Origin of the sequence: Paracoccus sp. (in: a-proteobacteria), from assembly GCF_047973135.1 — a bacterium.
GTDB lineage: Bacteria > Pseudomonadota > Alphaproteobacteria > Rhodobacterales > Rhodobacteraceae > Paracoccus.
Window position 1 is genome coordinate 1 of record NZ_JBKEBL010000068.1, and the last position, 45045, is coordinate 45045.

Below are 45045 nucleotides of genomic sequence, written 5' to 3' on the forward strand. Positions count from 1 at the left end.
AGACCTTCAGCCCCGAACATGAAAAGACCCTGCGCCGGTTTTCAAGCTGGGAGGTGGCCGAACTGATCTTTTGCATCAATCAGTCCACCTTTCGCGGCAAGCTGGCCGGCGAGCCGAACCTTCCCCTCGGGGAAGTCGAAGAGGATGGCCGCCAGCGCTGGTTCAGCCTGGACGAGATAAATGAGCTGCGCCGCCGTGTGCGGATTGGCAAGCGGTCTTTGATGCCGCCCCGCCCCGCCGGCAAGCGCGCCTTTCGTGCCGCGATTGCCAATTTCAAGGGCGGTGCGGGGAAATCGACCGTGGCACTGCATTTTGCCCATGCCGCCGCGCTGGACGGCTATCGCGTGCTGGTCGTCGATTTTGACCCGCAGGCCACGCTAAGCCATTCCATGGGCCTGAGTGATGTGGGCGAGGATCACACCGTCTGGGGGATCATGGCGCGCGATCTTGAACGAGAGACGGACCGGATGAATGCAGCGACCTCGGGTGCTGAAAGCGGAACCGCCCTGCCCCAGCGCAAGCTGCCCGCCTCGATTCGCGACATGGGCCTTGGGACGTTGCGCCCGGCAGATTTCATCAAGCCGACGGCCTGGTCCACCATCGACATCGTGCCGTCATGCGCGAACGCCGCCTTTGTCGAATTTGCCAGCGCGCAGTATCGGCACCTGAACCCGGAATGGACATTCTTCGGCGCTGTGTCACGGTTCCTGGACAGCCTTGCCGACGACGCCTATGACCTGATCCTGTTCGATTGCCCGCCCGCCATCGGCTATCAGTCGATGAACGCCGTCTTTGCCGCCGACATGCTGTATATCCCGTCCGGCCCCGGCTATTGGGAATATGACTCGACCACCAGCTTCATCGGCCAGTTGTCCGAGGCTCTGGAGGATTTGTCCCACGGGTTTGAAAACTTCCCCGCGGGGAAGATCGCGCTGCCCAAGGCTTTTGCCGATATTCGCTTTCTGATGACCCGATACGAACCGTCGAACGATCTGCATCAGGCGATGATGGGTGCGTTCCGGCAGGTGTTTGGTGATCGCATGGCCGAGCATCCGATCGAGCTGACCCGTGCGGTCGAACAGTCAGGGCGGTTCCTCAGTTCGATTTACGAGATAGATTATCGCGAAATGACGCGCGGTACCTGGCGTCGGGCGCGGGCGACATTCGATCAGGGTTATGCCGAATTCAAGACCCATGTGCTGGCCGCATGGGACAAGCTGGAGGCTGACGCATGAGCCGTAAACGCCGCGTGTTCGACATTGAAATGCCCGACGATGATTCCGGTGGGGAAACCTTCCCCGCAGGGAAGGACGAAACCCGTCGCGGCCCGATGGCCGCAGCCATAGCCGAAACCGTTGAATCTACCCGTGATCGCGCCCGGATCGAGGCCGAGATCCGGGCCGAAAACGACGCTCTGGCGCAGGAACATGTGCGCCTGAAACGAGCGGGGCTGATCACCGATCTGATTCCTCTGGACGTGATCGATTCGCAGAAACTGACCCGCGACCGCGCGCCGGGCGCCGATCCGGAACTGGCGGAACTGATCGATTCTATCCGCGAAATAGGGCTGTCGAACCCGATCCGGGTCGAGCCTGCGGGGCAGGGACGTTATGAACTGATTCAGGGCTGGCGTCGTCTTTCGGCCTATCGCGCGCTGCTGGACGAAACCGGAGACGCGGAAAAATGGGGGCGGATTCCGGCCGGAATCGCAGCGCAGGGCGACGCTCTGGAACAGCTTTACCGGCGGATGGTGGATGAGAACATGGTCCGCAAGGATATCTCATTCGCTGAGATGGCACAGCTTGCCCTGCATTATGCGGCGGACCCGATGACGCAAGAGAATGACCCCGAAAAAGCGGTCGCGATCCTGTTCAGGTCGGCAGGCTATCAAAAGCGCAGCTATATCCGCAACTTCATTCCGCTGGTCGAAAACCTGGGCGATGTGTTGCTGCATGCGCAGGACATTCCGCGCAGCCTTGGGCTGGCGTTGGCGCAGCGCCTGGCGGAGGCGCCCGAGACGCTGGCCGCGATCCGGGCCAGCCTGGCCGAGCGTGAGAACCGGTCGCCGCGGGACGAACTGGACCTGCTGCGCGGTTTCGCAGGGCAGGGGGGCGAACAGGCCCCGCCGGCCGCCGCGCCGAAACCTCCGGCACCGCAGGCAAGGGCCAAGACCACTTTTCAGGTCGCGCGCCCGCAGGGACGGGCCAAGTGCACGGCGGCGAACGGGAGGCTGGAAATCCGGTTGGCCCGCGATTTTTCGACCGTGGATCGCCGCCGGTTAGAGGCCGCTGTGATAGCCTTGCTGGACAAGCTGGATTGACCTTCCCTGTGGGGAAGGTCTCTGGAAAGCCGCCGGGCAGCAGGGGCGGCTTTCCGGAAAACACCATCAACCAAGTAATCCGCATAATCGCTAATTAATGCGGATATAAACAGGCGAAATTTAGCCCGTCGGCCCACCGGCAATCTGCGCGGTGATCCAGTCGCGAAACGCGCTGATCGGCTTCAGCCCGGATTTCGCCTGCGGCCAAGCCAGCCAATAGGCCCCGGTGCCGGGCACGGCAGGGCGCAGGATCGGGGCCAGCCGCCCCTCGGCGATTTCGATCCGCGCGAGATAGTCAGGCAGCAGCGCAACCCCCAAACCCGAGATCGCCGCCTGGATCATCATCGAAAACTGATCCATCAGCATCCCGTTCGGCGTGACGCGGGCACCGACGCCCTGACCGACAAACCATGCCTCCCACGCGTTCAGCCGCGTTTCCAGTTGCAGCAGTACCAGACCGGCCAGATCGCCGGGGCCATTGACCGGATGTTCGCGCAGGAACGCGGGCGAGGCGCAGGCGGTGATACGTTCGTCGAACAGCTTGACATGCATCGCGCCGGGCCAGTCGTCGTGGCCGAAATAGATCACCGCGTCATAGGGCTCTGCATCAAAGCTGAAGGGTTTGAACCGCGTGGCCAGATTGACCGAAATGCCCGGATTGTCCGACAGGAAACGTGGCAGGCGCGGGGCCAGCCAGCGCGTCGCGAATGTCGGCAGCACGGCCAGATCAAGACTGCCGCCGTCAGGGTTGGCGATCAGGGACATGGACGACCGCTGGATCAGATCCAGCGCACGGGAAATGTCGCGGGCATAGCGCTGCGCGGAATCGGTCGGGATCAGCCGCCTGCGGTGGCGGACGAACAGCGGCTGGCCCAGTTGTGTCTCAAGCGTCTGGATCAGGCGGCTGACCGTGCTTTGCGTCAGCGCCAGATCCTGTGCCGCCACCGTGACCGAGCCGTTGCGCATCACCGCATCAAAGGCCATCAGCAGGCTGAGATTGGGCAGAAAGCGTCTTTGCCGCATTCATTCATTCCATACATGATCAGATGAGGATTATCCGTTTCCCGCGCCGCTTGCCAAGGGATATGAGTTGCCTCAAGAATGAGCGATCACGAGAGTCAGGGAGTCGACCATGTCCACCAAATCGCACAAGGGCCAGCCCTTCACCTGGGAAGATCCGTTCCTGCTGAACGATCAGCTGACCGAAGAAGAACGCATGATCCGCGACAGCGCGGCCGCCTTCGCCGCCGAAAGTCTGGCCCCGCGTGTCGAAAACGCCTATCTGACCGAACATACCGACCCGGAAATTTTCCGTGAAATGGGTGCGGCGGGAATGCTGGGTGTGACCGTGGACGAGGCATATGGCGGGGTAGGGGCCTCTTACGTCGCCTACGGTCTGGTCGCGCGCGAGATCGAGCGTATCGACAGCGGCTATCGCAGCATGGCGTCGGTGCAATCCTCGCTGGTGATGTTCCCCATCGAAGCCTATGGCAGCGAAGAACAAAAGCACAAATACCTGCCAAAGCTGGCCTCGGGCGAGTTTATCGGCTGTTTCGGCCTGACCGAGCCCGATGCGGGTTCCGATCCGGCGGGCATGAAGACGCGGGCAAAAAAGACCGATGGCGGCTATGTGCTGAACGGGGCCAAGATGTGGATCTCGAACGCGCCGATTGCCGATGTGTTCGTCGTCTGGGCCAAGTCCGAGGCGCATGGCGGCAAGGTGCGCGGCTTTGTGCTGGACAAGGGCATGAAGGGCCTCAGCGCCCCCAAGATCGAGGGCAAGCTTAGCCTGCGCGCCTCAATCACCGGCGAGATCGTGATGGAGGATGTCGAGGTCGGCGAGGACGCGCTGTTGCCCAATATCGAGGGCATGGGCGGCCCGTTCGGCTGTCTGAACCGCGCACGTTACGGCATTTCCTGGGGCGCGATGGGCGCGGCCGAGGATTGCTGGTTCCGCACCCGCCAATACGGGCTTGACCGCCACCAGTTCCAGAAACCGCTGGCCGCCACCCAGCTTTACCAGAAGAAACTGGCGGACATGCAGACCGAAATCTCACTGGGGTTGCAGGCCAGCCTGCGGGTCGGACGGCTGTTCGACGAGGGGAAATTTGCGCCCGAGATGATCTCGATCGTCAAGCGCAACAATTGCGGCAAGGCGCTGGACATTGCCCGTCAGGCCCGCGACATGCATGGCGGCAACGGTATCCAGATTGGCTATCACGTGATGCGCCATGCGCAGAATCTGGAAACCGTGAACACCTATGAGGGCACGCATGATGTTCACGCGCTGATCCTTGGCCGCGCGCAGACCGGGATTCAGGCCTTTGGCTGATGCGCCGCTGAAAGGGCTGCGGGTCGTCGAACTGGCCCGCATCCTCGCCGGCCCGTGGATCGGTCAGACCCTGGCCGATCTGGGTGCCGAGGTGATCAAGGTGGAATCGCCCGAAGGCGACGACACCCGCCGCTGGGGCCCGCCCTTCATCGAACGACCCCGCGCCGATGGCACGACCGAAGCCGTTGCCGCCTATTTCCACGCCGCCAATCGCGGCAAAAGCTCGGTCATCTGCGATTTCCGCGATGCGAATGATCTGGAGCGGCTGCGCGCGCTGATCGACAGCGCGGATGTCGTGGTCGAGAATTTCAAGCTGGGGGGATTGCGGAAATTCGGGCTGGATTATGACAGCCTTTCGGCCCGCAATCCGCGCCTTGTCTATGCCTCGATCACCGGGTTCGGGCAGGACGGGCCACGCGCCGCGCAGCCGGGCTATGATTTCCTGATTCAGGGCATGTCCGGCATCATGGACCTGACCGGCGACCCGCAGGGCGAGCCGCAAAAGGTCGGCGTGGCGTGGATCGACATTTTCACCGGGCTTTACGGCGTCATTGCCGTGCAGGCGGCGCTGGCCGAACGGGCGCGGTCGGGCAGGGGGCAGCATCTGGATCTGTCGCTGCTGGATTGCGGCGTGGCGGTGCTGGCCAATCAGGCGACGAATTTCCTGCTGGGGGGCAGCGTGCCGCATCGTCTGGGCAATGCCCATCCGAATATCGTTCCCTATCAGTTGTTTCCGGCATCCGACGGACATCTGATCATCGCCTGCGGCAATGACCGGCAGTTTCGCGCCCTGTGCGACTCGCTGGATCTGCTCTCGTTGCCCGACGATCCGGATTTCGCCTCCAATCCCGCACGTGTCGCCCATCGCGACCGGCTTGTTCCGTTGCTATCCGCGGCCACAGCTTTGCGCAGCCGGGCGGATCTCATTGCGGCGCTGGAGGGGGCGGGTGTCCCCGTCGGTCCGGTCAATGATGTGGCCGAAGCGCTGGCCGAGCCGCAGATTGCCGCGCGCGGCCTGCAAATCGCCCCCGAGGGCATTGCCGGTCTGCGTAGCCCGCTGCGCTTTTCCCGCAGCGATCTGGTGACGGATCGTGCCGCCCCCGCCCTTGGCGAAGGGGTGTGGAGTTTCAGCCAGCCTGTGGAAAGCGGGTGATCGCCGACAGCTTGTCGTTGATCGCGAAGTGATGGGCGACAATGCCGGTGATGCCGATATCGGTCAGCCGCGCCAGATGCTTGTCGGCATAGGCGCGGGCGGCGTCTGCCGTTTCGAACAGGTAGATGCCGCCCGCTCGCCCGGCATCGGCATCTTCGGTCCAGATTTTCCAGACCAGCCCCGGCTCGGCCGCGATGTCCTGCGCCAGACCGGTCATCAGCGCGGCCATTTCGGCCCCCCACGGCCCGGCAAAGGGAAAATCGATCTGAAAAACAACGGGCATGGTATCCTCCTGTGGTTGTGGTCAGCGGGCTACGGCGGATTGCGGTGGTTCGGCCGGTACAGCACCGGGCAGAGTGTCGCATTCGATAAAGACCCGTTTGGTGCAGCCCTGGCAGATCGACATGTCCATCTTCTCGATCGCCGCCGCGATGGCGTCGCCTTTCGAGATATGCAGGTGATCCTCGCCCAGCTCCTCTAATACATGAAAGCGGCGCAAGCATTCCAGCAGCGGCGGGAACAGCGCGACGATATAAAAATTGCCGCCCTGCGCGCGGACCTCGCGGATGGCATGAATCAGGAAATCGGCACCTGACAGGTCGATCTTGCCGACGCCTTTCAGATAGAACACCACATGCACCTGTCCGGGTCTCTTGTGACGCAGCTTTTTCCATTCGGCCTCGACATGCTCGACCGAACCGAAATACAGCGGCCCGTCCAGCCGGACCGTCACCATCTGCGGGCATTCGGGCACGCCATGCAGGTCGGCATTGCGGAACTTGCGCCGCCCGCTGGCCGCCTTGACCGGTGCGCTGACCCGCAGCGAGGGGTGCGAGCTTTCATAGATGAACACCGAGAACGAGGCGATAACGCCCACATAGATGGCGAAATCCAGTTCCAGCAGCAGGCCCGAGGCAAGGGTCAGGACCAGGATCAGCGTCTCGGGGCGCGAGGTGGCGACGATATGGCGGATCTCGTTCCGGTCGATCAGCCGCCATGCGACATAGAGGATCAGCCCCGCCATCGCCGGTTTCGGTATCAGGGTAATATAGCTGCCAAAGATCAGCAGGATCGCCGCCAGCATCACGCTGGCCGAAATCGCCGAAAGCGGTGTTCTGGCCCCCGCCTCGGCATTGACGCCCGAGCGCGTGAAAGAGCCCGACCCGGCATAGCAGTGAAAGAACGACCCGATGCTGTTCGACAGGCCCTGACCGATCATTTCCTGATTGGGGCCAAAGGGCTCGTGCCGCCGCAGCGCAAAGGTCCGCCCGATCGAGATCGCCTCAAGCAGGCCAACCAGCGCGATGGCGGCGGCGCCGGGGGCCAGGATGGTGATGTCGGTCCAGGACAGATGCGGCATGCCAAAGCCGGGCAGGGCGGCGGGGATCGGGCTTAACATCTCGACCCCTTTATCCGCCGCGCCGGTCAGCGCGGCAATCAGCCCGCCGACGAACAGCGCGATCAGAAAACCCGGCGCGCGCGGTGCGAAACGCTGGAACAGGGCGACGGTGGCCAATGTGCCGAAGGCGATGGCAAAGGCCAGTGGATGCGCCTCTGGGAAAGCCTCGATGACACGGATGACCCGCTCTACGATATTGCCGCCGCCTGCGACGTGCAGCCCGAACGCCCCGGCAAGCTGGCTGACCCCGATGAGCGTCGCTGCCGCCGCCGTGAAGGCCACGATCACCGAATGCGACACAAAGGACACCAGCCCCCCCAGCCGCGCCATACCCGCCGCGACCTGAAACAGCCCGACCAGCAGCGTCAGCAGCAGCGCAAGCTGGACATAGCGTTCACTGCCGGGCTCTGCCATGCCTGCCAGTGTGGCGAACAGCAGCGCCGAGATCGCGGTGGTGGGCCCCGAGACCATCACCATCGACGACCCCAGCAGCGCGGCCAGCGCCGCTGTCACCATGGCCGTGTACAGGCCATATTCGGCGGGCAACCCGGCGATGGTGGCAAAGGCGACGCCCTGCGGCAGGACGATGGCGGCGTTGGTCAGACCGGCCAGCAGATCGGCCTTGGCCGTGGCTGGCGTCATGCGGCGCAGCCAGGTTGTGGCCGGGAACAGGTTCAACCGCGCCATATCACACGGCGCGCGGCGCGGATGCGCCGGGGCATGGGTAATTCATGATAACAATCTCTGATTTGTGTCGACTCTCTCCCTGATCTCCATACTCACAAGGATTACCCCTCAGGTCAAACGGTTGCGGGGGATTTTCCGGGTTTTCCGGCGGGTCGGGCGTTGAACGGCAATGTTCACTGTTAGCCGACGGGCCGGATCGTGTTAGGCTGGATCAGTTGGCGGAACAGGCGCGGCGTGCGCCCTTCGTCCGAGCCACAGGAAAAATGGGGGTAAGATGAAAGTGACAAGGTTTGCGATGATCGCCGCGTTGTCTTTGGCGGCTGTTCCGGCTTCGGCTGCGACCTATACATTCAACGTGGCGGTGGTGGAAAGCATCGACCTGCCGACATGGGGGCTGGATTTCCCCGATCTCGGGACGGTGGGAACAATCAGCTTTACGCTGGATGCCGCCGCGCTGGACGGGGATGGCGATCCGAGCACATTCGTGGGCAGCGACATGCCACTGAACCCCGCGCTGGCAGACGCCTCCGCGTCGATCGCGGGGCTGACCGCGTCGCTGAGCGGGGCAACGATCTATGGCTTTCCCGGACGGGCGCGGTTCAGCAACGGTGACTTTTCGCCCATCGAGGTTAACGACGCCGGAGCGAATTGTCCGCCCCTGGGCTGTACCCTTGCGGGCAATTTCAGCGTCTATGCCACGGGCACACCGGTCAGCTTTGCCGATGTCGAGGCGATGCTGAACGATCCCTTGGCCACCGTCCGCTTCAGCTTTAACGGGACGGCGGCGGGCGAATATGTCAGCTTTGCCGCCGAAACCGCCGCAACGCCGGTCATCCCGCTGCCTGCCAGCGGGGTTCTGATGCTGGCGGTGCTGGGGGCGGGGGCGGCCTTTGCGCGGCGGTCGTCACGCGGATAGCAGATTGACGACATTGACCTGTGGGCAGGTGGCCCGCGCGATGTCGCAGAGATGGCGGTGGTGGGTCAGATAGATGACCTGCCCCACGCGGGACATCGCGGTCAGCAAGGCGAATGTGGCGGCCCCGCGGTCGTCGTCAAAGCTTTCCATGATGTCGTCGGCGATAAAGGGCACGACGGGGCGGCTTTGGGCCAGTTCGTGAAAGCCCGCGATGCGCAGCGCAAGGTAAAGCTGGAAGCGCGTGCCTTTTGACATGTCGGCGGCCAGCTTTGCCGCGCCGCCCTTGCTGTGCGCGACCAGAACCTCTTGCGCGCCGTCGGGTTGCGCGGCAAGGCTGGCATAGGCACCGCAGCTAAGCTGCCGGAATGCGTCCGAGGCGCGGTTCAACATCGCGCTGCGGTGCTGGTCGCGATAGCGCCGCAACCCGGCCTCGAAGGCGATCAGGCCAATGCGCGCGGCAAGATGGTCCTGCACCCGTTCGCGCGTGTCTTGCAGCAAGTTGGCGCGGTTCTGGGCGATGCGGGCCAGCGCGTCGTCGCCGCCGACATCATCGACCAGACGTCTGGCCTCAAGACAGGCGCTGTGGCGGGTCTCGGTCTCGTCGCGCTGAAGTTGCAGGTCGGTCTTCAGGGCTTCGATTTTCTGACGGGTTGCGTCGGCGTCGTCGTCATCCGCCGGGACGGGCCGTTCGCGCAGCGATGCGCGCAGCGCTGCGATCTGCTGGCGCAGGGTGGCGGCTTCGATGCAACTGGCGACATGGACGGGCAGGCGGTCGGGATCGCCGTCCCATCCGATCGCCGCACCGATCCTGGCGGCCTCGTCGTTCCGCGCCGAAAGGGCGCGGCTGTCGTCGCTGTCCTGTTGCTGTTCGTCGCAGATCTGATCGTCGATCATCAGATGATCGCGGGCGATGTCCCTTGCGCGGCGAAGGCGGGGCAGGATGTCGGTCCAGGCGGTTGTGTCCGGCAGCCCCAGCGCGGCGACGACCTGCGATTTTGCGTCCTGAAACCGTTTGCGGTTTGATTCCATCTTGTCGATGCGGTCGTTCAGGGCATCCAGCGCGCGGCTTTCGGCCCCCAGCCTGTCAAGCTGGTCCAGCATCGCGCCCAGTCCGGGCGAATCGTCGGGATGTGCGGAAAGAATGCTGCCATGACTGGCCGTTGCCCAGTCTCTGCGCCATTGCGCCAGCGCGTCTTGCGCCTGAGCTTCGGTCTGTTCGCGTTCGCGCTGCGCATTGGCAAGCTCTTTCAGGCGCTGGCGGATGTCATCGTTGCGCTCGGCCGCGTCGATCCGGGCGGTGGCGGTCGCGAACAGTGGTTCGTAATCCGCTGCGTCGCCCCTGTCGGGCTGGTCAAGCGCGACGGCCAGCGCGTGGGCGGCGGTGGCCAGCGCTTCGTCGCAGCGCCGCAGGTTGTTTTCCGCGTCCAGCAGCGCCTGCCGGTGATCAAGCGCGGCAAGGCGGCGGTCCAGCCATGCCTTCAGATCAGCAAGGGTCGCGCCGGTCAGTTCAAGCGCGGAGCAGGCGGCGGCGATGGCAGTCTCTGTCGCGGTCAGCGCGTGCCGGGCGGTTTCCAGATTGGTCCTTGCCAGTTCAAGACGTTCTGAAAGCCGGTCCTGTCCGGCCTGCTGCAAGGCTTCGCGGCGGGCATCGGCCATCGCCTCGGCGACAAGGGCCGAGACGCGGTCGTCTTCGCGCAAGGCCTGTTCGAATGCGTCGGCGCTGGATGTATCAAGGCTTTGGCGATGCGCGGCCCACAGGGTTTCGCGGCGGCTGCGCGCGGCGGCGGCAGCGGCCAGCGTCACGCCGGTTGCGGATTGCGCCCGCGTCTGGCCAAGCGTTTCGGCGCGGCTGCGATCCAGATCCGCGCCCAGACTTTCGGCCTCGCGCTGCGCATCGTGCTGTTTCCTGCGGGCGGTTTCCAGTTCCGCTTCCCATGCCGTGATCTGCCAGTCCGCGGGAACCGTCAGCCCGGCCAGCGCGCCGCCATCCCCGGCCCATGGTGCCAGATCCGCAATCGCGGCGGTCAGCGCAGCCTGCGCCTGATCCCGGTCGCGCAGCGCCCGCGCCCGGTTGTCGGCGACGTCTTGGGCGCGCAGCCGTTTCACCAGCTTGGTCAGCGCCTCTTCGTTACCCGCCGGGCCCGGATCGCCATGCAGCGCGCGTTCGCGGGCCAGAAGATCGCTGGCCTTGCGGGTTTCGGCGGTTGCGGTCCGGGCAGCGGTGATCACGCCCGAATGTTCCGCCAGCAGGCCCCGCATCCGCGCCAGCGCCGCATCGGGCAGCGCGATTTCGGAAGGCTTGGCGTCGGGATGCCCCAGCTCGGACAGCAAGACGCGCAGCCTCAGCCTAATCTCTTGCGCTTCGGCAATGCGGCGGGGCAGATCCTTGAGGGCGGTTTCATGTTCGGCCCGCATGGCCTCGGCCGCCTCGATCTGCTCGGCATGGGCCAGCGCGGCGGGGTCGGCGGTCAGTGCGCTGCGCTTGTCCGCCAGCCCTTGCAGGCGCTGCGCGTGGTCGGCGATCCGGTTTATCAGCGTCTGACGGTCCTGTTCGATATGCTCGACCCGGTCGCGCAGCCCCGCATCGGCATCGGGAAGCTGCGACAGTGGTGCCAGCCTGTCCTCAAGCCCCGCAAGCTGCGCCAGCAGCGGAAAGGTTCCGGCCAGTTCCTGACAGCGTTCCAGGGCATGACGGGTCTCGTCTTCGCGGGCCCGCGCCTCGCGCCAGGCCTGTTCCGAGGCATCTGCCTCGCGGGTCAGGTTTTTCAGAGCGTTCGCCGAAACCTCGATCTGCTTGCGCTGGCGGTCCAGTTCCTCCAGTTGCTTTCTGGCATCGTAAAGCCCGCCGCTGCGCTTGCCGCGACGGTGAAATCCGTCCAGCTTGCCGCGCAGCGATTCCAGCCGGGGCGCCAGACCCGTCAGGCCCGAACTGGCCGAGAACAGCATCTCGCCCAGATCGCCATGGTTCGCCAGAATGCTTTCGCCTCCCTTTACCAGCGTGTCGTCGTCCAGCGAGAACATCGCGCAATACCCGTCCCGCGAAAGATTGCCGTGCAGCGATTGCAGCAGCGTCTCGGGGATGGGGGCGTCGTGTTCGTCCAGCAGGCTGGCGGCATTGCGCTTCAACCGCTTCATTTCGTGATGCGCGCCCGCATGGGACAAAAGCGCGCCGATCTGCATGGTCGGGCCGGGATGCAGAAAGTCATGGCGGCTGCGTTTGGGAATCTGGAACAGAAAATCCAGCCAGGCCGAAAACAGCGTGGATTTTCCCGCCTCGTTCGGCCCATAGATGATGTGAAGATCGGGCTCGCCCGGCGCAGGTGGCGCGAAGGTCAGGCTTTTATCCGTAAAGTTGCCATAGCGGGTCAGGTCAAGTCGTTCGAGACGCATCAATCCGCCGTTTCTTCTGCCAGCCCGGACAGGATGACTGGTGTGCCGCGCGCCAGCAGGTCCAGACATATGCCTGTCATGTCCGCCTCGTTCTGCCCAAGAATGTCGCGCAGTTCCGGCGGCAGATCGCGTGACAATTCCTCTGCCGCTGCGGTGATCGCAGCCCTGACACCGGCATCCCCCGGCAATTCGTTCAGAACCAGATCCACCAGATCCTGCGGCAATTGCGCCCCGTACTGGGTCGGGCCTGCCGGCAACAGGCCCAGTTCCAGCTTGTCGATCCAGATGCCCGCATCGGTGGCGAAGGCGCGGGCTTCTTCGGTCAGCCGGTCAAGATCGCGGGCCAGACGCCAGGCAAGCGGCGTGGACCCGGTCAGAACCGGGCGGATCACCAGGCGATCCTCGGGGCGGGTGGCCTGTGCGGCACCCCGGATCCCGGTTTCCAGAAGGGTCAGCAGATCGGGCCATTCCGTCACCGCGTCACAATCCAGCGTCAGCCGGTCGAACCGGATCGGCGCAACGCTGCGCCGTTCCAGAGTGGTGGCATTGTCATCCCCGACCGTGACCAGCGTAACCGAGCATTCCCCCGCCTCGCCGATGTCGCGCCCCTGCGGGGTGCCGGGCATCACCACGACCGGCGGGCCGGGATATTCGGTGCGGCGATGGATATGCCCCAACGCCCAGTAATCATAGCCCTGCGCCGCCAGATCGGCGGCGCTGCAAGGCGCGTAATTGTCATGCCCCGGACTGCCGTTCAGGCTGGTATGCAGCATGCCGATATTGAACGCGCCCGGAACCGGTGCCGGATAGCGCGGCAACAGGCTTTCGGGGGCGTGGGCTTCGCGAAAGCTTAACCCGTGGATTGCGATCCGGTGGCCGTCGATCTCAATTTCGCTGGTCGAGGCGCGCCCGCCGAACACCGTGGTGTTTTCGGGCGGGTCCAGCTCACCGGTCTGGCGGGCAAGGGCGTCGTGATTGCCGCGGATGACAAAGCAGCCAATACCGGCGCCGTGCAGCCGCAGCAATTCCTGCTTCAGAAAGCGTGGCGTCTTGGTCGAACTGTAATCGCCATCCCACAGATCGCCCGCAATCAGCAGAAATCCGACCGCCTCGTCGATGCACAGATCCACGATCCGCGAAAACGCTGTTCTGGATGCCGTGCCGATTTCCCGCGCAAGCTCCGGGTCGCGGAAAGCCATCGCTTTCAGGGGTGCGTCAAGGTGCAGATCAGCAGTGTGTACAAACCGAAAAGTCAAGTCAAGAGGCCAGCCTGAGAGTTGTTGCCGTGACGGCCCGGTTGTTATGGGCCGTCGCGGCAGGCCCGGCAAGTCCTATCCCGCTTGCAGCAAGCCGCGCCCCGCCAGATTTCGCATCAGCGCGCGCGTGCCAAAGGTCCATGGCGCCGCCTCGTCGGAATAGACGACCGTGTTTTTCAGGCTACCCAGAAGCGGGGTCGAGATTTCGACGATGTCGCCCGGCTTGTGGGTGAAGCCCGATCCTTTTTCGGCGCGGTCCTGCGTGGGCGCGAACATGGTGCCCAGAAACAGCATGAAGCCATCGGGGTACTGGTGCGACTTGTTCAGGGTCTGGCCGACCAGATCGGCGGGCTTGCGGCTGATTTCGGACATGTTCGACTGCCCGGTCATGCTGAAGCCGTCGGTGCCGGTCACGGACATGGTCAGGGTCGCCGCTTCGATGTCGGACAGGGTGAAATCCCGGTCAAACAGCCGGATAAAGGGGCCTATGGCGCAAGAGGCGTTGTTGTCCTTGGCCTTGCCCAGCAGCAGCGCTGACCGCCCCTCGACATCGCGCAGGTTGACATCATTGCCAAGCGTCGCGCCGCGAATATGGCCCCGGCTGTCCACCGCCAGCACGATCTCGGGTTCGGGGTTGTTCCAGTTCGAGATGCGGTTCACGCCGACCGGTGCGCCATGACCGACCGCCGACATGGGCTGCGACTTGGTAAAAACCTCGGCGTCAGGGCCGATGCCGACCTCAAGATATTGCGACCACAACCCTTCGGCGATCAGCGCGGCCTTGACCTCGGCGGCCTTTGCCGATCCGGCCTCGATATCTGACAAGTTGTCGCCGATCAGCCTGCCGATGCGCTGACGCAGCTCGTCGGCGCGGGCCGGGTCGCCGGCGGTGCGTTCGTCGATGACCCGTTCGACCATGCTGCGGGCAAAGGTCACGCCACAGGCTTTCAGCGCCTGAAAATCGCAGGGGGCCAGCAGGCAGGGCAGGTCCGCGTGATAGCCCATTTTCTCCGGAGAATGCACGAAATCCGCAAGCTTGCCGACGGGGTTTCCTTGCAGGTTGTCGAAGCGCCCGGCGGGATCGTCATCCAGAAAATCCGCCATCGTGACGACGCTGCCGGTCACATCCACGACCTGATCGCCGCGCAGGATCACGACGCACGGGCCTTTGCCGGGTTGCCAGATACGTCCAACCAGTCTGGCATTGTCGTGAGAATCGGGTAGCATGACGAACTCCTCCAGTTCATAGTTTTACTACTTATTCAATTGCGCGGGAATCGCTGCCCGCTATGTCTAGCATCGCCGGAACGCGGTGGAAATATGACAATTTTCTTTTATTTGCTTGGAGTTTTCGCCGACAGTCACGCGCATCTTTGTGCCGCGGGATGCGGTGGGGGCTTGCGAAAATATAGTATTGCTATATGACTGTCAGCATACTGGCGCGACCCGCCGAATGCCGGAGGATGATCTTGAAAGACGGGGCTTTTCACCAGACAATATCCGCGCTTGACGGAAAGCTGTTCATCGGCGGGGCGTTCCGCACCGGTTCCGGCGACCGCCTGCCCGTCGAAAACCCCGCGATCGGGGCCGTTATCGGCCATATCGCGGCGGCAACGGCGGATGACGTGGATGAGGCCGTTCAGGCAGCGCGGCGGGCCTTTTGCACATGGTCGCAAAAGCCGCCACGACAGCGCGCCGACGCGTTGCACCGTCTGGGTGGCCTGATCGCCGATGATGCGGAAACAATGGCGCGGATCATGACGGCCGAACAGGGCAAGCCGGTGAACGAGGCGCGGGGCGAAATCTTGAAACTGGCCGAGGCCTGTCATTTCTATGCCGAAGAGGCGACGCGCGTGCATGGAGAGATCGTGCCAAACGATCAGCCCGGCTATCAAAGCCTTGTCACGCGCGAACCCATAGGGGTTGTCGGTGCGATCACGCCGTGGAATTACCCGGCGGAACTGGTCGGCTGGAAACTGTGCGCCGCCCTGGCTGCGGGCTGCACCATCGTGATCAAGCCCGCCGAACTGACGCCCTTTACCGCGCTGGCCATCGCCGAAAAATGCGCCCGCGCCGCCATCCCCGCCGGTGTTGTCAACGTCCTGACCGGCAAGGGATCGGTCGTGGGGCAGGCGCTGGTCGAACATCCCGGCATCGACAAGATTGCCTTTACCGGATCAAGCGCGGTCGGGCTGCATATCCAGCAAAGCTGCCCGCAGGTCAAACGGCTGTCGCTGGAACTGGGTGGCAATTGTCCGATGATCGTGACGGCCAGCGCGGATATTGCCGCTGCGGTCAAGGGTGCGGCGCGGCGCAGTTTCCGCAATTGCGGGCAGATCTGCATCGCGATCAACCGGATCTATGTGCATCGTCTGGTCCATGACGAATTTCTGTCGGGGCTGGCTGCTGCTGCCGATGCGCTGAGCGTCGGCAACGGGCTTGATCATCCGGACGCGGATCTGGGTGCCATGGCTTCGGCTGCGCCCTTGGCGAAAACCCGCGCCCATCTTCTGGACGCGCTGTCAAAAGGTGCGCGTCTGATCGCGGGCGGGGCCGCGCCCGAGGGCGACGAATATGCCGACGGCCATTTCTTTCGCCCGACCGTTCTGGCTGATTGTACCCATCAAATGCTGGTCATGACCGAGGAAACCTTTGGCCCGCTGGTCGGGGTGGCGGCCTATGACGATCTGGAACAGGCGATCGGGCTGGCCAATGACACGCCCTACGGGCTGGCCGCCTATGCCTATGTCCGTGATCTGACCGAACTTCAACGGCTGTCCGCTGGTCTGGATTACGGCAATGTCGCGGTGAACAATGTCGATGCGGGCATCATGAACGCGCCCTATGGCGGGCGCAAGCAAAGCGGCGTCGGATATGAGCATGCCCGCGAGGGGCTGCTGGAATATTTCAATTTCAAGCATGTGCGGCTGCATCACGGCGCAGGGGGTTAGATCATGCAGGCGTTGTTGGGTATCGACATCGGAACCTCGGGCTGCAAGGCCCTGCTGATCGACACGCAGGGCGCGGTTATTGCGGCGGATACGGCGACCTATCCGCTGTCCCAGCCCCGCCCCGGCTGGACCGAGCAAGACCCCGCGCTGTGGGTTGACGGTGCAAGGCAGGCGGTGGCGGCCGCGCTGGCGCGCGCGCCACAGGTCGAATTGCTGGCGATCGGTCTGTCGGGGCAGATGCACGGGCTGACCCCGCTGGACCGCGACGGACAGGTGCTGCGCCCGGCGATCCTGTGGAACGATCAGCGCAATGCGGCGGAATGCGCCGAACTGACCCGGATGGCGGGCGGGCTGGATGGCCTGCTGGCGGCGACCAATAACCGGATGCTTGTCGGCTATACCGGTGGCAAGATCCTGTGGATGCGGCGGCACGAACCGGATCTGTTCGCCCGGATGACGGTCATGCTGAACCCCAAGGACTATTTGCGCCTGCGCCTGACCGGCGAGATCGCGACCGAGGTTTCGGATGCGTCGGGAACCGGGCTTTTCGACGTGCGTGGCCGCAGATGGGCGACCGCGCTGGCCGAAAGGGTCGGGATCGACCCGGCCCTTCTGCCGCCCGTGCATGAATCGCATGTCGTGTCGGGGCGGATCTCACAGGCCGGGGCCGGGCTGTTCGGGCTGCCCAAAGGTGTGCCGGTCGTTGGCGGAGGGGGCGACAGCGTCATACAGACCATCGGTTCCGGCGTGATCGCGCCGGGGGATTTGCAGACGACCATTGGCACGGCAGGTATTCTGGCGGCGGCGCTGGACACGCCTCGGGACAATCCTGACGGGCGCTTGCAGGTGTTTTGCAATGTCGCGCCCGACAAGTGGCATTGCATGGGGGTTTCGCTGAATGCGGGCGGCGCGATGGGGTGGTTTCGCGATACGGTCTGCGCGGGGCAAGGCGCTGCCATGGCTTTTGATCAAATCACCGCCGAGGCCGCGACCTCGCCGCCGGGCGCGCGCGGGCTGCTGTTTCTGCCCTATCTGAACGGCGAACGCTGCCCCCATCCCGACCCGCAGGCGCGCGGGGCCTTTGTCGGCCTGACGGCGCGGCATACGCGCGCGGACATGGCGCGCGCCGTCATGGAGGGCGTGGTTCATGCCTTTGCGGATATGCATACGCTGATGCAGCCGATGGGGATTTCGGGAAAGGTCATCAAGGCTTCGGGCGGCGGGGCGCGCAGCCAGCTTTGGCGGCAGATCCAGGCCGATATGTTTGGCTGCGATGTCGTGACGACCGAAGGGGCCGCCGAGGGCGCGGCTTTCGGCGCGGCGCTGGTGGCGGGCGTGGGCGTCGGCGTCTGGTCCGATGCCCCGGCAGCGGCGGCTGTTTGCCGTGACCTGACACGCGATCGCGCTGATCCGTCGAATGCGCAGGTCTATGGCCGTGCGGGGTGCATTTATCGCGAACTCTACCCTGCGCTTTCAGCCGGTTTTGCCGCCTTGGGCGACCAGATCTTCGACCGATGACCGCAGGAGGCCCAAAGGTGACACGTTATTCCGCACTGATATTCGATCTTGACGGGACGCTGATCGACAGCGCGCCGGATATCGCTGCGGCGCTGAATGTCGGCTTTGCGCAGAACGGCTGGCCACCGGTCAGCGCGCCGGAGGTCGAGAAATTCACCGGCAACGGCCCGCATCGTCTGATCCGCGATATTCTTCAGGACAGGAACATCCCGCATGACGATGCGGGGGTGCGGCGTGCCTTTGAGGCTTATCTGCGCGCCTATCTTGACGATCCCGCCGGGCGGACCCGGTTCTATGACAACGTGCCCGAGGATCTGGCAGGGCTGCGGAATGCGGGCTTGCGGCTGGGGATCTGCACGAACAAGAATCACGAGGTGACGGGCAGGGTGCTGGCGCAACTGGGCCTGACCGAAATGTTCGAGGTCGCCTTGGGTGCCGATGTCGTGCCCGCCTGCAAGCCGGATCCCGGCCATCTGTTTGCCGTGGCTGATCGTATGGGGCTGGTCGGCGGCAGTTGGGCCTATATTGGCGATACGGTCGTTGACAAGGCGACGGCGGATGCGGCGGGCGTTCCCTTCTATGTGGTGCCCTGGGGCTGTGGTCCGACCGTGCCGGTCGCGGCGTCGCAAAGGCTGACCCGCCTTGCGGATTTGCTGCGCTACGCCGCCGTCTCGACAACCAATGACGGGTAAGCCATTCACATGACGGTCAGCCTGCTTCAGCGGATTTTGCAAGAACGCGATGACATGCGCCCTGCGGAACGGCGGGTTGCCGATTTCGTCAGCCGGTCGCCCTCGGATGTCATCCACATGAGCATGGCTCGCCTGTCCGAGGCGTGTTCAGCCAGCGATCCCACGATCATGCGCTTTTGCCGGCGTTTCGGGTTCGAGGGGTATCAGGATTTCAAGCTGAATCTGGCGCAAAGCCTGGTCCCCTCGGCACCCTTCGCCTATGAACAGATCATCCCGCAGGACGGGATCGACAATATCGTGCGCAAGACCTGCCGCAATTCGCTGAACGCCATTCAGCGGCTGGCCGAAGATCTGGACCCGGATCAGGTCGCACAGGTTGCCGCGCTGTTGGCCAGGGCGCATTGGATTGGCATTTTCGCCACCGGCATTTCCGAGGTGAACGCCCTTGATGCCGAGCACAAGTTTCAGCGGCTGGCGCTGCGCTGTCAGGCGCTGATCGGGCGGAAAAAGCAGGATATGCATGCCCGCAATGCTCGCAAGGGCGAGGTTATGCTGATCTTTTCGCAATCGGGCCACACGCGCCAGATGGTCGAGATCGCAAAGGCTGCGCGGGCGGGGGGCGCGAAGGTCGCGGCCGTCGCTGCCGATGACAGCCCGCTTTCCGCCGTGGCGGACGCGCTGATCGCCGTGCGCCCCTATGACCACACCGAACTGATGACGCCGCTGGCCTCGCGTCTGAACCATCATCTTGTGACCAACATGCTGGTGACGGCCATCGCGATTGCGCGCGGCAGTGAATTTCCGGATCAGTTGCCGGCGCTGGATAGCTGGCTGACCGACAAGATCTGAAACATGTAACGGTGCCTGTTCGCACCGAAGGAGGCAGAATGAACCAGCAGGACGAGGCAAAGAAGATTGCCGGACGCCGCGTAATCGCGGAATTTGTCAGGGACGGGATGAAGCTGGGGCTAGGCTCGGGGACGACCTCGCATTTCTTTGTGCGCGAACTGGGCAGGCATGTGGCCGATGGATTGCGGCTGACCTGCACGGCAACCTCGCGTTCGACGATTGCCGTCGCGCAAGAATCCGGGATCACGATCACCGACCCGAATGACATGGACGAGCTGGACCTGACCATTGACGGCCCCGATGAAATTGATCGCCGGTTCAACATGATCAAGGGCGGCGGGGCCTGCCTGCTGTGGGAAAAAATCGTTGCGCATGCGTCAGCGCGGATGATCTGCATCTGCGACGAAACCAAGATCGTCGATTGTCTGGGGGCGTTTCCCCTGCCGGTCGAGGTGGTGCAGTTCGGCTGGATCCAGACCCGGCGCATGGTCGCGCAGGTTCTGGCGCAGCACGGCATTGATGACGTCACCATCCGGCGGCGGATGCGCGACGACGCGCCTGTCGTGACTGACAGCGGGAACTTTATCCTTGATTGCCAATGCGTCGCGATACCCGATCCCGCACCGCTGGAAACCGAACTGAACCGCATTCCCGGCGTCGTCGAGAACGGCCTGTTCACGCGCGAGGCGGTGGGGATGGTCGTCGGCTGTTTTGACGGCACATCCTATGTGAAAATGCGCTAATATAGCAAAACTTCAAATTTGGGCCGTTCCGTTCTTTTGTTCTGCGGAAAAAATTCGTCATATATCGGGAAATTCCGCATTCTTATCCATCAGGGAAAGGTGCAGACGGGTTGACCGAATCGCTTGATGTAGTATCACTATATTTGTGAGTGCAAGGGAGGATGCCATGGACGACAAGATGAAACTGGACCGCCGAAGCCTGTTGGCCGGGGGGGCCGCGCTTGGGCTGGGGACGATGACCGGGGGCGCGTCATGGGCGCAGGACCGGCTTGCCATTCCTTATTCGAACAAGAGCCTCGATTTCTATTTCTTCGTTATCCAGGAAGAGGCCGTAAAGCGCGCGGTTCAGGCAAATTCGGGTGAATTTCAGGCGACCAACGCCAATTTCGACAACACCCGCCAGCTTGAACAATGGCAAAGCCTGCTGTTGTCGCGGCCCTCGGCGATCATCTCGGATCCGATCGACAGTCAGGCCATCGTCTCGGCGATCCGGCGCTATAACCGCCAGAACATTCCCGTGGGCATCATCGACACGCCTGCCGATGGCGGCGATGTCGCGATCACGGTCAGTTTTGACAATTTTCAGGGCGGCGTCATGGCGGCCGAGGAAATCATCAAACGCCTGACCGAAAAGCATGGCAGCCCGCGTGGAACGGTGCTGAACTGTTATGGTGCGCTGGCATCCGTCGCCTGGCGGTTGCGCAAGGAAGGTATGGATTCCGTCTTTGCGCAGCATCCTGACATCAATTATCTGGCCCGCCCGACCGAGGGGCAACTGGACCAGATGCTGTCCGTCACGCTGTCCACCCTGTCGGAATATCCCGATCTGGACGCGGTGCATGCACCTTCGGACACGCCCTCGCGCGGGATTGTTACGGCCTTGCAGCAAAAGGGCCGCTGGAAAAAGGTCGGCGAGGAGGGCCATGTCATTTTCGTCAATATCGACGGAGAGCCGGTCGCCCTGAACTGGATCAAGGAAGGCTATATGGATGCCTGCGTCTCGCAGGATCCGATCGCCTATGGCGAGATCGCCGTGCAACTGATCGTCGATCACGCGCTGAAAGGCGAGGCGGTGCCGCTTGGAACCTATCAGAACGACAAGTATTTCTGGGAAACCGGAGAGATTGTCGATGGCACGACCGGCCCGACGCTGATCATCCCGCCCTTTGTGATCGATGGCGAAAATGCCGATGACCCGCGCCACTGGGGCTTTGTCGCCGAAAACGACTGGGGCATTCCCTATAGCTGATCCCCTGACCCGGCCGGTGCCTTCCCGCCCCGGCCGGACCCGCCACGCAAGAGGGTCTGATGACAAAACCCCAAGCCCCGCAGACACAGCCGCAATCCGACACGATTTTGCGGATCGACAACCTGTCCAAACATTACGGCCCGATCAAGGCCCTGCGCGGTGTCTCGCTGGACATCCGGCGCGGCTCGATCCACGGGCTGCTGGGCGAAAACGGCGCCGGGAAGTCGACGCTGGTGGGGGCGATTTCCGGGCAGGTGCAGCCGACCTCGGGCCGGATCATCATGAATGGCCAGCCCCTGCACCATGTCGATGTCAAGGAAATGGAAGAGGCGGGCGTTTTTCTGGTCACGCAGGAACCAATGATCATCGACCAGCTCAGCGCCGCCGAAAACCTGATGCTGGGAATCTGGCCAAGCGCGGGCGGGTTCGTGAACTGGAAGGCGCTTGGCAGCGATGCGGCGCGGATGCTGGAGGGGTCAGGCATCGACCCGCGCAGGCAGGCGGGCAAGCTTGACGCCGTCGCCCGCCGCAAGCTGAACATCCTGCGGGCCATGTTCTCAGGCGGCAAGGTGATCATCCTTGACGAACCGACCGCCGCGCTGACCGTCGCCGACCGGGTTCAGCTTTTCGATTTCATGCGCCGCCTCAGGGCCGCGGGTGTCACCTTCATCTTCATCTCGCATTACAATGACGAGATCCTGGAAATCTGCGATGCCGTCACGGTCCTGCGCGACGGCGCGCTGGCCGGAGGGTCCGGCGATGTTGCCAACATGACCGCGAAAGAGCTGACAGAGCTGGTGCTGGGCCGCGACCTGACCCTGTTTCAGCGCAAGCGCAGGGACCACAGCGGCCAGCCTGTCGCCGTCGGCCTGCGCGACATCAGCGGCGAAAATCTGCGGGTTGACCGGCTGGACATCGCGGCGGGCGAGATCGTCGGCTTTACCGGTCTGCCGGGGGCTGGCGCAAAGGAACTGGCGCGGGCGATCTTTGGGCTTTACCCGGTGTCGCGGGGCAATCTGCGGCTGGCCGATGGCGCGGACCGCGCGCTGCCCCGAAACCCGCGCGACGCCTTTGACGCGGGCATCGCCTTTCTGTCCGATGACCGGCGCAGCGACGGCGCGGTGGGGCAGATGTCCATCGGGGCGAATATCGCCATGTCTTCGTTGCAGGCACGCGCAAAGCTGGGCTTTATCGACTTTGCCGACGAGGCGCGCGTCGTTGACCGGTATTTCAGCGCCATGGACATCAAGGCCCCCAGTGCCGCCTATGCGGTCGATACGCTTAGCGGCGGCAATCAGCAAAAGGTCTGTCTGGGGCGCGTCCTTGCCACCCGGCCGCGCCTGCTGATCGTGGACGAGCCGACGCGCGGTATTGACGTCGGGGTCAAGCAGGATGTGCTGCGCATTCTGGATGAACTCAGCGATACGGGCGTCGCCGTGATCGTCGTATCGACGGATACCGACGAACTGGTGCGTGCGGTGGATCGGGTCTGCGTTTTCGATCACGGGCAGATCAGGGAAACATTGACGCAAGACGACATCACGGTCGAACGTTTGCGCGCCTCGGTGCAGTCCTGACGGATGCCGGGCAAACAGGAGTATTGAACATGAGCAATGCAACCGCCCGGTCCGGCGCCGACCCGGTCAGCGCGAAAAGCGGCATCGACGGTCATGCGATCCTTGGCTGGGTTCTGAACAATGTCGTATGGATCTGGCTGATCGCGCTGGTCTTTCTGTTCGGTGCCTTCAATGAATATTTCCTGACCGTCTTTAACCTTCAGAACGTGATGGTGCAGGCGACGGTGCTGGGGATGCTGGGCCTTGCCGTGGCGCTGCCGCTGATGGTGGCCGAGATCGACCTGTCGATCCCCGCGAATGCAGGCTTTTCCGCCGCTGTCGGGGCGCTGGCCTATTCAGATCTGGGCCTGCCCTGGTTCATCGCCATGCTGATCGGGCTGTGCGCCTCGACGCTGATCGGCCTGTTCAACGGCTGGTGCATTACCCGGCTGAAGATGGTGTCCCTGATCGAGACCCTGTCGATGATGATCATTCTGGAAGGCGCGCTTCTGGCGCTGACGCAGGGCAAGACGCTGACCAACATGTCGGACGGCTATGTCTGGATCGGGCAGGCGACACTGCCGGGCGGCTGGCCGGTCATGCCGCTGGTCTTTGTGCTGGCGCTGACGGTGATCGGGATCATTCTCAGCCGGACGGTTCTGGGCCGGTCGGTCTATGCCGTCGGAGGCAACCCCGTTGCCTCGAAATCGGCAGGCATCCGGGTCGAGCGTGTCAAGATCGCGACCTATGGCATCGCTGGTTTTCTGGCGGGTCTGGCGGGCTATCTGCTGGCGTCGTGGCAGATGGCAATCACCTCGAACCAGGGGTCCAGCTATCTGCTTTACGCCATTGCCGCGCCGATCATCGGCGGGGTCAGCGTCTTTGGCGGGCGTGGCAATGTGCGCGGCGTTCTGGGCGGTGTGCTGCTGCTGACGGTGATTCAGGTCGGGCTTGCCATTGTGAACGTGCCGTCATTCTATGTCGGGATGATCGGCGGGGTGATGATCTTTATCGCCGTGGCCATCGACGCCTTCCGGGTCCGCTATTTCGGATAGGCCGCCGCCTGCGGGATCGTCCTATCGTTCGAAGGGCTCGCCCAGAGATGCCACGCCGTTCACCTTGAGCAGCCGCTTGTTGGCCGAGATGATCCCCAGCACGACGATCGTCACGATCTGCGGCAGGCTGGCCAGGAATTGCGAGTTCAGGTTGACCCCCGCCGCCTGTGCCGCGTATTGCGCCAGCGACACGGCTCCGAACAGGACCGCGCCGAACAGCACGCGCCCGGTCATCCATGTGGCAAAAACCACCAGCGCAAGGGCGATCCAGCCGCGCCCGGCGATCATCCCGTCCGCCCAAAGCGGGGTGTAAACCGTCGAGGCATAGGCCCCCGCGAACCCGGCCATCAGCCCGCCGAACGCGACCGCCGCCATGCGGATCGCGACGACGTGATAGCCGATGGCATGGGCGGCATGGGGGTTTTCGCCCACCGCGCGGATCACGAGGCCCAGTCTGGAAAAGCGCAGCACCGCCCAGATTGCCAGCGTCGCAAGCAAGCCCAGCCATACCACTGCGTCCTGCGTGAACAGCCCGCCGATCACCGGCAGGTCGGACAGCCCCGGCAGATGAATCTTTGGCAGCGGCTGCACGGTGCGGCTTTCATAATTCTTGCCGGTCAGCGACGACAGGCCCATGCCAAGGATCCCGATGGCCAGCCCGGCGGCGACCTGATTGGCGCGCAGGTTCAGCGCCAGCCAGCCAAAAACCAGCGCCAGCAGCGCCCCCGCGATGCCCGCCACCAGAAACCCGACGCCATGGCCCCAGCCATTCGCGACCACGACGAACCCCGCCGCCGCGCCAAGCGCCATCATCCCCTCGATCCCAAGGTTCAGCACGCCGCTGCGTTCGACGATCAGTTCACCCAGAGCGGCCAGCAGAAAGGGCATCGCCGCTGCCATCATGCCTGCCAGAATGAAGGTCAGCGCGCTCATGTTTCGTCCTCATGGCGCAGACGCTCGGGGCGATAGCGCACCAGCGTCAGCGCCGCCAGATAGGCAACCAGCAGACTGCCCTGAAACACGTTCACCGCCGCCGAGGGCAGCCCTGCCGAGGCCAGCGCATTGTCTCCGCCGATATACAGCGCTGCGACCAGCAGGGATGAAAACAGGATGCCGATGGGGTTCAGGCCGCCCAGATAGGCGACGATGATCGCGGCATAGCCGTAGCCCGTCGCAATGGATCGCTGCAACTGCCCGATCGGCCCGGCGACCTCGGCAGCGCCCGCGATGCCGGCGGCGCAACCGCCGATCAGCATCGACAGCCAGATCGCGCGGTTCTGCGAAAAACCCGCATAGGCGGCGGCCTGCGGCGCAAGCCCTCCGGCCAGCAATTGATAGCCGATGAAACTGCGCTGGATGAACAGCCAAGCGGCAAGGCTGAAGGCCAGCGCGATCAGCAGCGACAGATTGACCCGCGTGCCGGAAAACAGCAGCGGCACCATGGCATCGGGCTGAAACATCACGGTCTGCGGAAAGTTGAACCCCATGGGATCCTTCCACGGGCCGACCAGCAGGTAATTCAGCAGGTTGACCGCGATCAGGCTCATCATCAATGTCACAAGAATTTCCGACGCGTTCAGCCGGATCCGCCAGAAGGCCGGCAGAACCGCCCACAGCGTGCCGCCCACCGCCCCCAGAATCAGCATCAGCGGCCAGACCCACGGCCCCGCCGCCTGAGGAAACCAGACCGGTATCGCCGAGGCGAAGATCGCGCCCAGAACGAACTGCCCCTCGGCACCGATATTGATGACCTTGGCGCGAAACCCGATGGCCAGCCCCTGCGCGATCAGCAGTAGCGGCGTCATCTTCAGCAGCACTTCGGAAAATGAGGACCATGACACGAAGGGTTCGATCAGCAGCGCATGGAAAATCCGACCCGCATCCTTGCCCATCGCGCGATACAGGATCAGGTTCACCACGATGGCCGCAACAACCGCCGCCACCGGCGCGCCGATGGTCCAGCCCCGCGCGGCGGTCTGCCGGCGCACCAGCCGGTATCTGGGCAAGGCAAGGCTCATGCATCCTCCTGACGCGGGGTTTCGGCGCCCAGCATATGGCGCCCGACATCCTCGACGGTGATGTCGGCGACTTTCAGTGCGGGCGACAGCGTGCCCTTGCGGATCACATGCAGGCGGTCACAGATTTCGAACAGCTCCTCTATCTCTTCCGAGATGACCAGAATGCCGACGCCACGATTCCGCAGATCGACCAGGCGTTGCCGGATGGCGATGGCCGCGCCGATATCGACGCCCCATGTAGGCTGCGCGACGAACAGGATTTTCGGCTCCAGCAGGATTTCGCGCCCGACGATCAGCTTTTGCAGATTGCCGCCCGACAGCGCGCCCGCCTCGATCTGCGGGCCGGGGGTGCGCACGTCAAATTCGTCGATGCAGGTGCGGGTAAAGCTGCTTTCCCGCGCCCGGTCGATCAGGCCGCGCCGCACCAGCCCCAGTCGATGCGCGGTCAGCAGGCTGTTATCGGCCAGCGCCATTTCCGGCACCGCGCCCCGGCCAAGGCGTTCTTCGGGGACAAAGGCAAAGCCCAGCTTGCGCCGTGCTGCCGCGCCCAGATTGCCGACACCTTGCCCCATCATGAGGATGTCATCGGCCGCGGCATGGCTGCGCCGCGTCTCGCCCGAGATGAGGCGGGTCAGTTCGGCCTGCCCGTTCCCGGACACTCCGGCAATTCCCAGTATTTCCCCGGCATGAAGCCTCAGGCTGACCCGCGACAGGGCGACGGCATAGGGGTCATCGGGGCGATGGTCCAGCCCGGCCAGTTCCAGCACGACTTTGCCGGGGGCATGGGTCGCTGCGGGTCTGGTTTCGGGCATGTCCCGCCCGATCATCATCCGCGCCAGCGCGTGTTCGTCATGCTCGCGCGGGTCGATGCTGCCGGTCACGGCACCATCGCGAAGGATCGTCGCCCGGTCGCAGATGGCGCGGATTTCGTCCAGCTTGTGCGAGATGAACAGGATCGAAATTCCCCCGTCGCGCAGCCTGCGCAGGGTTTGGAACAGGCGCGTGACCGATTGCGGTGGCAGGACCGAGGTTGGTTCGTCAAGGATCAGCAACTTTGGGTCGGTCATCAGGCTGCGAATGATCTCGACCCGCTGGCGTTCGCCCACCGACAGGGCGTGGACATGGGCCAGCGGATCGACCTCCAGCCCGAACCCGGTGCCCAGATCGCGGATGCGCGCGGCCAGATCCGCCTTGCGGCCCGGCACGATCAGCGCGATGTTTTCAACGACGGTCAGCGTCTCGAACAGCGAAAAATGCTGAAAGACCATGCCAATGCCCTGACGCCGCGCATCCGAGGGGGATGACAGGTGCAGCGCTGCGCCCTGCCAGCGCATATGCCCGGCATCGGGGATTTCGACGCCATAGATCAGCTTCATCAGGGTGGATTTTCCGGCCCCGTTTTCCCCCAGTATCGCGTGGATCGAGCCTTGGGCGACGTCAAGATCTATGGCCCGGTTGGCGTGAACCGGACCATAGCTTTTGCTCAGCCCCCGAAGCGACAGCAGCGGTGTGGACATCGGCTTATTTCGGCAGGGGTGTCGTGACCCCCTTGACGTGCCAGTCCATCGCGACGATGGCGGCATCTTCCATCGTGGTGCCTGCCGGCACGCCCTCGGTTCCGTCCTGTTTCAGGATCGGCCCGGCATAGGGCGAAAAGCTGCCTGCCATGATCGCGGTCTGAACCTCGTCCATCTTCGCCTTGATCTCGGGCGGAATGTCGGGGCTGACATCAACCAGTTCGACCACCTTGTCGGCCATGCCAAGGAAGGCGTTATAGCCCTTGAACGTGCCATTCAGATGCGCGTCGAACGAGGCGGTGAAGAACGGCGACCAATCGGTCCTGACGCAGCCCAGATATTTCGTCGGGGCGTATTTCTGCATGGAAGAGTTAAGATTGAACACATAGGCGCCCGCGTCCTCGCAGACCGACACCACCGAAGGCGTGTCCTGTGCGTTGGAAAACACCGCGTCGCAGCCGCTGGCCAGCAGCGCCTTTGCCGCCTCTTGTTCGCCTGCGGGGTCGAACCAGCTATTGACCCACACGACCGAGACCTCGGCCGCCGGGTTCACCGCCTGCGCCCCAAGCGCGAAAGCATTGATCGTGGTGATCAGTTCGGGGATCGCAAAGGCCGAAACCGACCCCAGCTTGCCGGTTTTCGACAGCGCGGCGGCGGCCATGCCCATCAGATAGCTGCCCTCGAAATACCGCGCGGCGAAGGGGGTGAAATTCGGCGCGACCATGAAGCCCGAGGCATGCAGTACCGATACATCGGGATTGCGCCGGGCAATCTGCAATGCGCCGTTCTGATAGCCAAAAGAACCCGCCACCAGGAACTTGCAGCCATCGGCCACGACCTTGTTCATGATCCGGTCGGCATCGGGGCCTTCGGCGATGTTTTCCAGGATCTGGATGTTCACCTTGTCGCCATGGGCGGCCCTGATCGGTTCCAGCCCGTCGGCCAGCGCGCGGCTCCAGCCGACATCGCCCACGGGCGACGGCACCACCAGCGCGACGGTCAGCGCCTCGTCCTGCGCCAGCGCGATGCGTGGGGCCAGCGCGGCACCTGCGGCAAAGGCGGAAGCCGTGCCAAGAAACGTGCGGCGGTTAAGATCATCGGGCATATGCGTCTCCTGTTGAATGCCGGAAATCGACCTTGGCCAGTGCTGCTTCGGCGCTGGCCATCATTGCGGCCTCGTCAAGGCCGGGAAAGCTGCCATCGGCCCAGACGATCCGGCCGTTGACCATTGTCAGATCGGTGGGCATGCCGATGCCCACGCGGGGGATCAGGCTGGCGGGATCGTGGCGGGTGCCGACATAATCCATGCGGCGGCTGTCTATGGCGAACAGATCGGCGGCCATGCCCGGTTGCAGCCGCCCGATATCGCCACGCCCCAGCAGCGACGCGCCGCCTTCGGTGCCATACAGCAGAAATTCGGCCGGTGCCGGAACCGGATGCGCATGGGTCCGGGCGACAAGGCATTGCAGCATATAGGCCGAATGCAGGCAGTGCATCAGGTTGGAATTGTCGTTCGAGGCCGCCCCGTCGCAGCCCAGGCCGATCCTGACACCATGCGCCGCCATTGCCGGGATCGGCGTCACCTCGGCCCCGACCAGATAGACCGGTTCGGGGCAATGGGCGACGCCGGTGCCGCTGGCCGCCAGTTGCCGCAGCTCGGCATCGGTCAGTTCCCAGCAATGGGCGTAAAAGGTATCCGGGCCGCAAAAGCCCATATCTTCCAGATAATCGACGGTGCGTTTGCCATGGCGGGCGCGGATGACCTCGCTTTCGCCCTCGCCGACATGGGAATGCAGCATCGCGCCATGATCGCGCGCCAGCGCCATCGCCTCGGTAAATGTCTCGCGGTAGCAATTCACCGGCTGGCAGGGCGAGGGCACCACCTGCCGCATCGAAAACGGTGCCGGGTCATGGTATTCGTTCAGCAGGCGTTCGCAATCGGCGATGAATTGATCCGTTGTCTCAAGCATCTCGTCAGGGATGGTCGAGCCTTCGGATTTCGGCAGCGTATTGGTGCCGCGCCCGACGTGAAAGCGCAGGCCAATTTTCTCTGCCGCCTCGAATTGCCGGTCTACGATGCGCTTTCCGGCCTTGCGCGGGAAACAATACTGGTGATCAAAGGCCGTCGTGCAGCCATGTTTCGCCAGTTCCGCCAGCGCGGTCAGAGAGGCGTGGTAAAAGCTGTCCTCGTCAAGCTGCGCGAAAACAGGATAGATCCGGTCAAGCCATTCGATCACCGACAATCTGGTCCAGTCCAGATCGGCGCGGTTGCGCACGAAGCACTGAAAGAAATGGTGATGCGTGTTCACAAGACCGGGATAAAGAAACCAGCCCGCCGCGTCGATCACCTGCGTGCCCGGCGGCGCGGTCAGACCCGGCCCGATGGCCCGGATCGCCGGGCCATCGGTCAGCAGATCGGCATCGCGCAGCACCTGAATGCCGCTGTCCGTTCCGGTGACGATGGCCGCGCAGCCCCTGAACAGACAGCCGGTCATCCCTTGTCCCCCGCAACGGCGGGTTCGGGCTGCAATTCGTGCAGGCGGTGGATGCCGGGCATTTCGACAAAGCCCGGCAGGCTGCGGATCGCCCGCATCCACAGCCGGATCGAGGGATAGGGGTCAAGGCTGATTCCGCCATCCGGGGCCAGCGCCACATAGGGAAAGCAGGCGATGTCGGCGATGGTCGGGTGCGGACCGGTCAGATAGGTCCGGTCATCGATCCTGGCCTCGGCCAGCTCGGCCTCAACTTCCCGCAGGGCCAGTGTGGCGGCGGCACGCAGCGCGCCAATATCGCCTGGCACAAGCAGCATGTCATGCAGCCGCGCCGCCCCGGCGCTGCGGGTCAGCCGCCCCGAAAAGGCCAGCCACTGTTCGACCTTGGCGCGGGTCTCGGGCGCTTCGCCGCCCAGCCATTCCGGGGCAAAGCGCGCGGCCAGATAGGTCAGGATCGCCGTGGATTCGGTCAGCACCAGATCGCCATCGGTCAGCACCGGGATGGTGCCCGCCGGGTTCAGCGACAGGATCGCCTCGGTCCGCTGTTCGGCACCGGGATGGAAATCCACGGGCCGCAGGCTTAACGGCACACCGGCCAGCGCCGCCATCAGCCGCACCCGATAGCAAGAGGGCGACAGGATATAGTCGTACAGGATCATGCCGCCACCAGTTGCGCGCCATAGGTAAAGCCATGCCGTTTCAGCCAGCGGCGATAGGCAACCGAGGTCATGTCGGCCCGCGTCGGTGCCTCCATCCCTGGATCCAGCGGCAACAGCGCCGGGATCTGGTTCTCAAGGATGGACCGGTCCTGAAGAAAGATCATCTGCTGGAAATGAATAAGGTCGGTGGTCGTGCTGGTATCGTCGAACAGCGCCATCCACGGCCAGACATCGCACAGGGTTTCGGTCAACGGCTGCACGAACAGCGTGATCACGTCCCATTCGCCGGGGCGGGGCGGACAGGTCTTGTACAGGACCGAACAGGTCGGCGCGGGCACGCGATACATGTAATCGGTGACGATGCCGCCTTGCGCGGAATGCGCGGCCTGCGGCTGAAAGAACCGGACCTTCGTGGCCCAGACCTCGTCGCTGTCCTCGCGGATCTCGACCTTGTAGCGTTCGACCTCGGTATGCGGTTCTGCCCCCAGAACATCGGTATGCACAAAGGGGAAATGCGCGATGTCCAGAAAATTCTCGACCGCCCGCAGCGGTGAACAGCGCACCCGCACGACCCCCACATCCACCAGATGCCGACCCGGCTGATCGGCCTCGGGGATGGTGAAAAGATCGCGCGCGGGCTGGCCGGTCGATGTCCAGACATGGCCGAATCTTTCGATGACCGGCAGCGCCCGCCCGGCCTCGTCACGCACGATCGCATGGCCATCCGCGCCGCTGGCGACGGTGATCGGCTGGTCGAACAGCCGGGTCTGGCGGCCCTGTCCGCTCAGCCGTGACAGCAGGCCGACCGGATACCAGTGGTCGCGCATCGGGTTCGGTGTGGCGGTCATGTGGAAACCCCTGTTGCAGTGGCGGCCTCGCAGGCGCGGCGCAGGGTCTCGGCCGCGCGGGACAGGGCCTTGCGTTGCGGCGCGCCGATGCCCTCGGGCACCAGCAGATAAACCCCGCTGCACGCGCCGCCGGATCGCGATTGCACAAGCAGCAGGCAGTCTTGACCGGCCAGCGCCAGCCTCAGCACCCGGCCGCCAGCCTGCCCTAGATGCGCGGCGACCGCATCGGGTCCGGCGCGAAACTCCAGCACGCGCAGCGCGGTCAGTCCGGGAAATCCGGGCACCGGCCCGCTGGCCTGCGGCCCGTCCGCAACCCAGATCACGCCCGCGCTTTCAGCGGCGGCAAAGCCGGGCACGCAGATCGTGTCAGGGGGCGCAAGCTCGGGATGGGCCGGAATGCGGCGGCACCTGCCTGCCTGATCATAGCTCCAGCCGTGATAGATACAGGACAGGGCCTCGCCCCGCACAAAGCCGTGTGACAGGCGCATGCCGCGATGCGGGCAACGGTCGTCCCATGCCGCGATGCGCCCCGATGCGGACCGCCAGATCGCCAGATCGCGCCCGCCCGAATGTCCGGGGGCTGCGGTGCCGGCGGGAATATCGCGGGACAAGGCGACCGGAGTCCATGTATTCTCTGGGGAACGAGGCATAGCTGGCAAGTCGGCTCCGCATTATCGCGCAAATCGCAGGGAAGCACCGGGTGCGCAAGGATGTCACGCGGAATCGACGCTTTCCCCACAGCCCCGATGCAGGTGCCTTCCATCTATGCATTCTGTTTGAAGTTACCGCAATCAGGAAATTGCTCCGGGTCGTCTGCTTGTGTTCCCCCGAGGGATCGGCACCCGCGCGACTTCATCGACCCAGACTTCGATCGGCCCCAGCAGACAGCCCATCTCCATCGCGTCCAGCAGCACCGGCGGCCCCGCGATTTCCATTGTCAGACTTGCGCCCTGCCGGTCCAGGATACGGGTCGCCAGCCCCAGCTTGCCAGCATGGCGCAACAACCACGGAACCAGAGTTTCCGCCGCCAGTTGCCCCGTCAATATGAACCTTTCGGTCGTCATGCCCGCCCCGCGATCCCAGAAGCCGCCCGACAGATAACCCGAAAAGCCGCCGGTTTCGATCCTGAAACGACCCTGCTGGTTCTGCCCGATATCTGCACCGCGCCTGCCCCGGTTTCGTGCCGTTACAGGACGTGCTGCCGGTCGGCGTCCTCGTCTTGCCCGGCACCGTCATTCATGGCCCCCCGCCGCAGGCATTTGCAGGGGGTCCGGGGGGCGCACAGCCCCCCCGGCCACCGCGGGACGCAATCCTTGCAGCGCTGATGTCACGCAACGCAGGATAGCGGGGCACAGCCTGTGCCGCCGCGCCACTGTTGCGCGCGGAATCAAAGCAACGCGCGCGGGTGTTGCGAGCGGTCTGGATGTTGGCGCGGCTTGCGGTGGGTGGGGCGCTGCTGCTATCGTGCGGGCTGGCAGACCGATGCGCCGGTGGTGCTCGGGTTCGGGGCTTGCAATGCCCCTTGCTCTCCGTCAGGGGTTTGCCGCGAAGACGATTGGCGGCGCGTCCCCGACGCGCCTGACCCCGTTCTTCCGGAACCCTTTCAACCGGCTGATGAGGTTTGCCATGAAGCTGTTCTCCCGCCTGTTCCTGTCCGCCATGGCGCTTGTTGCGCTGATGGGTGCTGCCCATGCGCAGGATACGCTGTATTTCTCGGCCATTCCCGACGAGGACGAGACCCGTCTGGCCGAACGGTTCGGCAAGGTCGCCGGTTATCTGTCCGAACAGCTTGGCGTCCAGGTCGAGTTCGTGCCGGTGAAATCCTATCCCGCCGCCGTTACCGCCTTTCGCAACGATCAGGTGCAACTGGCGTGGTTCGGGGGGCTGTCGGGTGTTCAGGCGCGGCTGCTGGTGCCTGATGCCCGCGCCATTGCGCAGGGGGCCGAGGATCGCGAATTTGTCACCTATTTCATCGCCAATACGGATACCGGGCTTACCGAATCTGCGGATTTCCCGCAGGCCGCGCGGGGCATGTCCTTTACCTTCGGGGCCAAGACCTCGACATCGGGGCGGCTGATGCCGGAATTTTACATCCGAGAGGCTACGGGCGCGGCCCCCGAACGGTTTTTCGACCGTGTGGGCTTTTCCGGCGATCACAGCCAGACGCTGCGGCTGGTCGCCTCGGGTGCGTGGCAGGTGGGGGCGCTGAATTTCGCCGTTTACGATCAGGCCGTGGCCGATGGCGCGCCCGAGGTCGAGACGGCAAAGGTCATCTGGAAGACGCCGTCCTATCCCGATTACAACTGGACGATCAGGGGCGATGTGGATGCCCGCTGGGGCGAGGGTTTCGCCGACAGGGTGCAGGCCGCGCTGGTGGGCATGACCGATCCCGAATTGCTGGCGGCTTTCCCGCGTTCGGCCTTTATCCCGGCCACGAATGACGATTATGCGCCCATCGAAAGGGTTGGCCGCGAACTGGGCCAGCTGGAGTAAGCCTTGCAGCTACTTGAGGCCGCTGATCTGGGCTATGACGCCGTGCCGGTCCTGCGCGGCATCAGCCTGACTGTCGAACCCGGCCAGCGCGTTGCGTTGCTGGGGCGCAGCGGGGCGGGCAAGTCCACGCTGCTGGCAGCGATCCGGCAGGCGCTGCTGGATCAGGGGCGGCGGGTGGCGCTGGTGCCGCAGGATCACGCGCTGGTCCCGCAGCTTTCGACGCTGAAGAACGTGCTGATGGGGCGGCTGGACGATCATGGCGCGGTCTATAACCTGACGACGCTGATCCGGCCCCGCCGGGCGGATCGCGACGCCGCGCGCGCGGTGCTGGATCGCGTCGGCTTGCTGGCCGAAGCCGACCGGGCGGTCGAAAGCCTGTCGGGCGGGCAGAAACAGCGGGTGGCGCTGGCCCGCGCGCTTTATCGCGGCGGCGAGGTTCTGGTCGCGGACGAGCCGCTATCCGCCGTCGATCCGGCGCTGGCCGGGACGTTGGCCGGGGTAATTCGCGACGCGTTTCCGACCGCCATTCTGGCACTGCACGATGTAGGTATCGCCCTTGGCTTTGCGACCCGCCTGATCGGGCTGAAGGACGGAGGGATCGCACTGGACGCGCCGCCGACAGCCCCCTTGCCCAGAATCGAGGCGCTTTATGCGTGCTGACCGTCTGTCGCGCAGGGGCGTCGTCATGGGGTTTCTGGCGGTGGCGGTGCTGTGCCTGCCCTTCGCCGATCTGCAAACCGCCGGACATGATCCCTGGGCGGTGCTGGCGCGGATGGGCGCGGGCTTTCTGCGGCCCGATTTCGGTGCGGTGGAACAGATCGGTCGCGCGCTTGCCCTGACGCTTGCCTTTGCCATCGCGGGCGTTGCGGCGGGTGCGGCGGCGGGGCTGCTGATGGCCCCCTTCTATCGTTTTCGCGCGGTGCGCTGGACCGCGATTGCGCTGCGATCCGTGCACGAACTGTTCTGGGCGCTGATGCTGATGCAGGTCATGGGCATCGGTGTGGCGACCGGCGTTCTGGCCATTGCGCTGCCCTATGCCGGGATCTTCGCCAAGGTTCTGTCCGAAATTCTGGACGAGGCCGACCCGCGCCCGTCCGACTGGCTGGGGCCGCACGTCGATGCGGTCAGCCGGTTCCTGTGGGCGCGCGTGCCGCTGGCCAGGGCGCAGATGGTGAACTATGCCCTTTATCGGCTGGAATGCGGACTGCGATCCTCGGCGGTGCTGGGGTTTATCGGGCTGCCGACACTGGGGTTCCAGTTGGACAGCTTTTTCAAACAGGGCGACTATGGCGCGGCCAGCGCGATCATGCTGGTCTATATCGGGCTGATCGCCTCGGTCCGGCTGTGGATGCGACCGCGAGCGGTGATGATATGGCTGGCGGCGGCGGCGGCGGTGCTGGCGCAGGTGACGACGCCGCCGATGGGATCGGGCGCGCTGTGGCGCTTTCTGACGCAGGACGTTGTTCCCGCACCGCTGCGGCAGGGCGATCCGGCGGGGCTGTGGCCGTGGCTGGCCGATCTGGCCCGTGACGCGATCTTGCCGGGGCTGCTGGCGACCATGGTCGTCGCGCAACTGGCGCTGATCCTGACGGGTCTTGTGGCCTTTTTCGGGCAGGCGCTGATCGTGCCGCGCGTGACGGGGCGGGCCGGTGCGATAGCGGGTCATCTGGGGCTGGTGGTGCTGCGCAGTTTTCCCGAATACATGCTGGCCTATCTGTTCCTTCAGATCTTCGGCCCCTCGATGCTGCCCGCCATTCTTGCGCTGGGGCTGCATAATGGGGCGATCATCGCGCATCTGCTGGGCCGGCAGGCGGGCAGCCTGACCCTGCGCGCCGATGCCCCGCGCGGGCTGACCCTGTGGGGATGGGAGGTGGTGCCGCGCCTGTTCGGCCAGTTCGTCGCGCTGTGTCTTTACCGGTGGGAGATCATCATTCGCGAAAGCGCGATCATGGGCATTCTGGGCATAGCGACCCTGGGGTTCTTTCTTGACGATGCCATCGGCGAATTGCGGCTGGACCGTGCCGCAGCGATCCTGATCGCCACCGGGATCGTGACCATCGCCATCGACGCCCTTTCCCGCGCGCTGCGCGCCCGTCTGGGGGCCGCGCGACTGCGCGCACCCGGTCGCGCGGCCCCGTTGCCCGCGCGCGGGGATGCCCCCGTCACCACGGCCCGCCTCTGATCGCCGCCCCTGATCCCGGCACGGGGCGCGCAGGCCGCTGAAAAGCCGGAAAAGGCGGCTTTCAGCGGTTTTCACCCAAATGGGTGAACCCTCGCGGTCGAGTTTCAGGCACAAGATTTGCATGACACCGGACGGATGCGCGGCACCTGCGTCCTGCGCTTGGTGGAAAATTCTTCCCGTGTCTTTCTGGATTGATATTGCGAATTTGGAGGATAACCATGAATACGGGAAATAACGACAGGCCATCTGTCGAAAACCCCGGCGCAAGCGACGGTCAGCATCCGCAGGATGACGCCGCGCCTCCGGTTGATGGCCCCGAGGATCCGAGCAGCGCCGCAGGCGAATTTGAAACGCTTGGTATCGAGGCGGAACAGCAAGCCGTTCTTGACGAGGCGGGCGTGTCCCGCGACCTGATCGACCTTCGGGACGCGGTCGAGGCGACGCTGCTCAAGGCTTCGGGGGTGTTTGAGGCCGCTTCGGTCGAGAGTGTCGGATCAAGGGGTGTCGTGGGTGTCGGTATCGGTCTTGGCGATCCGGATGATATGGCTTTCGAAGGCATGCCGCCGGGGGAACCGGTCCTGACGCTGTTCACCGAAAGCAAGATGACGCATGACGCCCTGATGGGGCAACTGGCCGAAAGCGCGGGAACCCGCGCCCTGTCCTCGGTGCCGGTTCAGCAGGTTCCGGTCGGTTCGGTCGATGCCCTTTCGCACCGGGCGCGCCACCGCCCCGCGCCGGGGGGCGTGTCGGTCGGTCATGTGAACGTCACCGCTGGCACGCTGGGCAGCCGCGCGATCGGACTGACCGCGCCCTGGACCAACCGCCACCTGATCCTCAGCAACAACCACGTCCTTGCCAACTCGAACGACGCGCGGGTCGGCGACAGCATTATCCAGCCCGGCCGGGCCGATGGCGGCAGCCACCCCAACGACCAGATCGCGGTACTGGCCCGTTGGGTGCCGATCAACTTTGGCGGAGCGGCGAATTATCTGGATTGTGCCTATGGCTGGGCCTGGCACCAGCGCATCCGCGGCGAGCAATATTACCTGTCCCGCGGCAGACCGGCGGTCTATCGCACCGGGACCGTGCCGATTGCGGCCGCGCTTGGCATGACGGTCGGCAAAAGCGGCCGGACGACGGGGCTGACCATGGGCCGCGTGACCCAGATCGGCGTGTCGGTGAACGTCAATTACGGCGGCGGGCGCGTCGCCCTGTTCCGCAACCAGATGGCAATCCGGTCGATCAGCAGCTCCCCGTTCTCGGCGGGCGGCGATTCCGGTTCTGTGATCTGGCAATGGGCGCGGGGGCTTCGGCCGGTCGGCTTGTTATTTGCCGGCGGTGGCGGAACGACTTTTGCCAACCCCATCGGCAGCGTGCTTGCCGCGCTGAACATCCGTCTGCTTCCGTAATGACGGACCGGCCGATCTTCACACAGGTCGGCCGGTCATGTATCCTGTCAGGGGTGTAAAATGAGAAGGAAGCGTCATGGGTGATCACATCAGCAACCCCGGCCCGGACTTCTCGGGCAGCGGTCCCGTTGACTATGTCCCGACCGGGACCGTTACCGCAGAAACCGGAAATCCCCTTCCCGAGGCCGCCGAGGCACAGCTTTTGTCGCTGCCCGGCGTGGTGTCGGTGGGTGTCGGCTATGGCCCGGCGGGCGGTGCCGCGCTGGTGGTCGGGGTGGTGGATGCCGGCGTCGCCGCGCGACTGCCGCAGCAGATCGGCGGCTTGTCGGTAATCACGACCGTCATCGGAGAGGTTGACGCGCTTAAGGGTCGCTGAACCCGACAAAAGCAGCGAATTGCTTTGCAGCGGAGGCCAACCCGGCTTTCCGTACGATGCTGCACGGCTTGTAACAGGTTCCTGGTGAAGGTGTGACGTGTTTTTAGCGCATTCCGCGTAGAATGGATCGGAGACCAGCACGATGAATGAACTTCTGAACGGGCTGAGCAACTGGCTTGGCCGCTTTTTCCGGCGCAATCCGCAGCTATGGCAGGCCATTTTGCTCATTGGCTGGCTTAAGAAATGGCTGAACCGCAAGCTGATAGAGCGTTGTGCCGGGCGCGGTTTTCCAAGGCCGCGCCCCTTTTCGTTGCGCCAGCCCTTTACAAGCTGGCCGGCTTTGACCGACCAGACCTATACGGGCCGTCAGCTTGCCGAAGACCCGGTCATCCGTGACCGCCCCGACACGGCCGATCTGATGCCGCTGTTCCGGCGCGAGGGGAACGAAATCCCGTCGCAGGATACAAGCGTCCTTTTTGCCTATTTTGCGCAGTGGTTTACCGACAGCTTTATCCGCACCAGACCGGAAACCTCGCCGGAAGCATGGCGGCGCAACAGCTCGAACCACGAAATCGACCTGTGCCAGATCTATGGCCTCACCGAAGAAGCCACGACGAAATTGCGGTCGGGGAAAGGCGGGCGGCTGAAATCCGAGACCGGCGCCGATGGCGAAGAATATCCGCCACGCCTTTTTGCGCAGGGCGTGACGCACGAAAAGCTTGTTTTCTCGGATCCTGAATTTGCCGAGTTGCACAGCCCCGAACGGCTTGCCGCCACAATCGCCCGCGTGCCCGATGCCGGGTTGCCGACGCTTTTCGCCACCGGGCTGGAACAGGGCAATGCGACGCCGGGCAATATCGTGCTGAACATCGTGTTCCTGCGTGCGCATAACCACGTCGCGGACAGGCTGGCCTCTGCCTATCCCGACTGGAAGGACGAGCAGATTTTCCAGACGGCGCGCAATGTGATGGTCGCCCTTCTGCTGAAAATCGTGCTGCGCGAATATATCGCCCATATCGCGACGCTGGACTTCCCCTTTGATCTTGATCCCGAGGTTGGCGAACGCTCGGGGTGGAAACGCGCGAACTGGATCGGGATCGAGTTCGGCATCCTCTATCGCTGGCACAGCCTAGTCCCCGACTTTCTGCGCATCGGACAGAGCCGGATCCCCATGGCTGAAACCCTGTCCAACCCCGGACTTGTCACCGGGCTGGGGCTTGGGGCCCTGATCGACGCCGCGTCACGGCAACGGGCGGGGCGGATCGGGTTGCACAACACCCCTGCAATATTCACCCAGCCGCGCCCGATATGGCTTGACGGTGAACTGGTGCAGCTTTCCGTCCAGCAGAAAACCGTCGAGATGACGCGGCGTGCGAAGATCAGGCCCTATAACGCCTATCGCAAAGCCTTTGGCATGGCGCCGGTCCGCTCGTTCGAGGCGCTGACCGGCGAGGCGCAGACCGCCAGCGAACTTGCCGCGCTGTACCGGTCGGTCGAAGATCTTGACTGGTATGTCGGATTGCTGGCCGAGGCGCATGAAGAAGGTGCCATGATGGGAGATTTGATGTGCCGCATGGTTGCCTTTGATGCCTTTACCCATATCTTCGGAAATCCGTTGCTTGCGAAAGGCGTGTTCAACGAGACGACATTTTCGAAAACCGGTTGGGACATCATCCATTCGACCGACAGCTTCAGCCAGATCGTCGCATGGACGGTCCGCAACCCGGAGCGTGTGGCCGTTTCGTTCAAGGCTCTGGACGGCACGGCCCAAGCCGAATCCGGCACGCTTTCGACTGCCGTGGCTCAGGCCCATCCTGCATAATGGTCCAGCACGTCGCCAAAATCGTCGATGAAATGGCGATAGGGGCGCGGCAATGTCTTGAAGGGCAGGTCAAGGGATTCGGCAAGATCACGAATGCGATCAAGGGGCTGAAAGGGGAAATCTGCGTTTTGCAGGATGATCGCGCGGACGGGGGTGGCGCGCTGATACAGCGTGGTCCAGGGGATCGTCAGGCAGGTGCAGTCCCGCCAGACCCCCCGCGCCCGCGCCTGCATGACATCGGCAAGGTTCGGCTGGATGAAATCGTGAAAAAACCGTTCCTCGCGTTCGCCATTGGCACCCTGATGGCCGGTAAGCTGGTCAAGCTCGGTGATGTTTCCGGCCGCTGCCGCCCGGCGCGAGGCATAGCGGCTGATCAGCGCGCAGGTTCGCGGCGCGAAAAGCGCGGCCAGAGAACCGGCGCGGTACATGCCCGGCGGAAACTGCATGGCGTCGTGCCGCGACAGGATCGGCGGATAGACGTTCAGCCCCACCAGGAACCGCGCGCGGGCCGGTTCTCGGCGGCACAGGGAATGAGCAAGACCAAAGCCCGTGCCAAAGGCCAGCATATGACATGCATCGATGCCAAGCTGGTCCATCAGCTCGGCATAATCGTCCAGATGGTCCTCGAACAGTTGCATCTGCGTGCGGCGGTTGACACTTGACGGCCCAAAGCCCGCGCGTGCGGGCGAGATCACGCGCAGCCCGGCCTGCGCGAATTGTGCCACCACGGCTTGCGGCCAGCGGCAAGACCCGGAAAAATCATGAAAGAACAGCACATTCTTGCCATTGGGCGCGCCGGTCCGGTTGTAATACAGCACCCGCCCGTCGCGAAGGCGGACCGAGTCAAGCGCCGTTTCCGCCCGCCGCGCGGTCCCCGGACCGGCGGCGCGCGCGATCGAATTGATGGCGGCAGAGATCTCGTTCTGGCGTGAAAAGCCAAGCTTGGCGGCGATGGATTTGGTCTGCGAACGGATCGTCTCGACGGATTTTCCGGTCTCGGCAGCAAGGGCTTTCAGCGCCTGCCCCGACACCAGCCCCCGCAGCACCTGCATTTCCGACGCGCTGATCCGGAACTGCGAGATCAGCAACGTCTCGACCTCGACGGCAAGATCATTGGTCAGCCGGAACACCCGGACCCGGTCGCCCACCCGCCGCGCCAGATGCAGGGCAAGCGCGCCGGAATCCCCGGTTTCGGCGCGAATGACGGCCCGCGTCTCGGGCTGGTGCCCGTCGATCAGCGCAAACAGACGGCGCTGGTCATCGGCGGGAACACGGTCCAGAAAGGCCCGGATCTCGGGCGTGTCCACCTTGCGCGGGGTTATCTCAAGCCCGCCGCCGTCATTCGGTGAGCCGCCCGGATCAGAGAACAGCAGACTGGCGGCCTTGCGCCAGATCGTTTCCGAATGCTGTTCCAGCGCTACAACGGTCGAGGTATCGGACCGTTCGGCAAGCAGCGTTTCCAGCTCGTGCGTCAGATCGCGATACCTTTCGGGCACGATGGCACATTCGTACAGACCCAACAGAGCCCTGGTCAGATCAGCCTCGGCCGATGCGCTCAATACCTGTTTCATCGAACTGAAAACTCGGGTTGCCGGGGACAAGGATAAACCAGATTGTCTGAAATGCGTAGCCGATTCCGCATACAGGCCGCCGCTTGCACAAGGGGCACGGCCCCGATCACCGGCAAAGCGGATATGCGACATTTTTTCCCGTACAAACATAGGCATGTAACGTGCTCATCATATTGGTAATTGTCAGAACCGCGTCAATCGTCATAAATCTCCACAGCGATTCAGCCTTGGCTGCGCAAATTATTTTTTTAGCGAACTTACCAAGGTTATTATGAAATACAGACCAGAGGTTGACGGACTCAGGACGATTGCAGTTCTTCCCGTTGTGTTCTTTCATGCATCCGTCGGTCCCTTTCATGGTGGGTTCTCCGGGGTTGATATTTTCTTTGTGATTTCCGGATACCTGATCACGTCATTGCTTGTCGGGGATATTGACGCTGGCAGGTTCAGCATTCCTGATTTCTATGAAAGACGGGCGCGGCGTATTCTTCCAGCACTTTTTCTGGTTCTCGCGGCAAGCAGCTTTTTCGGGTACAGGTTCATGTACCCGCTTGAGTTGAACGAATTTTCGCAAAGCCTCGTGGCGACTGTTCTGTTTTCCTCGAACATATTCTTTTGGCTGAAAAGCGACTATTTCTCGACTGCCGCCGAACTCAAGCCGCTGCTGCACACCTGGAGTCTTGCCGTAGAAGAGCAATATTACCTGTTTTTCCCGCCCCTGCTGTTCCTGATCTGGAGGGGGGCGGGCCGATACCTGCGGACCATGTCAGTTCTTGGCGTGATCACCTTGTCAAGCTTTGTCGCCTGCATGATCCTGAGCGGAAGCTGGGCCAACGCGGCATTCTATCTGCTGCCCCTGCGCGCGTGGGAATTGCTGACCGGTGCGATTTGCGCCATTATCCTGACCCGCAAAAGCATTCGCCCCAATAGCCTTGCAACGGCTCTGGGTCTGGCGATGATTGCGGTGGCGCTGCTGTTCGCGCGTCAGGATAGCTGGCCCTCGTGGCAAACGTTGCTTCCAACGCTTGGAACCGGCCTTGTCATTCTTTTCGCATCCAGAGACAGCGGGCCGGGACGCCTTCTTGCCACTGCGCCGATGGTCTGGGTCGGCCTGATCAGCTATAGCCTTTATTTGTGGCACCAGCCGCTGTTTGCATTCGCACGCCTGCGCCTTATGGACGACTTGTCCGCTGGCTTCAGGCTGGGGCTTGTCGCTGTGGCGATTCTTCTTGCCTGGCTTACATGGAGGCTGGTTGAACAGCCGTTCCGCGCCAAAGGTCCAGCGGGTTTTGTCGTCGGTCGAAAGCCGCTTGCGTTAATGATCGGCACGACCGCAGCGGTCGCCCTGCTGATGGGGGCATGGGGGATGTCCGTGATGGTTTTCCTGATCGTCTGGCGCCATCCGGCCTTACCTTCAGCCAGATCAACCACAATCTTGCCGGATTGCGTGCCGACACCCCGCCTTGTGACCTCGACCTGTCCCTTCGCGCGGTTCCTGACGCGCCTCTGCCGGAATGTGTGTTTCCGGCACAGCAATCATCTGCGCCCCGTCATGCGATCCTGCTGGGTGACAGCCACGCAACCGTCATGACTTCGGAGATTGTTGCGCGTCTGACAGCATCCGGGTATATCACGTCCGTTGCAACCTTTGGTGGATGTATTCCTTTTCCGGGCTATCGAACCAGTTCCAGGGATTGTAACGCTGCCAATACCGCCATGTATAATCACGTGGCAGGGTCGCGCTATAACCTGATCGTTCTGGCCTTCCGGTCGCAACCTGTGCTGGATAATGATTACAAACTTATCGCGGCCCCGGATACGGGTGTTCCATCTGACAGCCCCGTTGATGCGCAACGCATCATCCGCACGGGGTTGAAGCGGTTAATGAAAACCGGCGCGAAGGTTATTGTGTTCGAACCTGTTCCGGAAATGTCGAAAGATATTGGCTTCTTTGCCCGCAAGTATTTCGCGTATGATAAAGATCATGAGAAAATCAATATTTCTGCTCCCTTCGCGGATTATCTTGAACGCAGTCAAAAGATGCTGGGTATTCTTGAATCATTCAACGATCCAAACGTTGCGGTGATCAGGACCAGCAAGATCATGTGCGATGGAATCGATCTGGCGTGTCCCGGAATGGAGCTTGGGGTCGCGCTTTATGCTGACGATAATCACTTATCCCGGTTCGGGATTGCCAAGCTTTTCGCTGGCGTGGACAGAAGCCCGCCATGGTAAGCCAGTCCCGTCCACGCCGTCCGGCTTGACCGGGGTATATTTTATATCTAAACTATATTCTGGGATTGAAGGATCGGCGGGGCTAACCTGTTCGTGACAAAGCATTAAATCGTCTGGCCGCAACCAGCCGCCGCATGGCGGGACAGGTGCGGCGAACGGGAGCAAGGCTTGATGCGGATCTTCTGGCAGAGTTTCGTGGACCGGGATATCGGGGCGGACTACCTGAAACGGCTGACGGGTTATCTGAACGGGATCGCCGCCGAGGGCACCGAAGTCGTGGTCGAGGGCATGAGTCCACCGGACCGGGATTTCGGGCGGCTGGCCGAATTTCGCTGTGCGGCGCAGGCCATCCGCCGGGCATTGCAGATCCCGCCGGGTACCTGCGATGCCTATGTGATGGGCCATTTTCAGGATCCCGGCCTGTACGAGCTGCGCTCGGTTCTTGATATTCCGGTGATCGGCACCGGAGAGGCGACGATGCTGGCCGGCTCGACACTGGGACGGCGCATGGGGATCGTGACGCTGTCGCCAGAATTTACGCTCTGGCATCACGAGCAGGCAGACCGCTATGGGATGGGGCACCGGCTGGTCGGGGTAGAAACCGTCGAAAGCGATCCGCAGGAATTTAACGCCAGCTTTGCGGGCGATACCGGGGCCAGAAAGGCCCTGCTGGACAGGCTGCACGGGGCGGCGGACCGGCTGGTCGGGGCAGGGGCGGATGTGATCCTGACGGGCGGCGTGCTGCCGGGGCTGTTCGTGGCCGAGTTTCCGGGCATGACCGTCGGTCATGCTCCGGTCGTCAATTGTGCCTCGGTGGCGCTGAAATCCGCCGAGATGTGGGCGCAGTTGCGCAAGATCGACCAGCTTGGCCCAAGCCGCGGGCCTTCCTTTGCCACGCCTCGGGGGCAGGCGCAGCAGGATTTCCACAACATTTTTTCAACACCTGATAACGGAGTGTGAAGATGATCAAACCGGAAAAGGTTCTCTATACCGCCGAGGCACGGGTCTGGGGCGGGCGTGACGGCAAGGGCGAAACCGGCGACGGGCGGCTGTCGGTTGATCTGAGCATCCCCAGTGAACTTGGCGGGCCGGGCGGGGCGGGGACCAATCCCGAACAGCTTTTCGCCATGGGCTATGCGGCCTGCTTTCTTAGCGCGACCAAGCTTGTGGGGCGGCTGACCAAGGTGGCGCTGCCCGAAGATGCCAGCATCACCGCCATTGTCGGAACCGGTCGCGCGGGCGAGGCTTATGCCCTTGAAACCGAATTGCGGGTGTCATTGCCCGGTATGGACCGGGCGCAGGCCGAGGCGGTGGTGAAGGGCGCGCATGAACGCTGCCCCTATTCGAACGCGACGCG

General features: G+C 63.6%; 40 protein-coding genes. 23 read left to right on the forward strand and 17 right to left on the reverse strand.

The genetic code is table 11. The annotated features are described in order from the left end of the window. Together ACK5L9_RS05785 and ACK5L9_RS05790 are read left to right on the forward strand one after the other, a co-directional pair. Positions 1 to 1235, forward strand: a 1235-nt coding sequence (locus tag ACK5L9_RS05785; RefSeq protein ID WP_416910509.1) for an AAA family ATPase, incomplete at its 5' end; no start/stop codon positions are given. Further along, positions 1232 to 2320 carry a ParB/RepB/Spo0J family partition protein gene (locus tag ACK5L9_RS05790; RefSeq protein ID WP_416910510.1) on the forward strand — a complete coding sequence of 363 codons (1089 nt, stop codon included), beginning with the start codon at positions 1232 to 1234 and terminating at the stop codon, positions 2318 to 2320. The genes ACK5L9_RS05785 and ACK5L9_RS05790, both read left to right, overlap by 4 nt. Positions 2321 to 2440: 120 nt before the next feature. Here ACK5L9_RS05790 and ACK5L9_RS05795 read toward each other — a convergent pair whose 3' ends face one another. Then, positions 2441 to 3343, reverse strand: a complete 903-nt coding sequence (locus ACK5L9_RS05795) for a LysR family transcriptional regulator (RefSeq protein ID WP_416910511.1) — start codon at positions 3341 to 3343, stop codon at positions 2441 to 2443. A 109-nt stretch (positions 3344 to 3452) separates the two neighbouring features. Between ACK5L9_RS05795 and ACK5L9_RS05800 the strand changes: the two genes are divergently transcribed. Further along, positions 3453 to 4652: an acyl-CoA dehydrogenase gene (locus ACK5L9_RS05800; protein ID WP_416910512.1), complete on the forward strand. Its 1200-nt coding sequence runs from the start codon at positions 3453 to 3455 to the stop codon at positions 4650 to 4652. Next, the gene (locus tag ACK5L9_RS05805; RefSeq protein WP_416910513.1) at positions 4645 to 5805 is read left to right on the forward strand and encodes a CaiB/BaiF CoA transferase family protein; all 1161 of its coding nucleotides are present in this window, start codon (positions 4645 to 4647) and stop codon (positions 5803 to 5805) included. The genes ACK5L9_RS05800 and ACK5L9_RS05805 overlap by 8 nt, the downstream gene beginning before the upstream one ends. Here the strand turns inward: ACK5L9_RS05805 and ACK5L9_RS05810 are convergent. After that, a complete protein-coding gene (locus ACK5L9_RS05810) occupies positions 5780 to 6088 on the reverse strand; it encodes a monooxygenase (protein WP_416910514.1) in 309 nt (102 codons plus the stop codon). The genes ACK5L9_RS05805 and ACK5L9_RS05810 overlap by 26 nt on opposite strands. Before the next feature lie 21 nt (positions 6089 to 6109). Further along, on the reverse strand, positions 6110 to 7846 hold the full coding sequence (locus ACK5L9_RS05815) for a SulP family inorganic anion transporter (protein ID WP_416910515.1): 1737 nt from the start codon (positions 7844 to 7846) through the stop codon (positions 6110 to 6112). A 319-nt stretch (positions 7847 to 8165) separates the two neighbouring features. Here ACK5L9_RS05815 and ACK5L9_RS05820 point away from each other — a divergent pair, with 319 nt between their 5' ends. Then, positions 8166 to 8807, forward strand: coding sequence for a hypothetical protein (locus ACK5L9_RS05820; protein WP_416910516.1), 642 nt, complete (start codon positions 8166 to 8168; stop codon positions 8805 to 8807). Here the strand turns inward: ACK5L9_RS05820 and ACK5L9_RS05825 are convergent. The 3 genes from ACK5L9_RS05825 to ACK5L9_RS05835 form a co-directional block, all read right to left on the reverse strand. After that, on the reverse strand, positions 8796 to 12197 hold the full coding sequence (locus tag ACK5L9_RS05825; protein WP_416910517.1) for an AAA family ATPase: 3402 nt from the start codon (positions 12195 to 12197) through the stop codon (positions 8796 to 8798). The two genes, ACK5L9_RS05820 and ACK5L9_RS05825, sit on opposite strands and share 12 nt — an antisense overlap. Further along, positions 12197 to 13453, reverse strand: coding sequence for a metallophosphoesterase family protein (locus tag ACK5L9_RS05830; RefSeq protein WP_416910518.1), 1257 nt, complete (start codon positions 13451 to 13453; stop codon positions 12197 to 12199). Before ACK5L9_RS05830 ends, ACK5L9_RS05825 begins: the two co-directional genes overlap by 1 nt. A gap of 75 nt (positions 13454 to 13528) precedes the next feature. Then, a complete protein-coding gene (locus ACK5L9_RS05835) occupies positions 13529 to 14680 on the reverse strand; it encodes a fumarylacetoacetate hydrolase family protein (protein WP_416910519.1) in 1152 nt (383 codons plus the stop codon). Between the two features lie 242 nt (positions 14681 to 14922). Here ACK5L9_RS05835 and ACK5L9_RS05840 point away from each other — a divergent pair, with 242 nt between their 5' ends. From ACK5L9_RS05840 to ACK5L9_RS05875, 8 genes are all read left to right on the forward strand, one after another. Then, on the forward strand, positions 14923 to 16404 hold the full coding sequence (locus ACK5L9_RS05840; RefSeq protein ID WP_416910520.1) for an aldehyde dehydrogenase family protein: 1482 nt from the start codon (positions 14923 to 14925) through the stop codon (positions 16402 to 16404). Positions 16405 to 16407: 3 nt separating this feature from the next. Next, positions 16408 to 17922 (forward strand): xylulokinase, encoded by a 1515-nt coding sequence (gene xylB, locus ACK5L9_RS05845; protein WP_416910521.1) that lies wholly within the window; start codon positions 16408 to 16410, stop codon positions 17920 to 17922. Positions 17923 to 17939: 17 nt separating this feature from the next. Next, the gene (locus ACK5L9_RS05850; RefSeq protein WP_416910522.1) at positions 17940 to 18614 is read left to right on the forward strand and encodes an HAD family hydrolase; all 675 of its coding nucleotides are present in this window, start codon (positions 17940 to 17942) and stop codon (positions 18612 to 18614) included. A 9-nt stretch (positions 18615 to 18623) separates the two neighbouring features. Next, complete coding sequence (locus ACK5L9_RS05855) at positions 18624 to 19463, forward strand: MurR/RpiR family transcriptional regulator (RefSeq protein WP_416910523.1); 840 nt, start codon at positions 18624 to 18626, stop codon at positions 19461 to 19463. Between the two features lie 38 nt (positions 19464 to 19501). Beyond that, positions 19502 to 20206, forward strand: coding sequence for a ribose 5-phosphate isomerase A (gene rpiA / locus ACK5L9_RS05860; protein ID WP_416910524.1), 705 nt, complete (start codon positions 19502 to 19504; stop codon positions 20204 to 20206). 166 nt (positions 20207 to 20372) lie between these two features. After that, a complete protein-coding gene (locus tag ACK5L9_RS05865) occupies positions 20373 to 21455 on the forward strand; it encodes a sugar ABC transporter substrate-binding protein (RefSeq protein ID WP_416910525.1) in 1083 nt (360 codons plus the stop codon). Positions 21456 to 21514: 59 nt separating this feature from the next. Next, a complete protein-coding gene (locus ACK5L9_RS05870; RefSeq protein WP_416910526.1) occupies positions 21515 to 23032 on the forward strand; it encodes a sugar ABC transporter ATP-binding protein in 1518 nt (505 codons plus the stop codon). Between the two features lie 29 nt (positions 23033 to 23061). Next, positions 23062 to 24066: an ABC transporter permease gene (locus ACK5L9_RS05875; protein WP_416910527.1), complete on the forward strand. Its 1005-nt coding sequence runs from the start codon at positions 23062 to 23064 to the stop codon at positions 24064 to 24066. Positions 24067 to 24087: 21 nt separating this feature from the next. Here ACK5L9_RS05875 and ACK5L9_RS05880 read toward each other — a convergent pair whose 3' ends face one another. From ACK5L9_RS05880 to ACK5L9_RS05920, 9 genes are all read right to left on the reverse strand, one after another. Continuing rightward, positions 24088 to 24999 (reverse strand): ABC transporter permease, encoded by a 912-nt coding sequence (locus tag ACK5L9_RS05880; RefSeq protein ID WP_416910528.1) that lies wholly within the window; start codon positions 24997 to 24999, stop codon positions 24088 to 24090. Beyond that, a complete protein-coding gene (locus ACK5L9_RS05885; protein WP_416910530.1) occupies positions 24996 to 26084 on the reverse strand; it encodes an ABC transporter permease in 1089 nt (362 codons plus the stop codon). Before ACK5L9_RS05885 ends, ACK5L9_RS05880 begins: the two co-directional genes overlap by 4 nt. Then, positions 26081 to 27601 (reverse strand): ABC transporter ATP-binding protein, encoded by a 1521-nt coding sequence (locus ACK5L9_RS05890; RefSeq protein ID WP_416910532.1) that lies wholly within the window; start codon positions 27599 to 27601, stop codon positions 26081 to 26083. Before ACK5L9_RS05890 ends, ACK5L9_RS05885 begins: the two co-directional genes overlap by 4 nt. A 4-nt stretch (positions 27602 to 27605) precedes the next feature. Further along, a complete protein-coding gene (locus ACK5L9_RS05895; protein ID WP_416910533.1) occupies positions 27606 to 28706 on the reverse strand; it encodes a BMP family ABC transporter substrate-binding protein in 1101 nt (366 codons plus the stop codon). Beyond that, a complete protein-coding gene (locus ACK5L9_RS05900) occupies positions 28696 to 30096 on the reverse strand; it encodes an amidohydrolase (protein ID WP_416910534.1) in 1401 nt (466 codons plus the stop codon). Before ACK5L9_RS05900 ends, ACK5L9_RS05895 begins: the two co-directional genes overlap by 11 nt. Then, positions 30093 to 30752, reverse strand: coding sequence for a glutathione S-transferase family protein (locus tag ACK5L9_RS05905; protein WP_416910535.1), 660 nt, complete (start codon positions 30750 to 30752; stop codon positions 30093 to 30095). The genes ACK5L9_RS05900 and ACK5L9_RS05905 overlap by 4 nt, the downstream gene beginning before the upstream one ends. Then, a complete protein-coding gene (locus ACK5L9_RS05910) occupies positions 30749 to 31600 on the reverse strand; it encodes an aromatic ring-hydroxylating dioxygenase subunit alpha (protein WP_416910536.1) in 852 nt (283 codons plus the stop codon). Before ACK5L9_RS05910 ends, ACK5L9_RS05905 begins: the two co-directional genes overlap by 4 nt. Next, the gene (locus ACK5L9_RS05915; protein ID WP_416910537.1) at positions 31597 to 32250 is read right to left on the reverse strand and encodes a Rieske 2Fe-2S domain-containing protein; all 654 of its coding nucleotides are present in this window, start codon (positions 32248 to 32250) and stop codon (positions 31597 to 31599) included. The genes ACK5L9_RS05910 and ACK5L9_RS05915 overlap by 4 nt, the downstream gene beginning before the upstream one ends. Positions 32251 to 32391: 141 nt before the next feature. Continuing rightward, positions 32392 to 32664 carry an acylphosphatase gene (locus ACK5L9_RS05920; RefSeq protein WP_416910538.1) on the reverse strand — a complete coding sequence of 91 codons (273 nt, stop codon included), beginning with the start codon at positions 32662 to 32664 and terminating at the stop codon, positions 32392 to 32394. Positions 32665 to 33226: 562 nt separating this feature from the next. Between ACK5L9_RS05920 and ACK5L9_RS05925 the strand changes: the two genes are divergently transcribed. The 6 genes from ACK5L9_RS05925 to ACK5L9_RS05950 all read left to right on the forward strand — a co-directional run bounded on the left by ACK5L9_RS05925 (position 33227) and on the right by ACK5L9_RS05950 (position 39882). Next, positions 33227 to 34093 (forward strand): putative selenate ABC transporter substrate-binding protein, encoded by an 867-nt coding sequence (locus ACK5L9_RS05925; protein WP_416910539.1) that lies wholly within the window; start codon positions 33227 to 33229, stop codon positions 34091 to 34093. Positions 34094 to 34096: 3 nt separating this feature from the next. Then, entirely contained in the window at positions 34097 to 34753 is a 657-nt protein-coding gene (locus ACK5L9_RS05930; protein ID WP_416910540.1) for an ATP-binding cassette domain-containing protein, read from the forward strand. Then, on the forward strand, positions 34743 to 36275 hold the full coding sequence (locus tag ACK5L9_RS05935; protein ID WP_416910541.1) for a PhnE/PtxC family ABC transporter permease: 1533 nt from the start codon (positions 34743 to 34745) through the stop codon (positions 36273 to 36275). Before ACK5L9_RS05930 ends, ACK5L9_RS05935 begins: the two co-directional genes overlap by 11 nt. A 218-nt stretch (positions 36276 to 36493) precedes the next feature. Continuing rightward, positions 36494 to 37684 (forward strand): hypothetical protein, encoded by a 1191-nt coding sequence (locus tag ACK5L9_RS05940; RefSeq protein WP_416910542.1) that lies wholly within the window; start codon positions 36494 to 36496, stop codon positions 37682 to 37684. A 76-nt stretch (positions 37685 to 37760) separates the two neighbouring features. Beyond that, positions 37761 to 38060 carry a hypothetical protein gene (locus tag ACK5L9_RS05945; protein ID WP_416910543.1) on the forward strand — a complete coding sequence of 100 codons (300 nt, stop codon included), beginning with the start codon at positions 37761 to 37763 and terminating at the stop codon, positions 38058 to 38060. A gap of 142 nt (positions 38061 to 38202) precedes the next feature. Then, positions 38203 to 39882 (forward strand): peroxidase family protein, encoded by a 1680-nt coding sequence (locus tag ACK5L9_RS05950; RefSeq protein WP_416910544.1) that lies wholly within the window; start codon positions 38203 to 38205, stop codon positions 39880 to 39882. Here the strand turns inward: ACK5L9_RS05950 and ACK5L9_RS05955 are convergent. Beyond that, positions 39864 to 41441 (reverse strand): hypothetical protein, encoded by a 1578-nt coding sequence (locus ACK5L9_RS05955; protein ID WP_416910545.1) that lies wholly within the window; start codon positions 41439 to 41441, stop codon positions 39864 to 39866. The two genes, ACK5L9_RS05950 and ACK5L9_RS05955, sit on opposite strands and share 19 nt — an antisense overlap. 118 nt (positions 41442 to 41559) lie before the next feature. Then, positions 41560 to 41811 (reverse strand): hypothetical protein, encoded by a 252-nt coding sequence (locus tag ACK5L9_RS05960; protein ID WP_416910550.1) that lies wholly within the window; start codon positions 41809 to 41811, stop codon positions 41560 to 41562. Here ACK5L9_RS05960 and ACK5L9_RS05965 point away from each other — a divergent pair. The 4 genes from ACK5L9_RS05965 to ACK5L9_RS05980 form a co-directional block, all read left to right on the forward strand. Then, the gene (locus ACK5L9_RS05965; RefSeq protein ID WP_416910546.1) at positions 41725 to 43044 is read left to right on the forward strand and encodes an acyltransferase family protein; all 1320 of its coding nucleotides are present in this window, start codon (positions 41725 to 41727) and stop codon (positions 43042 to 43044) included. The genes ACK5L9_RS05960 and ACK5L9_RS05965 overlap by 87 nt on opposite strands. Then, positions 42972 to 43688 carry an SGNH hydrolase domain-containing protein gene (locus ACK5L9_RS05970; RefSeq protein WP_416910547.1) on the forward strand — a complete coding sequence of 239 codons (717 nt, stop codon included), beginning with the start codon at positions 42972 to 42974 and terminating at the stop codon, positions 43686 to 43688. Before ACK5L9_RS05965 ends, ACK5L9_RS05970 begins: the two co-directional genes overlap by 73 nt. Positions 43689 to 43859: 171 nt before the next feature. Then, a complete protein-coding gene (locus tag ACK5L9_RS05975; protein ID WP_416910548.1) occupies positions 43860 to 44648 on the forward strand; it encodes an aspartate/glutamate racemase family protein in 789 nt (262 codons plus the stop codon). A 2-nt stretch (positions 44649 to 44650) separates the two neighbouring features. Continuing rightward, on the forward strand, positions 44651 to 45045 hold a 395-nt coding region (locus ACK5L9_RS05980; protein WP_416910549.1), incomplete at its 3' end, for an organic hydroperoxide resistance protein.

Coding starts and splice junctions, on each gene's coding strand:
- ACK5L9_RS05790 (WP_416910510.1), top strand. CDS start 1,232: ATGAGCCGTAAACGCCGCGTGTTCGACATTGAAATGCCCGACGATGAT.
- ACK5L9_RS05795 (WP_416910511.1), bottom strand. CDS start 3,343: ATGCGGCAAAGACGCTTTCTGCCCAATCTCAGCCTGCTGATGGCCTTT.
- ACK5L9_RS05800 (WP_416910512.1), top strand. CDS start 3,453: ATGTCCACCAAATCGCACAAGGGCCAGCCCTTCACCTGGGAAGATCCG.
- ACK5L9_RS05810 (WP_416910514.1), bottom strand. CDS start 6,088: ATGCCCGTTGTTTTTCAGATCGATTTTCCCTTTGCCGGGCCGTGGGGG.
- ACK5L9_RS05815 (WP_416910515.1), bottom strand. CDS start 7,846: ATGACGCCAGCCACGGCCAAGGCCGATCTGCTGGCCGGTCTGACCAAC.
- ACK5L9_RS05820 (WP_416910516.1), top strand. CDS start 8,166: ATGAAAGTGACAAGGTTTGCGATGATCGCCGCGTTGTCTTTGGCGGCT.
- ACK5L9_RS05825 (WP_416910517.1), bottom strand. CDS start 12,197: ATGCGTCTCGAACGACTTGACCTGACCCGCTATGGCAACTTTACGGAT.
- ACK5L9_RS05835 (WP_416910519.1), bottom strand. CDS start 14,680: ATGCTACCCGATTCTCACGACAATGCCAGACTGGTTGGACGTATCTGG.
- xylB (WP_416910521.1), top strand. CDS start 16,408: ATGCAGGCGTTGTTGGGTATCGACATCGGAACCTCGGGCTGCAAGGCC.
- ACK5L9_RS05855 (WP_416910523.1), top strand. CDS start 18,624: ATGACGGTCAGCCTGCTTCAGCGGATTTTGCAAGAACGCGATGACATG.
- rpiA (WP_416910524.1), top strand. CDS start 19,502: ATGAACCAGCAGGACGAGGCAAAGAAGATTGCCGGACGCCGCGTAATC.
- ACK5L9_RS05865 (WP_416910525.1), top strand. CDS start 20,373: ATGGACGACAAGATGAAACTGGACCGCCGAAGCCTGTTGGCCGGGGGG.
- ACK5L9_RS05870 (WP_416910526.1), top strand. CDS start 21,515: ATGACAAAACCCCAAGCCCCGCAGACACAGCCGCAATCCGACACGATT.
- ACK5L9_RS05875 (WP_416910527.1), top strand. CDS start 23,062: ATGAGCAATGCAACCGCCCGGTCCGGCGCCGACCCGGTCAGCGCGAAA.
- ACK5L9_RS05880 (WP_416910528.1), bottom strand. CDS start 24,999: ATGAGCGCGCTGACCTTCATTCTGGCAGGCATGATGGCAGCGGCGATG.
- ACK5L9_RS05885 (WP_416910530.1), bottom strand. CDS start 26,084: ATGAGCCTTGCCTTGCCCAGATACCGGCTGGTGCGCCGGCAGACCGCC.
- ACK5L9_RS05890 (WP_416910532.1), bottom strand. CDS start 27,601: ATGTCCACACCGCTGCTGTCGCTTCGGGGGCTGAGCAAAAGCTATGGT.
- ACK5L9_RS05895 (WP_416910533.1), bottom strand. CDS start 28,706: ATGCCCGATGATCTTAACCGCCGCACGTTTCTTGGCACGGCTTCCGCC.
- ACK5L9_RS05900 (WP_416910534.1), bottom strand. CDS start 30,096: ATGACCGGCTGTCTGTTCAGGGGCTGCGCGGCCATCGTCACCGGAACG.
- ACK5L9_RS05905 (WP_416910535.1), bottom strand. CDS start 30,752: ATGATCCTGTACGACTATATCCTGTCGCCCTCTTGCTATCGGGTGCGG.
- ACK5L9_RS05910 (WP_416910536.1), bottom strand. CDS start 31,600: ATGACCGCCACACCGAACCCGATGCGCGACCACTGGTATCCGGTCGGC.
- ACK5L9_RS05915 (WP_416910537.1), bottom strand. CDS start 32,250: ATGCCTCGTTCCCCAGAGAATACATGGACTCCGGTCGCCTTGTCCCGC.
- ACK5L9_RS05920 (WP_416910538.1), bottom strand. CDS start 32,664: ATGACGACCGAAAGGTTCATATTGACGGGGCAACTGGCGGCGGAAACT.
- ACK5L9_RS05925 (WP_416910539.1), top strand. CDS start 33,227: ATGAAGCTGTTCTCCCGCCTGTTCCTGTCCGCCATGGCGCTTGTTGCG.
- ACK5L9_RS05935 (WP_416910541.1), top strand. CDS start 34,743: ATGCGTGCTGACCGTCTGTCGCGCAGGGGCGTCGTCATGGGGTTTCTG.
- ACK5L9_RS05940 (WP_416910542.1), top strand. CDS start 36,494: ATGAATACGGGAAATAACGACAGGCCATCTGTCGAAAACCCCGGCGCA.
- ACK5L9_RS05945 (WP_416910543.1), top strand. CDS start 37,761: ATGGGTGATCACATCAGCAACCCCGGCCCGGACTTCTCGGGCAGCGGT.
- ACK5L9_RS05950 (WP_416910544.1), top strand. CDS start 38,203: ATGAATGAACTTCTGAACGGGCTGAGCAACTGGCTTGGCCGCTTTTTC.
- ACK5L9_RS05965 (WP_416910546.1), top strand. CDS start 41,725: ATGAAATACAGACCAGAGGTTGACGGACTCAGGACGATTGCAGTTCTT.
- ACK5L9_RS05960 (WP_416910550.1), bottom strand. CDS start 41,811: ATGAAAGGGACCGACGGATGCATGAAAGAACACAACGGGAAGAACTGC.
- ACK5L9_RS05975 (WP_416910548.1), top strand. CDS start 43,860: ATGCGGATCTTCTGGCAGAGTTTCGTGGACCGGGATATCGGGGCGGAC.